Consider the following 55602-nt stretch of genomic DNA (forward strand, 5'->3'; position numbering starts at 1 on the left):
GCGAGCCCTTGAAGGCCCGGCCGATCGGCGAACGGGCGGCGCTGACGATGACGGCTTCGGGCATGGTGGGCTCCTCGCGGATCGGCCGGCTAGCGAGCATTCACTTGAGGGCGCGTATCGGCTCCCAACGACACTCGGGAGGAAAATTACCGCTTAGTAGCGCCGGCGTCATCCGATCCCGGGTGTGAGCTGGCCGACGCCGCCTCGGGCTCCGGCGTGCCCGGCAGGCCGAGCCGCAATCGGTGCCGCATCAGGGCCCAGCGCCGCGCCGCCGGCCCGGTCCCGGCCGCCGCGACCTCGGTGCCCGAGCGGCCCGCCGCAGCCGCGGCCGCCACCTCGACCGGCAGGACCGCCTGCGTGGCCGGCGGCTCGGCGGCGGTGCCCTCCTCGTCGGGCCACAGGTCCAGCGAGGCGCACAGCGAGGGCAGCATCGCCATCGCCGCGGTCGCGTAGCCCTGCGCCGACGGGTGGTAGCGGTCGGCGGCGAAGAGCTCCGGCCGGGTCGCGAACTCCGGCCCGAGCAGCGAGCCGAGCGACACCGTCCGCCCGCCGGCCTCCACCACGGCGATCGTCTGCGCCGCGGCGAGCTGCCGGCTGAGGCGCCGGGCCACCCAGCGCAGCGGCGGCCGCACCGGCTTGATGGTGCCGAGATCCGGGCAGGTGCCGACCACCACCTCGCACCCGGCCGACCGCAGGATCCGCACCGCGTCGCCCAGCTGCCGCACGCACTGTGCCGCCGGGCTGTGCCGGGTCACGTCGTTGGCGCCGATCATGATCACCGCGAGCGCGGGGCGGTGCGGCAGGGCGAGCGCCGCCTGGTCCACCAGGTCCTCCGAGCGGGCCCCCGACTTGGCGACGTTCACCAGCCGCACCCGGCGCTCGGCCACCGAAGCCAGGCCGGAGGCCAGCAGGGCGCCCGGGGTCTCCCGGCCGCGGTTCACCCCGAGGCCGGCCGCGGTCGAGTCGCCGAGGAAGGCGAGCACCAACGGCGGTTCGTCCGAGGCCGGGACGATCGTCCCGGCGTCGGTGAAGGCGTCGCCGTACACTCCGTCCGCGCGCGGCGGATCGCCGTCCAGCAGCCCGATCGCCCGGATCGCCATCCTGCTCTCGGTCAGCAGCAGTCCGGCGAGCCCCACGCCCAGCAGCCCGATCCCACCGCCGCCGTACGCGGCCGCCGTGGCGATCCGGCGGGCCACCCGGGCCCGCGAAGCCTGTGCCCCTGGCATCCTGCACCCCCTTGTGCGGTCTTCCAGAGTCCTCGTAACCCCGTAGTACCCCTCCCGGCCGTGCCGCTATCGGCGGCCGTCGGCCATCCGGGGCCATACCCTTTAGACACCCACAGTCACACGCGCCACTATCGGGAGGACCCCCGTGCGGTACAGCAATTCGATCATCGAGCTGGTCGGCAACACGCCGCTGGTGAAGCTGAGCAAGGTCACCGAGGGCATCAGCGCCACCGTGCTCGCGAAGGTCGAGTACTTCAACCCGGGCGGCAGCGTGAAGGACCGGATCGCGCTGCGCATGATCGAGGCCGCCGAGGCCTCGGGCGCGCTCAAGCCCGGCGGCACCATCGTCGAGCCCACCTCCGGCAACACCGGTGTCGGTCTGGCGATCGTGGCCCAGCAGAAGGGCTACAAGTGCATCTTCGTCTGCCCCGACAAGGTGTCCACCGACAAGATCAACACGCTGCGCGCGTACGGCGCCGAGGTGGTGGTCTGCCCGACCGCCGTCGCGCCCGAGCACCCGGACTCCTACTACAACGTCTCGGACCGCCTGGTGCGCGAGACCCCGAACGCCTGGAAGCCGGACCAGTACTCCAACCCGGACAACCCGGCCTCGCACTACCACTCGACCGGCCCGGAGTTGTGGGAGCAGACCGACGGGAAGATCACCCACTTCGTCGCGGGCGTCGGCACCGGCGGCACCATCTCGGGCACCGGCCGGTACCTGAAGGACGTCTCCGGCGGCAAGGTCCAGGTCGTCGGCGCCGACCCGGAGGGCTCGGTGTACTCCGGCGGCACCGGCCGCCCGTACCTGGTCGAGGGCGTCGGCGAGGACTTCTGGCCCACCGCCTACGACCGCACCGTCGCGGACGAGATCGTGGCCGTGTCCGACAAGGACTCCTTCCAGATGACCCGCCGCCTCGCCAAGGAGGAGGGCCTGCTGGTCGGCGGCTCCTGCGGCATGGCCGTGGTCGCCGCCCTGGAGGTCGCCAAGCGGCTCGGCCCGGACGACGTGGTCGTCGTGCTGCTGCCGGACGGCGGCCGCGGCTACCTCTCCAAGATCTTCAACGACGACTGGATGGCCGACTACGGCTTCCTGCCCACCGCCACCGACGAGGCGCACATCGGCGAGGTGCTCGCCCGCAAGGACGCGCTGGAGCACGAGGGCATCCCGCAGTTCGTCCACATGCACCCCAACGAGACCGTCGCCGAGGCCGTCCAGGTGCTGCGCGACTTCGGCGTCTCCCAGATGCCGATCGTGTCGCCGGGCGCCGGCCACCCCGACGTGATGGCCGGCGAGGTCATCGGCTCGATCGTCGAGCGGGAGCTGCTGGAGGGCCTGTTCTCGCAGCAGATCAAGCTGACCGACAGCCTCGACAAGGTGATGTCCAAGCCGCTGCCGGTGGTCGGCTCCGGCGAGTCGGTGACCAACCTGATGACGGTCCTGGAGAAGGCCGACGCGGTGGTCGTGCTGGTCGAGGGCAAGCCGCAGGGCATCGTCACCCGGCAGGACCTGCTGGCCTTCCTCACCAGCCGGGCCGGTCACTGACTCCGTGTCACCGGGCCCGGTGGGCCGACCGGGTGAAGGGGCGCCGTCCCGCCAGTTGGTACACCGACGTCACCTCGGCGCATCAGGCCGTTAACAACGGTCCTGCATCGTATTGGTCAACGGCAAGACGCCGAGCATGGTGGCAGCGGAGGCCGGGAGCGGCTCCCCGGTCCCGCAGTCACCACGGACACGTCGGTCGGCCCTGACCCGGCCCTCCGTGTCCCGCCCGCGGGGGTTGCCGTCGTCCCGCCCCTGTTCGGTTCCGACCGATCAACAGGGTGCGGCGGCCCCCGCGGCACCCATCGCGCCGAGAGGCGCGTCTCCGCGGCTCCCGGGTGGGGGAGCGCCGGCGGAGGCGGGAGGGCCGGTCCCCGGTACAGGGGGCCGGCCCTCCCGTGTTTCCCCGGCCGGGGTGCCCGCCTGCCGGCCGGGTGCCCGCCGCGGGCCCGGCCGCCGGCCCTTCCGCGCGTTCCGGCGCACCGGTTTGGGTCCGCCCGTCCGCTGACCTAGGCTCGCCGCCATGACCAGCACTGACCTGCCCGCGCAGGACGCACCGCGTTACGTACGGCTCAAGATCGAGCTCATCGCCGAGATCACCGACGAGCAGGCCCTCAAGACCGCCGCCCTCGCCCAGGTCGAGAACGACGAGTACCTCGACGACGAGGAGCGCGCCCAGTCCGTCGAGGCCATCGAGGTGGACCCGTCCGGCTCGCTCGCCCACTTCATCGACCCGGTCGCGCTGCTCGGCGACGTCCCCGGCATCGAGCTGACCTCGGCCACCTGGGAGTCGGCGCACACCGACTTCGACCCGGACGAGGAGAGCTGGGACGAGTACAGCGTCGAGTAGTCCTCGTCGCGCCCGCGCGGCACCGCCGCACGGCGGCAAGGCCCGGTCCGGACCCTTCCGGACCGGGCCTTTTGTCCGATATGGAGGTATGACAAGTACTCTCGTACGATCTGGAACATGTGCGCCGAACGGGTGTATTCGCCCCGTTGCGCCGTGCTCACGATCCGTACCGGGCGCCGGGCGCGCCGCCGAGCAGCAGGGAGAACCACGTGACGGCACCCGAGAACCAGCAGTCCGGGAGCAGCAACTGGACCCGGCGCGGCGTCCTGGGCGGTCTGCTCGCCGCCCCGGCCCTGCTGGTCGCGGCCTGCAACGGCGACACCGGCGGCGGCAGCGGCAACGTGGCCGGGAAGGCCGCCGGCGGGCCGTCCGGAGCGGCGGCCACCACCAAGGGCGCCGACATCCCGAAGACCTCGGCCGCCCGAATAACCGTCACCCCCGCGGACGGCGCCACCACGGCCCCCTTCACCCGGCCGATCAAGGTCGCCGTCACCGGGGGCACCCTGACCTCCGTCTCCGTCACCGACGAGAAGGGCCGGGCGGTCGCCGGCACCCTCTCCGCCGACCGGCACGGCTGGACCTCCACCGACCCGCTCGGCAGCGGCACCCGCTACACCGTGGCCGCCGCCGCCACCGACCCGGACGGGCTGGAGGCCGACGCGCACGCGGCCTTCGCCACCGCCGCCCCCGCCAACACCTTCGTCGGCCACTTCACCCCCGACAACGGCGCCACCGTCGGCGTCGGCATGCCCGTCTCGATCAACTTCAGCCGGCCGATCACCGACCGGAAGGCCGTCCAGGAGGCGATCACCGTCACCGCCCGGCCCGGCGTCGAGATCGTCGGCCACTGGTACTCCAGCACCCGCCTCGACTTCCGCCCGCAGGAGTACTGGGCCAAGGGCACGGTCGTCACCCTCAGCCTGCGGCTCAAGGACGTCGAGGGCGCCAAGGGCGTCTACGGCACCCAGTCCAAGGACGTCAGCTTCACCGTCGGCCGCAGCCGCACCAGCGTCGCCGACCTCTCCGCCGACACCCTCACCGTCACCACCGACGGCGTGGTCACCGCCACCTACCCGATCATCGGCGGCGCCCCCGCCACCCGGACCTGGGGCGGCAAGCTCGTCATCGCCGAGCAGTACCTGCAGACCAAGATGGACTCCCAGACCGTCGGCCTCGGCGACGAGTACAACATCCCCGACGTGCCGCACGCCCAGCGCCTCACCACCTCGGGCACCTTCATCCACGGCAACTACTGGTCGCCCGGGAGCGCCTTCGGCGAGCAGAACCTCAGCCACGGCTGCATCGCGCTGCGCGACGTCAAGGGCGCGGGCGACCCGCAGACCGACGGCGCCGTCTTCTTCAAGGAATCGCTGGTCGGCGACGTCGTCGAGGTCGTCAACTCCGGCGACCGGACGGTCGACCCGGCCAACGGCCTCAACGGCTGGAACCTGAGCTGGTCCGCCTGGACGGCCGGTAGCGCCGTCTGACCCGCCCGGCGCCCGGTGGCGCCCCGCGGCGGCGGGGCGCCACCGGGCGGGGCCGGCCCGTCAGGACCGCTTGGCGTAGTCGGCGAAGCCCTGCCAGTCGATCACCACGCACGCCTCGTCGCCGAGCACCCACGCGTCGTGCCCCGGCGGGCAGATCATGAAGTCGCCCGGGCCGAACTCCTCCTCCTGCCCGTCGTCCATCACGACCTTCATCCGGCCGGAGACCACGTACCCCGTGTGGGAGGCCCGGCAGCTCTCCGTGCCGGCGATCGGCTTGACGTGCTTCGACCACTGCCAGCCGGGTTCGAAGGTGCCGCGGCCCACGCCGCCGCCCTCCTGGTTGACCAGTTCCATGCGACCGCGGCCGTCCTCGAACGGACGGACCTCCTCGGGCGAGTCCAGGCTCATGCGGACAAGACCGGCCATCGCGCATCTCCTCCGAACGGGGGCGACCACCCGGGCCACCCTGCCGACACCCTCAGTCTCCGCCGCGCCCCGCACGGCTGCCACGGAGACGTGACCGCCCGCCCGCGGCCGCCGGTCAGGGCCCGCCGAGGCGGCGGCGGATCTCGGGCACGGCGTGGTCGGTCACCGCGGCGACGACACCGTCGGCCGTCCGGTCGAGGCGGTCGGCGGGCCGGTGGGTGGGCCGGTGGGTGGAGACGTTCCACCAGGTGTCGCGACCGGACGCGAGCAGGTGGCCGATGCGGACCGGGTCGAAGCGGCGGTCGTAGTGGACGCTCGGGTTGGGCCGGGCGGGCAGACCGGGGTGCCCCGCCCGGTACGCCTCCCACGCCTGCCGCCCGATCACCGAGACGTTGACGGTGAAGTCCAGGGAGTCCGCGGAGTCGAAGCGGGAACCCTGGAAGCCCAGTTGCACCCAGGCCCCGGGGTCCGGGAGCTCGTAGCGCTACCCGGACCCCTTCCAGCCGAGGGGTGCGCAGCCGCGGGGCGACGCCGTCGCGCAGCATCGCCCGGTACAGCTCCCGGGCCGTCGTCACCGGACGGTCAGCCGTTCGTCCGCGCGACGCCGATCGGGCAGGAGGCGCCGGTGCCGCCGAGGCCGCAGTAGCCGTTGGGGTTCTTGGCCTCGGAGAGGTACTGCTGGTGGTAGGGCTCGGCCGGGTGGAAGGCGGCGGCGGGGGCGATCTCGGTGGTGATCGCGCCGAAGCCGAGGGCGGTGAGCTCGGGCTGGAAGGCGTCCCGGGAGGCCTCGGCGGCGGCCTGCTGGGCGGGCGAGTGGGTGTAGACCGCCGAGCGGTACTGGGTGCCGACGTCGTTGCCCTGGCGGAAGCCCTGGGTCGGGTCGTGGGCCTCCCAGAAGGTCTTCAGCAGCGTCCCGTACGAGATCCGGGCCGGGTCGAAGACGACGCGGACGGCCTCGGTGTGCCCGGTGAGGCCGCTGCAGACCTCCTCGTAGGTCGGGTTCTCGGTGTGCCCGCCCTGGTAGCCGACCAGGGTCGTCCAGACGCCCGGCAGCTGCCAGAAGGCGCGCTCGGCGCCCCAGAAGCAGCCGAGGCCGAAGTCGGCGGTCTCCAGGCCCTCCGGGTAGGGGCCGGTGAGCGGGGTGCCGAGGACGGTGTGCAGGTCGGAGACGGTGAACAGCGGGGTGGTGCGGCCGGGCAGCGCCTGGTCGGCGGTGACGAGAGCGCTCTTGTGGCGGTTGAACAGCAAGGCCTGCTCCAGGTGTCCGGCGTGTCGGGTGTGCGGCGGGTTCAACGCGCGCCGGTGCCGTCGGATTCCGTGGTGGACTCCGGCGGCAGCCACACCGCGCGGAGCTCCTCCTCGCTGCGGCCGCCGAAGGTCGGGGCGAGGGCGGCGAGCAGTCGCTCGCCGTACTCCTCGGCGGTGCCGACCTGCGGGTGCTCCTTGCGGAACTCGTCCCACTCGACGCGCTCCAGCGGCTCGGCGACGTCATCGGTGACCAGCGGCCGGGTGGCCCACCACGGGTGGGACGTGAGGAAGACGTCCCGCAGCAGCTCGTAGCGGAGCGGGGCGGATTCGGCGAGCAGGACGGCGTCGTACAGGTCCTTGCCCTGGGCGAAGCCGTCGTTGACCAGCCAGAGGATCTTCCAGGCGAGCGAGAGCTCGCGGTCGGCGGTGCGCAGTTCGGCGGGCGTGCCGGAGCCGGAGAGCGGAGGCACGGCGGTGCGGACGGGCTCGGCGGCCAGCGGCTCGGTGAAGACGAAGTCCAGCTGGACGGTGCCCTCGGGCAGGCCGTCGGCGCTCCACGGCAGGACGAGGCGGCGCCCCGGGACGCGGTCGTACGTCCAGATCTCGTCCCGGACGGCTCGGTCGGCGTGCAGCCGGACGGTGCCGGAGAGCCGTTCGGCGGCGGCCGCCAGCCCGGTGAGCAGGCCGTCGGTCCGAGGGTCGTCGAGCTCCCAGTCGGTCGGCGTGACGATGAAGTCGAGGTCGCCCGGCTCGCGCGCGTCCGCCCCGAACCAGGCGGTGAGCAGCACCGATCCGCGCAGCACCAGGTGCCCGGCCCAGGGGGAGGCGGCGACGGCGGCGAGCACGGTGTCCAGGGCCTCCCGCCGTGCGGCGTACCAGCGGGCGCCGGTGGCAGCGTCGGCGAACTCCGGGTCGCCGGCCCGCATCGCCTTGGTGTAGCCGCGCAGCGAGGGGTCGAAGACCGCCCGCTGGACGACGCCCTCGCCAGCCACCGGCCGGATCGAGCGGGGGAGTTCGAACTCGCCGAGTTCGCTGTCGGTGGGGTTCGCGTGCGGGAGGCTGAGCTGCTCGCTCCAGGGGCCGTAGCCGAGTTCCTGCCAGGAGGAGTTGGTCATCGGGAGGTCCTTTCGGCGGTGTCCTCGGTGGGGTGGGCGTCCGCGGGGCGGGCTTCCGCGATCCAGCCGGCGTCCAGCGCCTCGGCGGTGTCGAGCACGGCGAACTCCCGCTCGACGGAGGCGATCCGGTGTCCGGTGAGGTCGGCGAGCAGGGCGTCCAGGCGGCGGCCGGCGGTGTCGGCGCCGACCAGGCGGCAGCGCTGGGTGACGAAGAACTCGACCTGCCCGTCGGGCCGGGTGCGCCGGGCGTTGCGGGACAGGTGGGCGTCGTGGCGCTCGGCCGCGGCGGCCAGCGCGGGCCCGGGCGGCGTGTCCAGCAGCAGTTTGACGTGGTGTTCGAAGTAGTACGCCGGGCCGAGGGCCCGGGCCTGCCCGTCGGTGGCGGGGACGCCCGCCGTCCAGGGCGCGGCCTCGATCTTGGTGCGGAGCACGGCGAACCCGGCGGAGTCGGCCTCCGCCCCCGTCCGGCCGGCGAGCGCCTCGGCCTCGGCGAGGGTGCCGGAGACGGTCAGGGTGAGCATCGGCTGCCGGGGGGCGGCGCCCCGGGCGAGTTCGATGTCGACGACCTTGAGGCCGCGCCCCGCGGCCCAGGCGGCGAGCGCCGGGCCCTGCTGCGGGGCGACGGTCAGGTGGATCTCGAAGTCGCCCCGGAAGTCGGGGCGGACGGGTGTACGGGTGTCGGGCACCCGCGCATCCTGTCAGGCGGCTGTGACAGTGCCGCTGCGGGCCCCGGCGGCGGGCGGCGGGGTCGTGCCGGCGGTTGCGGTACCTCCGGACGGCGGCCGATCGGATCTCTCGATCGGCTGTGCGGGCGCGCGGTGGTGGCGGTCCGAACGACCGCGGGCGAAGGGATTCCGCTGGCCGGGCCCGGTCCGCTCCGGCGGCGGACGGCGGGCCCGCCGGGGCCGGCCGGGGCGGTGCCGCCGACGGCGCGGCGCGGGACGTGCGCTCAGCCCGTGCGGCCGGGCCCCCGCGGACTAGGCTCATGGGCATGACCGAGCACCAGCTTCCCCAGGGCTTCGAGACCCTCGCCATCCACGCGGGTCAGGAAGCAGACCCCCAGACCGGGGCCGTCGTCACGCCGATCTACCAGGTGTCCACGTACAAGCAGGACGGGGTGGGCGGCCTGCGGGGCGGGTACGAGTACAGCCGTTCCGCCAACCCGACCAGAACCGCGCTGGAGGAGTGCCTCGCGGCGATCGAGGGCGGCGCGCGCGGCCTCGCCTTCGCCTCCGGCCTCGCGGCCGAGGACACCCTGCTGCGCACGATCCTCAAGCCGGGCGACCACATCGTGATCCCGAACGACGCCTACGGCGGCACGTTCCGGCTGTTCGCGAAGGTCCTCACCCGGTGGGGCGTGGAGTTCTCCGTCGCCAACACCCAGGACCTCGCGGACGTCCGCGCCCAGCTCCGTCCGAACACCCGCGCGGTGTGGGTGGAGACCCCGTCCAACCCGCTGCTGGGCATCACCGACCTGACCGCGCTGGCCGAGGTGGCGCACGCCGCCGGCGCCCTGCTGGTGGTGGACAACACCTTCGCCAGCCCCTACCTGCAGCAGCCGATCGCGCTCGGCGCCGACGCCGTGGTGCACTCCACCACCAAGTACATGGGCGGCCACTCGGACGTGGTCGGCGGCGCGCTGGTGCTGGCCGACGCCGGCCTCGGCGAGGAGGTCGCGTACCACCAGAACGCGATGGGCGCGGTCTCCGGCCCGTTCGACGCCTGGCTGGTGCTGCGCGGCATCAAGACGCTGGGTGTCCGGATGGACCGGCACAGCGCCAACGCCGAGAAGGTCGCCGAGCTGCTGGCCGGCCACCCGAAGGTCAGCCAGGTGCTCTACCCGGGCCTGCCCGAGCACCCCGGCCACGACATCGCGGCCAAGCAGATGAAGGCCTTCGGCGGCATGGTCTCCTTCCGCGTGCACGGCGGCGAGGAGGCGGCGGTCGAGGTCTGCAACCGGGCGCAGCTGTTCACCCTCGGCGAGTCGCTGGGCGGCGTGGAGTCGCTGATCGAGCACCCGGGCCGGATGACGCACGCCTCGGTGGCGGGTTCGGCGCTGGAGGTGCCGGCCGACCTGGTGCGGATCTCGGTCGGCATCGAGTCGGTCGACGACCTGCTCGCCGACCTGCGCCAGGCGCTGGGCTGAGCCCCGCGCGGCCCGGTCAGGACTGACGGCCCGCCGAGTACGACTCCAGCGAGTCGTTGAAGCGGGCCAGCAGGGCGCAGAAGGCCCGCCGCTCGTCGGCGGGCCAGTCCGCCGTCAGGTGGCGCATCAACTCCTCGCGTCCGGCCCGTACTTCGGCGAGCCTGCGGCCGCCGAGCGGGGTCAGGGCGAGGTGCACGGCACGCCGGTCGGCCGGGTACGGGACCCGGCCGACCAGGTCCGCCTCGACGAGCGGCGCGGCCTGCCGGGTGACGGTGGAGGAGTCGACGCCGAGCGCCGCGGCGAGGGTCTTCACGCTGGCCGGGCCGCGGCGCTGCAGCTCGTCCAGCAGCAGGTAGGCGGCGCGGTCCAGCGAGCCGACCGCGCCGTGCCGGGCCTGCTCCAGCCGACGGGCGAACACCGCCACCTGGTAGTGGAGTTGGCTGTGGAGGGGGTCGTTGCCGGGGGCGGCCGGGGGCGAGGGGGTCGTCATCGCGGCTCACGTTCCAGAGGCGGTACGGGTGCTCGGAGCCAGCAGCGTACGCGCGACGGCCCGGCCCGGGAACAGGCCCGGCGCCGCCGGTCGCTGCCGGTCGCAGGCGGCCCGCGGCCGTACGCTGATCCGCATGCAGAGCTGGCCGATCACCCTCGACGACGTCCGCGGCGCCCAGAAGATGCTGGCCGGGATCGCCCGGGTGACGCCGATGGAGTCGAGCCGGTACCTGTCCGCGCTGGTGGGCTCGCCCGTCCACCTCAAGTGCGAGAACCTGCAGCGCACCGGCTCGTTCAAGCTGCGCGGCGCGTACGTGCGGATCGCCGGGCTGACGCCGGTGCAGAAGGCCGGCGGGGTGGTCGCCGCGAGCGCCGGCAACCACGCGCAGGGCGTGGCGCTGGCGGCCTCGCTGCTCGGCGTGCCCGCCACCGTCTTCATGCCGACCGGCGCCCCGCTGCCGAAGGTGGCGGCGACCCGCGACTACGGCGCCGAGGTACGGCTGCACGGCGCCACCGTCGACGAGGCCCTGCAGGCGGCGCAGCGCTGGTCGGAGGCGACCGGCGCGGTGTTCATCCACCCCTTCGACCACTGGGACGTGGTGACCGGCCAGGCCACGGTGGGCCTGGAGATCCTGGAGCAGTGCCCGGAGGTCCGCACGATCCTGGTCGGGGTCGGCGGCGGCGGGCTGATCGCCGGGATCGCGGCGGCGGTGAAGCCGCTGCGCCCGGACGTGCGGGTGGTCGGGGTACAGGCGGCGGGCGCGGCCGCGTACCCGCCGTCGCTGGCGGCCGGGCACCCGGTGTCGCTGCCGCGGATCGCCACGATGGCGGACGGGATCATGGTGGGCCGGCCCGGCGACATCCCGTTCGAGGTGGTGAACACGCTGGCCGACGGTGTCCGCACGGTCTCCGAGGACGCGCTGTCGCGGGCGCTGCTGGTCGGCCTGGAGCGGCTGAAGCTGGTGGTGGAGCCGGCCGGGGCGAGCCCGATCGCGGCCCTGCTGGAGCGGCCGGAGGGCTTCGAGGGCCCGGTGGTGGCGGTGCTGTCCGGCGGCAACATCGACCCGCAGCTGATGATGCGGGTGCTGCGGCACGGTCTGGCGGCGGCCGGCCGTTACCTGTCCCTGCGGGTGCGGCTGGCGGACAGGCCGGGGGCGCTGGCCGACCTGCTGGGAGTGCTCACCCGGGTGGACGCCAACGTGCTGGACGTCGCGCACGTGCGGATCGACCCGCGGCTGGGGCTGACCGAGGTCGAGGTGGACCTGCACCTGGAGACCAAGGGGCCGGAGCACTGCGCGGTGGTGACCGGTGAGCTGCGCGCCGCGGGGTACGTGGTCACCCAGTAGGGCCGCTCCGCCGTGCGGGTGGCGCACCGCCGCACCCCTTGACGCGATATATCGCAAGCTGCCATCCTCTCGCGATACATCGCGAGATTCGGGATCCGCCCGCCCGGGCACCTGTGTGACGATCAGACGACATACCGGACAAACAGGAGATGAGGCAGGCCATGGCGCCAGCCATCCAAGCCGAGAACCTGGTCAAGACCTTCGGTGACGTCCGCGCCCTCGACGGCGTCAGCCTCGACGTGCCCGAAGGCACCGTGCTGGGCCTGCTCGGCCCGAACGGTGCGGGCAAGACCACCACCGTGCGGGTGCTCACCACCCTGCTCCGACCCGACTCCGGCCGAGCCACGGTGGCCGGACTGGACGTGCTCCGGCACCCCAACGAGGTGCGCGGCCTGATCGGCCTCTCCGGCCAGTACGCCGCCGTCGACGAGTACCTCACCGGCCGCGAGAACCTCCAGATGGTCGGCGAGCTGTACCAGATGAGCGCCCGCGACGCGAAGGCCCGCGCCCTGGAACTGCTGGAGTGGTTCAACCTCGCCGAGGCCGCCGACCGCACCGCCAAGACCTACTCCGGAGGCATGCGCCGCCGCCTCGACCTCGCCGCCGCCCTGGTCGTCCGCCCCCCGGTGATGTTCATGGACGAGCCCACCACCGGCCTCGACCCGCGCAACCGCCTCGCCCTGTGGGAGGTCATCGAGAACCTCGTCGACCAGGGCACCACCCTGCTGCTCACCACCCAGTACCTGGAGGAGGCCGACCGCCTCGCCCACGACATCGCGGTGGTCGACCACGGCCGGGTGATCGCCCGCGGCACCGCCGACGAGCTCAAGGCGACGATCGGCGGCGAACGCATCGAACTGGTGGTGCACCGCCCGGACGAGGTCGCCGAGGCCGTCGCCGCCCTCACCCCCTACGCCAAGGGCGAGCCGGCCGTGGAACGCAACACCCGTCGGATCACCGTCCCGGTCAGCGGCGGCTCCAAGGTGCTCGCCGACGTCATCCGCGAGCTCGACGCCCGCTCGATCGAGATCGACGACATCGGCCTGCGCCGCCCCACCCTCGACGACGTCTTCCTCTCCCTCACCGGCCACGCCACCGAGGCCGAGGAGAACGGCGGGAACGGGCAGCAGAAGCAGGCCCGGGGCCGCCACGGCCACGGAAAGGAGTCCTGAGATGGCGACCACCGCCACCGAGCACGCCATCGGCCACACCGCCCCGCGCCGGCGCACCGGGCTCGCCGCGATGCTGCACGACTCCTGGGTCGTCGCCCGCCGCAACCTGCGCCGGATGCTCCGCATCCCCGAGATCGTGGTCTTCGGGCTGCTCCAGCCCGTGATGTTCGTGCTGCTCTTCTCGTACGTGATGGGCGGCGCGATCCAGATCCCCGGGACGCAGGCCAGCCACGACGCCTACATCCAGTTCCTGATGGCCGGCATCTTCGCGCAGACCGTCACCTTCGCGACCGCCGGCGCCTCGGCCGGCATCGCGGAGGACATGACCAAGGGCCTGGTCGACCGCTTCCGCTCGCTGCCGATGACCCGCTCGGCCGTCCTGGTCGGCCGGACCCTCGCCGACCTGGTGCAGACCGCCTTCATCCTGCTGGTGCTCGCCCTGGTCGCCCTGCTGGTCGGCTGGCGCATCCACGAGGGCTTCTGGAAGGCGATGGCGGCCTTCGGGCTGCTGCTCCTGCTCGGCTACGCCTTCTCCTGGATCGGTGCGCTGATCGGCCTGTCCGTGCGCAGCCCGGAGGCGGCCACCTCGGCCGGCCTGATCTGGCTCTTCCCGCTGACCTTCGTCTCCAACGCCTTCGTGCCGATCAGCTCGATGCCGGGCTGGCTGCAGCCGATCGCCTACTGGAACCCGTTCTCGGCGACCGTCCAGGCCTGCCGCGACCTGTTCGGCAACCAGGTCGGCCCGGTCGACGACGCCTGGCCGATGCAGCACGCGGTGCCGGTGTCGATCGTCTGGTCGCTGGTGATCACGGCGCTGTTCTCCTGGCTGTCGGTCCGCAAGTACCGCTCCGCGGCCGGCTGACCGGCGGCAGGTGCAGCACGAGGGGCGGCCCCGGCTCAGCGCCGGGGCCGCCCCTCGGGGTGTGCGCGGACTCAGCCGGCGTGCGGCTTGGCCTCGATGATCGTCACGCTGGCCCGCTTGCCGTTCGGCAGCTCGTAGGTGGCGTCCTCGCCGACCTTCTTGCCGTTGATGGCGCGGCCGAGCGGCGACTGCGGCGAGTAGATGTCCAGGTCGTCGCCGGCGACCTCGCGCGAGCCGAGCAGGAAGCGCATGGTGTCGTCCTCGTCGCCGTCGAAGGCGACGGTCACGACCATGCCCGGGGCGACGACACCGGAGTCGGCCGGGGCCTCGCCCACCTTGGCGCGCTCCAGCAGCTGGGTGAGCTGGCGGATCCGGGCCTCGTACTTGCCCTGCTCCTCCTTGGCCGCGTGGTAGCCGGCGTTCTCCTTGAGGTCACCCTCCTCGCGCGCCGCCTCGATCTTCTGGGCGATCTCGATGCGCCAGGGGCCGGTCAGGTGCTCCAGCTCGGCCTTGAGCTGGTCGTAGCCGGACTGAGTGAGCCAGGTCACGTCATCGCTGGTCTGGGTCACGGGTGCTCCTCGTCGGTACTGGGCTGTGCTGAGGGTTGTTCGTCAGCAGGTTCTGTCGTAACTACAAAGCAACGCCCGCTCCCGGGCGCTGGGGCTCGGAAGGGGCGAAACCACGAGCCTAACAATTTCCGCCTCCCGGCGGGAGGGGAGCTCGCGGGCACGGCCACGGCCGGCTGCCGCGGCACTCCGTACGGATGCCCGCCCGTACGCTCGAATATGCGCCGGGGAGGGTGCGATGTGCAAAGGGGAATTCCGCCCGGACGGCTCCCCCGGACGGGTGGCGGATCAGCGGCGGGGCGTGCAGCCCAGCAGCTCCGCGGTCACCCCGCGGGCGGTGGTGCGCAACGTCACCACCTGCGACCAGGTGCTGCCCTCGGCCGGCACCGGGAAGTCGTACTGGCCCACCACGGCCTTGTCCGCCGCCATCGAGCGTACCGTGCAGACACCCGCGGTGCCCGCCTCCTTGCGGACCGACAGCTGCAGCTGCATCTCGTGGTCGGAGACCGCCTCGAAGGCCGGCACACTGCCGTTCATCACGCTCTCGCGCAGGATGTACGAGCCGCCCAGCCAGGCCACCACGCCCAGGAACAGCACACCGCAGACCACCGCGGCGATCCGCAGCCGACGGTCCGCCTCGGCGTCGGAGCGGCGGCTGTAGCGGCCCTCCGGCAGGGCGGTGGTCGTACGGCTGGAGTCCATGGCCGGCTCGGTCCTTTCGACGAGGCGCGCTCGGGCTGGGGAGGGAATGGAGCGGCTCCTCAGTCCGTCACTATAGAAGGGGCACGTCCGCGCCGGAGGCGGCGGGGGAGCCGACCCGACGAACCGGACATACCTGGAAGGGAACCAGGCGTTGAGCGAGCAGTTGCGACTGATGGCGGTGCACGCGCACCCGGACGACGAGTCCAGCAAGGGCGCCGCCACCACGGCGATGTACGTCGCCCAGGGGGTGGACGTGCTGGTGGCCACCTGCACGGGTGGCGAGCGGGGGTCGATCCTCAACCCCAAGCTGCAGGGCGACGCCTGGGTCGAGGAGAACATCCACGAGGTGCGCCGCAAGGAGATGGACGCCGCCCGGGAGATCCTCGGCGTGCAGCAGGCCTGGCTGGGCTACGTCGACTCCGGGCTGCCCGAGGGCGACCCGCTGCCGCCGCTCCCCGAGGGCTGCTTCGCCCTGGAGGACGTGGACGCGGCGGCCGGCACCCTGGTGCGGCTGATCCGCGAGTTCCGCCCGCACGTGATCACCACGTACGACGAGAACGGCGGGTACCCGCACCCCGACCACATCATGACCCACAAGATCACCATGGTGGCCTTCGACGCCGCCGGCGACCCGGACGCCTACCCGGAGGCCGGCGAGCCCTGGCAGCCGCAGAAGCTGTACTACAACCACGGCTTCCCGATGGGCCGGATCCGCGCCCTGCACGCCTACCTCACCGACAACGGGCACGACTCCCCGTACGGCGAGTGGATCGCCGGCTGGGAGAAGAGCGGCCGCAAGGAGCGCGAGATCACCACCCGCGTGGTCTGCGACGACTACTTCGAGATCCGCGACAAGGCGCTGATCGCGCACGCCACCCAGATCGACCCCGACGGCCCCTGGTTCCGCGTCCCGCTGGACATCCAGCGCGAGGTGTGGCCCACCGAGGACTACGAGCTCGCCCGCTCGCACGTCGACACCGACCTGCCCGAGAACGACCTGTTCGCGGGCCTGCGCAAGTAGCGCGAACCCCCTGCACCACCCCGGTGGCCCGGCCCGTGTAGGGCCGGGCCACCATGGAGAGATGAGCACCCCCGTGAACCTCACCCACCTCGCCGCGGACCTCGCCCTCGACCAGAACAAGGTCACCCCGGGCCTGCTCGGCTTCGTCGTCTTCGCGGCCCTCGGCATCGCCACCTGGTTCCTGCTGAAGTCCATGAACAGCCGCTTCAAGAAGATCGACTTCGTCGAGGAGCCGGAGACCACCGAGGAGTAGTCACACCGGGAGCTGCCGCTCGCCGCCGTCGTCGAAGTACCGGTCGAGGTAGGCATCGGGCTCCAGCGGGCTGTCCCGCAGCAGCGAGAACACCTCCGCGCCCGGCCCGGGGACGTCCACCGCCTCGTAGCACTGCGCGAGCCCGGTGTACTCGACACCGGTGTCCTCGGCGTACCCGGCCGCCTCCGCCTCGGCCAGGGCGATCGCCCCGTCCGCCGAGGCCGCCCGCCAGAGGGTGATCCGCTCCTCGTAGGTACCGCGGCCCGTCCACCGGAACACGCACCGCACGCCGTACCAGCCACTGCTGCCGATCAGTTGTCGCTCCACGACGCGGCAGTGTGTCACCCGCGCGGGGATGCGCAAGGATGGGCCCATGCCGAACCGTCTCGCCGACGCGACCTCGCCGTACCTGCTCCAGCACGCCGACAACCCGGTCGACTGGTGGCCCTGGGGGCCCGAGGCCTTCGCCGAGGCGGAGCGACGCGGGGTGCCCGTCCTGCTGTCCGTCGGGTACGCGGCCTGCCACTGGTGCCACGTGATGGCGCACGAGTCCTTCGAGGACGAGGCGATCGCCGCCTACGCCAACGAGCACTTCGTGGCCGTCAAGGTCGACCGCGAGGAGCGGCCCGACGTCGACGCCGTCTACATGGAGGCCGTCCAGGCCGCCACCGGCCAGGGCGGCTGGCCCATGACGGTCTTCCTCACGCCGGACAAGGAGCCGTTCTACTTCGGCACCTACTTCCCGCCCGAGCCCCGGCACGGCATGCCCGGCTTCCGGCAGGTCCTGGAGGGCGTCACCGCCGCCTGGCGCGACCGCCGCGAGGAGGTCGGCGAGGTCGCCGGCCGGATCCGCGCCGAGCTGCAGGAGCGCGCCCGGGTCTACGGCGCCGGCGCCGGCGTGCTGCCCGCCCCCGGCGAGGCCGAACTGCACGCCGCCCTGCTCGAACTCGGCCGCGGCTTCGACGAACGCCGCGGCGGCTTCGGCGGCGCCCCCAAGTTCCCGCCGTCCATGACCGTCGAGTGGCTGCTGCGCCACCACGCCCGCACCGGCTCCGCCGCCGCCCTGGAGATGGCCGCGCGCACCTGCGACGCGATGTCCCGCGGCGGCCTGTACGACCAGCTCGGCGGCGGCTTCGCCCGCTACTCCGTGGACGCCGACTGGGTCGTGCCGCACTTCGAGAAGATGCTGTACGACAACGCCCTGCTGCTGCGCACCTACCTCCACCTGTGGCGCGCCACCGGTGACGCCCGCGCCCGCCGCACCGCACTGGACACCGCCGACTTCCTGCTCCGCGAACTGCGCACCCCCGAGGGCGGCTTCGCCTCCGCCCTGGACGCCGACTCGCCCGACCCGGTCACCGGCAAGCCCGCCGAGGGCGCCTACTACGCCTGGACCCCGGAGCAGCTCACCGCCGCCCTCGGCCCCGAGGACGCCGCCCTCGCCACCGGGATCTTCGAGGTCACCGGCACCTTCGAGCACGGCAGCTCCGTCCTCCAGCTGCTCACCGACCCCGAAGACCCCGAGACGTACGAGCGGATCCGCACCCGTCTCTTCGAGGCCCGCGCCGAGCGGCCCGCCCCCGCCCGCGACGACAAGGTCGTCGCCGCCTGGAACGGCCTCGCGATCGCCGCGCTCGCCGAGACCGGCGCCCTGCTGGAGCGCCCCGACCTCGTCGAGGCCGCCGAACGCGCCGCCGACCTGCTGCTCGCCGTCCACCTCACCGCCGACGGCCGGCTGCTGCGCACCTCCCGCGACGGCCGGGCCGGCGCCAACGCCGGCGTCCTGGAGGACTACGCCGACACCGCCGAGGGCTTCCTCGCCCTGTACGCCGTCACCGGCGAGGCCGAGTGGCTCGACCTCGCCGGCGGGCTCCTCGACACCGTCCTCGCCCACTTCACCGACGCCGCCTCCGGCGCCCTCTACGACACCGCCGACGACGCCGAGGAGCTGATCCGGCGTCCGCAGGACCCGACCGACAACGCCACCCCCTCCGGCTGGACGGCCGCCGCCGGCGCACTGCTCGGCTACGCCGCCTACACCGGCTCCGAGCGCCACCGCACCGCCGCCGAGCGGGCACTCGGCGTGGTCGGCGCGCTCGGCACCCGGGCCCCCCGGTTCATCGGCTGGGGGCTCGCCGTCGCCGAGGCCCTGCTCGACGGCCCGCGCGAGGTCGCCGTGGTCGGACCGGCCGGCGACCCCGCCACCGCCGAACTGCACCGCACCGCACTGCTCTCCACCGCCCCCGGCGCGGTCGTCGCGGTGGGCGAGGCGGGCAGCAAGGAGGTCCCGCTGCTGGCCGACCGCCCGCTGCTCGCCGGCCGTCCCGCCGCCTACGTCTGCCGGCACTTCAGCTGCGACGCCCCCACCGCCGACGCCGCCGAACTCGCGGAGCGCCTCGGCTAATTCGAATGCGCACGGGTCGCGGGCGGCGCCAGGATGGGGCATGACCTGGACCCTCACGAACGACCCCGCCGCCCTCCGTGCCGAAGCCGGCGCCTTCCTCGCCGCCCACCCGGCCGACAACACCGTGCTGCTCACCCTGCTGGACCGGATCGCCAAGCGCGGCCGGCACGCCTTCGGCGACGGTGAACCGGTGTTCGGCCACTGGCGGGCCGCGCCGGACGGCCCGGTCGCGGGCGTCTTCGCACAGACCCCGCCCTACCCGGTGCGGCTCGGCCGGATGCCGGCCGAGGCGGCCGCCGAGCTCGCCGGGGCCCTGCACGACCGCGGCGCGCGGGTGCCCGGGGTGGCCGGCGAGCGGGCGGCCGCGGCGGCGTTCGCCGAGGCCTGGCCGCCCGCTGCCGCAGGCGCCGTCCGCGCCGAGACCGCGGTGGACGAGCGGCTCTACCGGCTGGCCGGGCTGGAGGGGCCCTCACCGGTGCCCGCCGGCACCGCGCGGCCCGCCGGGCCCGCCGACCGGGAGCAGCTCGTCGAGTGGAGCGCCGCCTTCCTCGCCGAGATCGGCGAGAGCAACCCGGTCGACCACGGCGCCTACGTCGACGGCAGGCTCGCCGAGGGCGGCCTGCACGTGTGGGAGGACGGCGGCCGCCCGGTCTCCTTCGCCGGCGCCAGCCCGGTGATCGCCGGGATGTCCCGGATCGGCCCGGTCTTCACCCCCGTCGCCCTGCGCGGCCGCGGCTACGCCAGCGGGGTCGTCGCCGCCGCCTCTGCGCACGCCCTGGCGGCCGGCGCCGCCGAGGTGCTGCTCTACACCGACCTCGCCAACCCGGTCAGCAACTCGATCTACCAGAAGCTCGGCTACCGGCCGGTGGCCGACCACGTGACCTTCGACTTCGCGGCCGGCTGACGGGCGGTCAGTCCCAGTCCCAGCCGATGCCGAGCAGGCCGGGCGGCAGGCCGGTCGCCACCAGGTGCACGCTGTGGTGCCCGTCCAGGGTCAGCTCCTCCGACTCGTGCGGCCGCTCGCCCGGCGCCCGGACGGCGAAGCGGTGGCAGCGGACGGGCAGCGCGGCCGGGTCGAAGGTGACCTGCAGGACGTACTGGCCGGCACCGGCGTTGAAGCCGCGGACGTACTCGCAGCTCGGCGTCGGGGTCGGCGCGTCGTCGAAGCCGTAGCCGAGCAGGTGGGTGTCGCCGGTGCGCAGCCTGCGGTCCAGCAGCAGTTCGGCGACCAGCAGGCCGTGCTCCGGGTCGCGCCGGATCCGGCCCGGCCGGCAGTTCTCCTCGGCGCGCAGCACCACCCGCCCCGGGTCCGCGCCGGGATCGCCCTGGTGGATGGCGAGGTAGCGGTCGACGCCGTCGCGGTGGGCGCGCAGCGCGTGCTGGGAGTCCCGCCGGGCCAGCCGCCGGCGGGCGTCGATCCGGATCCGCTCGACGTGCACCACCGTGTGCAGCCCGGAGTCCTGCGGGCCGGAGACCGCGGCGATCAGCCCGTCCACGGCGCTGCGCGGCCGGATCAGGGCGCGGTACGGCAGGGTGGCCGGCGCGGCCGGCCCGGCCGGGGCCCGGCGGGGGCCGAGCAGCCGGGTCAGCGAGTGCTCCGGCAGGTCGAGCACCTCCTCCAGCACCGCCACGGCCCGCAGCGACTCCGGGCGTTCGGGCCGCCGCCTGCCCTGCTGCCAGTAACTGAGGCTGGTCACGCCGACCCGGACACCGCGCCGGGCGAGGCGCTCCTGCACCCGCTGCAGGGCCAGGCCGCGCGCGGCGATGGCGGTGCGCAGGGCGAGCGGGAACGGGCCGGTGCGGAGCGCGGCCGCGAGATCCGGCGGGACGGTCGGCTGCATGGCCACCTCCGGGGCTGGGGTGAATATTCACACCCCGTGCCCGCCGTGTCATCAGGTACGGACGTGGCGGGCGGGCCGCGTTCACATCCGGAGGGCGGGCGTTCACACCGCGGACGGCGCGGCCCGGCCGCGCGTTGACCGGCGCCGGACGGCGCCCGATGCTCTTCGCACCGCGTCCGGACGCGCACCCCCACACCTCTTCCTACGCCCCACCGCAGGAGGAACCCCCATGCCGTCAACTCCCGTGCCGCCGGCACCGGGACGCCTGCGCCGTGCGGTCGCCGCACTCGCGCTGGGCGTCCTGGCCCCGGCCCTCACCGCGGCCGCCGCCTCCCCGGCGCAGGCCGCCCCCGTCCGGACCCCCGTTCCCGCACCCGCAGCCCCGGCGCCCGCCGCCGGGCTGTCGGCGGCCCGCACCCTCGGCATCACCATGCAGCAACAGCAGCAGTCCAACTGGTGCTGGGCCGCGAGCGGCAACACCATCGCGACCTACTACGGCTACGGCTACAGCCAGAACCAGTTCTGCAACCTGGCCTTCGGCCGCGCCGTCGACTCCGCCTGCCCGAACGGCCAGGCCACCCTGGGCGACGTCCAGAACGCCCTGTGGCGGATCGGCATCAACCCCGGCCGCTACGTGAGCGGCACCCTCTCCTACGCCACCGTCCAGGGCGAGATCGACGCCGGGCGGCCGGTGGAGACCCGCATCCAGTGGTCCTCCGGCGGCGGCCACATGCACGTCCTCTACGGCTACGACGCCGCCGGCAGCTGGGTCTACTGGGGCGACCCCTGGCCGTCCAACCACCGCTACAACTGGGCGGACTACCGCTACTACACCGGCAACAGCAGCTTCGGCTGGACCCACTCCCTGTACCGGATCGGCGCGTGAGGAGCCAGCCATGACCGGATACCCGAGACACCTCACCGCGCTCGTCCTCGCCGGCTGCCTCGGCCTCGCCGCGGCGCCGCTCGCCGCGGCCGCGGACGCCGCCGCCCCGGCCCCGATCGCCCCGGCGGAGCTGGCCGCCGCCCGGTCCGCGGCCGCTGCCCCGGCCGCACTCGACCGGGTGGCCCTGTTCTTCGCCCGGGAGGGGCGCCCGGCCGGCGCGGCCGGACTCCCCGCGGCGGCCGAGGCGAAGGCCGCGACCGCCGCCGCACCCCGGCTGACCGGGGACGCGGTCGCCGTCTACGGCCTCAACGAGGGCTTCGTCGCGGGCGTCGCCGGCGCCCCGGTGGCCCGCGTGGAGTTCGTCGCCGGCCGGGCGGTCGCCGCGGACGGGCGGGCCGCCTCGGTCTGGACGATCCGCGACAGCGGCGGCTGGCGGGTGGTGGACATCGCCTCCGGCGGCGACGAGACCGACTACCCGGCGCAGGCCGCGGCCACCGGTGGCGGCACCGCCTTCCGGGAGCCGCAGATCGACGCCTGGTACGTGCTGCGCGGCGGCCGGGTGCTGCCGCTCGACGAGGACGCCCGGCGTTCGGTCGGCGCGGGCGGCACCACCCTCGCCGAGTACCGGAAGCTGGTGCAGCAGCGGTACGGCGGCCGGCTGCCGGGCTCGTCCTACGACCGGGCGGGCGCGGGCGGCGGCTGGGCGGACACCGCCGTGGCCGCCGGGCCGGGACGGCCGTCCGGGCGCGGACCGGCGGTGGCGGCGGGCGCAGCGCTCGCGGTCACCGTGCTGACGGGGGCGGGGCTGGCCGTCCGCAGGCGCGGCGCCCGGCGGTAGCCGGCCCGAGGGTGCGTCCCCAGGGGGGGGCCCCCCGGCCCCTGCCCCCCCCGGCCCGACCGGTCCTCGACCGGCCGGGCCGCCCGTCGGCGTGTCCGGGTGTCCGCCGGCTCGGGTGCCCGCCGCGCCGGGTGCCGGCCGTGCGGGCGTTCCGTGTGCGTGCCGCCCTTGTCGGCGGCCGTCGTGCGGATGTTTCGGAGGAGGAGCGTCCGGTCGGCACGAGGTGTTGCCGCAGTGTTGATCCGGAGTTCGCCTCCGGAGGTGCTGAGCATGTCACCGTAGGCGGGGAGGAGTATCTGACGATCTGTCACCTGGCGGGAGGCGAGGCGATGGCGCTGCGGAGTGCACGGTTCTGGGGTGCGGTGGTGGTGGTGTCGGCCGCGCTGGCCGTCGTCGTGGGCTACCTGGCCGGCGGGCCGCGGACGGTCTGGATGGTGGCCGCGGTGGAGACGCTGCTGGTGATGGCGCACGTCGGCCGGAGGTTCCGCGCGAAGGCGCACCCCCGGCCGACCGGCGAAGGGCCCGGCGCGGCGCACTGCGAGCGCTGCCGCCGGGCCCAGGAGCGTCTGGAGCTGCGGGCGTCCTCAGCCGGCCGCGCTGTACGCGACCAGTGAGACGCCGACGTACTGGACGATGAACGCGCCGAGGGTGAAGGCGTGGAAGACCTCGTGGAAGCCGAACCAGCGGGGTGAGGGGTTCGGCCGCTTCAGGCCGTAGACCACGCCGCCGAGGCTGTAGAGGCCGCCGCCGACGATCATCAGGGTGAGCACCGCGGCGCCGCCGGTGTGCAGGAAGTCCGGCAGGAAGAAGGCCGCGGCCCAGCCGAGCGCCAGGTAGACCGGGGTGTAGAGCCAGCGCGGCGCGCCGACCCAGAACACCCGGAAGGCGATGCCGAGCAGCGCTCCACCCCACACCGCCCAGAGCAGCAGCTGCTGCCGGGCGCCGTCCAGCAGCAGGATGGTGAACGGGGTGTAGGTGCCCGCGATGATCAGGAAGATGTTGGCGTGGTCGAGCCGGCGCAGGATCGCCTCGCCGCGCGGGCCCCAGGTGAAGCGGTGGTAGACCGCGCTCACCCCGAACAGCATCCAGGCGGTCACCGAGTAGATCGCGCACGCCGCCGTGGCGGCCGTCGAGTCGGCCAGGCAGATCAGGACGATCCCGGCCGCCACCGAGGCGGGGAACATGCCGGCGTGGAGCCAGCCGCGCCACTTGGGCTTCAGGGCTTCGCCGGCGGCGGCGAGGTCCACAGTGAGGTCCGCAGCAGTCATGCGCAGCATCTTACGGAACCGTAGGTTACTGCCAAGTAGTCAGTGGCGATCATCACTTTTGGACATTCTGGAGTGTTACCCACGTCTCAGTGCCGGTCCCGGTGCGGCCGAATCCGACCCCCGGTGCCCATTCTCTTGGACATTTCGTAGTAGGGATGTCGGAACGTACTACGAAGTGCACCAAACCGGGGTGGTGTCCGGGGCTACCGTGTAACCACCCTCAAACCCCCGCGATGCCGTCTCCTGGCCGAGATGGTGTGAAACGGAGCGAACGTGTCGCCTCTGAAGTCTGCGCTCGCCGAGTCCGCGCCCACCCGCCACCAGCAGCTGCTGGACTGGGTCGCCGAGATCGCCGAGCTGACCCAGCCCGACCGCATCGAATGGTGCGACGGATCGGAGGAGGAGTACCACCGCCTCGCCGAGCTGCTGGTCGCCCAGGGCACCTTCAAGAAGCTCGACGACGAGAAGCGTCCCAACTCCTTCTACGCCGCCTCCGACCCGACCGACGTCGCCCGCGTCGAGGACCGCACGTACATCTGCTCCGAGAAGGAGCAGGACGCCGGTCCGACCAACAACTGGAAGGCCCCCGCCGAGATGCGGGAGGTCTTCGCGGGCGAGAACGGCCTCTTCCGCGGCTCGATGAAGGGCCGCACGATGTACGTCGTGCCCTTCTCCATGGGCCCGGTCGGCTCCCCGCTGGCCGCGTACGGCGTCGAGATCACCGACTCCGCCTACGTCGCCGTCTCCATGCGCGTGATGACCCGCATGGGCAAGGCCGTGATCGACCAGCTCGGCGAGGACGGCGAGTTCGTCAAGGCCGTGCACACCGTCGGCGCCCCGCTCGCCGAGGGCGAGGCCGACGTGGCCTGGCCGTGCAACTCCACCAAGTACATCTCGCACTTCCCGGAGACCCGCGAGATCTGGTCCTTCGGCTCCGGCTACGGCGGCAACGCCCTGCTCGGCAAGAAGTGCTACGCGCTGCGCATCGCCTCCACCATGGCCCGCGACGAGGGCTGGCTGGCCGAGCACATGCTCGTCCTGAAGCTCACCCCGCCGGCCGGCCCCACGGGCAAGGCGGAGCCGAAGTACATCGCGGCGGCCTTCCCGTCCGCCTGCGGCAAGACCAACCTCGCCATGCTCCAGCCCACCATCCCGGGCTGGAAGGTCGAGACGATCGGCGACGACATCGCCTGGATGCGCTTCGGCGCCGACGGCCGCCTCTACGCCATCAACCCCGAGGCCGGCTTCTTCGGCGTCGCCCCCGGCACCGGCGTGGACACCAACGCCAACGCCATCGACACCCTCTGGGGCAACACCGTCTTCACCAACGTCGCGCTCACCGACGACGGCGACGTGTGGTGGGAGGGCCTCACCGAGCAGCCCCCGGCGCACCTGACCGACTGGCGCGGCAACGACTGGACCCCGGAGTCCGGCACCCCCGCCGCCCACCCGAACGCCCGGTTCGCCGTCCCGGCCGCGCAGTGCCCGACGATCGCCCCCGAGTGGGAGGACCAGGCCGGCGTCCCGATCTCGGCCATCCTCTTCGGCGGCCGCCGCGCCACCGCCGTCCCGCTGGTCACCGAGTCCTTCGACTGGCAGCACGGCGTCTTCCTCGGCGCCAACATCGCCTCCGAGAAGACCGCCGCCCAGGAGGGCACCGTCGGCGAGCTGCGCCGCGACCCGTTCGCGATGCTGCCGTTCTGCGGCTACAACATGGGTGACTACTTCGCCCACTGGCTGAAGATCGGCGCCGAGGCCGACGCCTCGAAGCTCCCGAAGATCTACTACGTCAACTGGTTCCGCAAGAACAGCGACGGCAAGTTCATCTGGCCGGGCTTCGGCGAGAACAGCCGCGTGCTCAAGTGGATCGTGGAGCGCCTGGAGGGCACCGGCAAGGGCGTCGAGACCGCGATCGGCGTGCTGCCCGAGGTCGAGGGCTTCGACCTCACCGGCCTCGACATCCCGCAGTCCGACCTCGACCTGCTGTTCTCCGTGGACGCCGACATCTGGCGCCAGGAGGCCGCGCTGGTCCCGTCCCACCTGGAGATGTTCGGCGAGCACACGCCGAGCGAGCTCTGGGACGAGTACCGCGCGCTGGTGAAGCGCCTGGGCTGACGCCCGGGTTTGAGGGAGCGCCGCCCCTCCTCCTCACCGGGGGGCGGCGCTGCTCGAACGCTTCGCTCTGACGGGCAGGGCACAAGGGGCGCGGGGAACCGCGCAACACGGGATCGGTACACCTCTCGGGTGCGGGCACTTGTGCTCGGCCCGTCCCTCGAGGTGGTCCGATCCCTCGTTGCGCGGTTCCCCGCGCCCCTGTGGTTCGCCCCGGGCTACGGCTGGGCGTAGCCGCTCAGGAACTCGCCGATGCGGGTGACGGCGTCGGCGATGTCCTCCGGGCGGGGCAGGGTGACCAGCCGGAAGTGGTCCGGGTCGGGCCAGTTGAAGCCGGTGCCCTGGACGACCAGGATGCGCTGGGACCGCAGCAGGTCCAGCACCATCTGCGCGTCGTCCTTGATCTTGTACACCTGCGGGTCCAGCCGCGGGAACGCGTACAGCGCGCCCTTCGGCTTCACGCAGCTGATGCCCGGGATCTCGTTCAGCAGCCGGTACGCGGTGTCCCGGGACTCCAGCAGCCGGCCGCCCGGCAGCACCAGGTCCTTGATCGACTGTCGGCCGCCGAGCGCCGCGGCCACCGCGTGCTGCGCCGGCATGTTGGCGCACAGCCGCATCGAGGCGAGCACGGTGAGCCCCTCGATGTAGCTGGCGGCCCGGTGCCGGTCGCCGGAGAGCACCATCCAGCCGGAGCGGAAGCCCGCGACCCGGTAGGACTTGGACATGCCGTTGAAGGTGACGCAGAAGAGGTCCGGCGCGAGCGTGGCCAGCGGCACGTGCTCGGCGTCGTCGTAGAGGATCTTGTCGTAGATCTCGTCCGCGTAGACCACCAGCCTGTTCCGGCGGGCGATCTCGATGATCCCCTCCAGCACCTCGCGCGGGTAGACCGCACCGGTGGGGTTGTTCGGGTTGATCACCACGATGGCCCGCGTCCGGTCGGTGACCTTGGCCTCGATGTCGGCGAGGTCCGGGTACCACTCGGACTGCTCGTCGCAGCGGTAGTGCACGGCGGTGCCGCCGGCCAGCGAGACGGACGCCGTCCACAGCGGGTAGTCCGGGGCGGGGACGAGCACCTCGTCGCCGTCGTCGAGCAGCGCGGTCATCGCCAGCTGGATCAGCTCGGAGACGCCGTTGCCGAGGAAGACGTCCTCGACCGAGAGGCCGTGCAGGCCGCGCTCCTCGTAGTGCATCACGACGGCCCGGCGGGCGGAGAGCAGGCCCTTGGAGTCGCCGTAGCCGTGCGCGGAGGAGAGGTTCTTCAGGATGTCCTGCAGGATCTCCGGCGGCGCCTCGAAGCCGAAGGCGGCGGGATTGCCGGTGTTCAGCTTGAGGATGCGATGGCCCTGGTCCTCCAGCCGCATCGCCTCGTCGAGCACCGGGCCACGGATGTCGTAGCAGACATTGGCGAGCTTGCTGGACTGGATGACCTGCATGCCTGCCTACTTTACGGCGCCGTTACGGGGATCATCACGTGTTCCACGCCACAGACCGCACCGGCTGCGCGAGGATCGCGCCAGGATCGGGAGGACCGACGAGGGGGCGGGATGATCGGGCCATGGGCCGGTGCGCTGCTCGGGCTGGCCGCCGCGCCGCTGCTGCGCGCCGTCGCGGTGCGCCACGCGGTGCCGTACGGGGAGCCGTTGCGGCAGTGCTGTCCGGCGGGCAGGTGGGGGAGGTGGCCGACCGGCCGCTGTGCGGGCTGCGGCGAGGCGGCGGCCGGGCCGCGGCCGGGCGCGGTGGAGGCGGTGGCGGTCGCCGTCGGGGCCGCGCTGGGCACGGCGGCGGACGCCGGCAGCGCCCCGCTGTTCTGCTGGGTGGGCCTGTTCGGGGTGGTGCTCGGCTTCGTCGACGCGGCGGTGCTGCGGCTGCCGGACGCACTGACCCTGCCGCTGTTCGCCGGGACGGCGGTGCTGCTGCCGCTCGCCGACCACCGGCCGGCGGTGCTGCTGCGCTGCCTGCTGGCGGCCGCCGCGCTCGGCCTGCTGTACGGCGGGCTCGCCCTGCTGCTGCCGATCGGCCTCGGCGACGCCAAGCTGGCGCCGAGCCTCGGCGCGGTGCTCGGCCTGTACGGCTGGGGCGCGGTGGCCGGCGGGGTCTTCGCCGCCTTCCTGCTCGGCGGGGTCTGGGGGGCCGTCCTGCTGCTGACCCGGCGGGCCGGCCGCGGGGACGCCCTGCCGTTCGGGCCGCCGCTGCTGGCCGGGGCCCTGCTCGCGGTGCTGGCCGCGGCCTGACGGCCCGTCCGCGTCCGGCGCGCCGGGCCGGGCCCGGACATGGGCGGAGCCCGCCGTACCCCAGCAGTACGGCGGGCTCCTGAGCGACGCGCCGGCCCCCACCCTCAGGAGGCGGCGCGCCCCGTGCGGGTTACGGCATCGCGTGGGCGTGGGCGCCCACGTTGGTGGAGAAGTCGTTGCCGTTCTTGAGGTCCCAGTTGGTGGACCAGGTCATCGCGCCGCGGATGGTCGGCCACTTCGCCGGCGGGACGAAGCTGCCGCAGTGGGTGCCGGTGGCGAGGCAGTCCAGCGCGTTGTTGACCACGGTGGAGTTGACGTAGCCGCCGCCCGCCGCCTGGCTGGACGCCGGGACGCCGATGCCGACCTGGTCGGGCCGCAGGCCGCCCTGGATGTGGGTGCAGACCTGGGCGGTGATGAAGTCGACCGTGCCCTGGGTGTAGACCTTGCCGTCGCAGCCGTTCATGCCGCCCGAGTTGTAGAACTGGGTGTTGACGACGGTCAGGATGTCCTTGGTGTTGAGCGCCAGCTGGAAGTAGGCACCGGCGGTGCTGTACATCCCGATGGTCTCCGGGGCCATGGTCAGGACGAAGTTCGCGCCGACCTTGGACTGCAGGGTGTGCAGCGCCTGCGACATGTACGTCGGGTCGACGCCGTTCTCCAGGTCGATGTCGACGCCGTCGAAGCCGTACTGCTGGACCAGCGCGTAGGCGGTGTTGGCGAAGTTGGCCGCCGCGGAGGCGTTGGCCACGCTGATCGCGCCGTTCTGGCCGCCGACCGAGAGGACGACGCGCTTGCCGGCCGCGTGCTTGGCGGCGATGTCCGCCTTGAAGTCGGCGTCGGTGTAGCCGCCGAGCTTGGACGAGAGCGCCGGGTCCAGGGTGAAGCTGATCGCGCCGGGCGTGCCCGTCGCGTCGGCGAAGGAGACCGCGATGACGTCGTACGCGCTCTGCACGTCGCGCAGCTTCTGCACCGGCGCGCCGTTGTCGAAGTTCTGCCAGTAGCCGGTCAGCACGTGCTTGGGCAGGTTGCCGTTGGGCGGCGTCGGCGAGGAGGTCGGGCTCGACGTCGGGCTGGAGGTCGGCGAGCTCGTCGGCGAGGAGGTCGGGGACGAGGTCGGCGAGGACGTCGGCGAGGCGGAGGTGCTCGGCTTCGCGGAGGTCGGGGTGCTGGTCGGGGTGGCGGTGCCGCCCGGGCCGGTCAGCGTGATGTCGTCCGCGTTGTAGGCGCCCTGGCCGTACCAGCCGTGCACGTAGAGCGTGATGCTGTTGGTGCTCGCGCCGGTGGTGAAGGTGGTGGACAGCTGGTTCCAGCTGCTCTGGTTGGACCAGGTCGAGGGGTCGGTCGAGCCGGTGCCGCGGGCGCCCAGGTAGACGTACGGGCCCTGCACGAAGCCGGCCAGGGTGTAGCTGGTGTTCGGCAGCACGCTGACGGTCTGGGTGCACTCGGCGGTGTCGGCGCTGCTCGGCGCGGCGGTCAGCGCGTAGGAGCCGGCGTGCACCGGGGAGGAGGCGGCGCTCGCGGTGCCGGTGCAGGTCCAGCCGGACAGGTTGCCGGCCTCGAAACCGCCGTTGGTGACCAGGTTGCCGACGGCGGCGCCGGCCCCGCCGGCGGTCAGCGCCAGGCCGGCGCCGGCCAGGGCGAGGGCCGTGGTGCCGGCGGCGACTGCGGCCGGGAGCTTGGAGCGGCGCCGCCGGTGGGACGGCTGCGCGAGGTGACGGGCCATGGGCGGGCTCCTGGAAGGAAGGAAGGAGGGGAGCCGCCGCGGTGGGGGGCGCGGCGGCTCCGCGTGGGGGAGGGACGGCTGGGGCCGCGGAGGTACGGGAAGGGCTCCGGTGTGCCCTCGCTCACAAGCTGGACTAGACCAATGCCGGGCGTCAAGAAGCGGACGGCGGCTTTACGCCGTCTTACGGCTGGCTTAAGGAAGCGGAGACCGGATCGTGTCCGAGCGGCCCGTTCCGCCCCGGGACGCTCCCGGGGCGAAGCCGTGACCCCATCGGTACCTGCGGCTTTACCTCCACGCACACCGCCGGAGTAGGCTGCGCCAGGTATTCCGCACCAGGTGGGCGAGCGGCGAACCAGCACGGAGGGGCCGAGGAACATGGGTCTGCGCGATGTCGTCGAGCGCACGCCGGGTCTGCGCACCCTGCTGGACAACGCCTACCGGCTGTACGGCCGGCGGGTCGAGGTCCACCTCGACAACACCCCCCGCCACATCGGCGTGATCCTCGACGGCAACCGCCGCTGGGCGAAGGCCACCGGCGGCACCACCGCCCAGGGCCACCAGCGCGGCGCCGACAAGATCGCCGAGTTCCTCGGCTGGTGCGACGAGACCCACGTCAAGGTCGTCACCCTGTGGATGCTCTCCACCGACAACCTCTCCCGGCCCGCCGAGGAGCTCGTCCCGCTGCTCGGCATCATCGAGGACGCCGTCCGCGGCCTCGCCGAGGCCCGCCGCTGGCGGATCAACCCGGTCGGCGCGCTCGACCTGCTGCCCCCGCGCACCTCCCAGGTGCTCAAGGAGGCGGCCCACGACACCGCCCACATCGAGGGCGTCACCGTCAACGTCGCGATCGGCTACGGCGGCCGCCGCGAGATCGCCGACGCCGTCCGCTCGCTGCTCCAGGAGCACGCCGACCGCGGCACCTCGATCGAGCAGCTCGCCGAGATCCTCGACGTCGAGCACATCGCCGAGCACCTCTACACCAAGGGCCAGCCCGACCCCGACCTGGTCATCCGCACCTCGGGCGAGCAGCGGCTCTCCGGCTTCCTGCTCTGGCAGAGCGCCCACAGCGAGTTCTACTTCTGCGAGGCGTACTGGCCGGCCTTCCGCAAGGTCGACTTCCTGCGGGCGCTGCGCGACTTCCAGCTGCGCAACCGCCGCATGGGCCTCTGAGCCCCCCGACCGGACGGCGCTGACGCCGGGTCAAACGAAATACCCGCAGGCCACGACCCCAAAACGTGCTCCTGTTGTGACCCCCGAGTTCACGCCCGGGGGTATGCAGGGGCCACCACCGGGGCATATACCGGTCAGACCGGTACCCCGGCCACAGGGGTCGCGGGGACCGGTGAGCCGCGGGTGACGCTGGGTCATCCGCTCTGGAGGCCTAGTGGTCAGTTCCAAGAGCCGCCGGACACCAGACCGGCGCACGTACGTTCTCGACACCAGCGTGCTCCTGGCGGACCCGCTCGCCATGAGCCGCTTCGAGGAGCACGAGGTCGTCCTGCCGGTGGTCGTGGTCACCGAGCTGGAGGCCAAGCGGCACCACCCGGAGCTGGGCTACTTCGCCCGCCAGGCGCTGCGCCTCCTCGACGACTACCGGATCCGCCACGGCCGGCTCGACGAGCCGATCCCGGTCGGCGAGCTCGGCGGCACCATCCGGGTCGAGCTGAACCACTCCGACCCGTCGATCCTGCCGGCCGGCTACCGTGCGGGCGGCGGTGAGGCGGACACCCGCATCCTGGCGGTCGCCCGGAACCTGCAGGCCGAGGGGTACGACGTCACCGTCGTCTCCAAGGACCTCCCGCTGCGGATCAAGGCCAGCTCGGTCGGCCTGCTCGCCGAGGAGTACCGGGCCGAGCTCGCGATCACCTCCGGGTGGACGGGCATGACGGAGCTGCACATCCCCGGCGACCAGGTCGACGCGCTCTTCGGCGCGCCGCACGACGCCGGGGTGGACGTCGACGGCGCCGCCGAACTGCCGGTGCACACCGGACTCGTCCTGCAGTCGGAGCGCGGCCGGGCGCTGGGCCGGGTCACCCACGACGGGCGGGTGCGCCTGGTCCGCGGCGACCGCGAGGCGTTCGGCCTGCGCGGCCGCAGCGCCGAGCAGCGGGTGGCCCTCGACCTGCTGCTCGACCCCGAGGTCGGCATCGTCTCGATGGGCGGCCGGGCCGGCACCGGCAAGTCGGCGCTGGCGCTGTGCGCCGGCCTGGAGGCCGTGCTGGAGCGCCGGCAGCACCGCAAGGTGATGGTGTTCCGCCCGCTGTACGCGGTCGGCGGCCAGGAGCTCGGCTACCTGCCGGGCAGCGAGGCCGAGAAGATGGGCCCGTGGGCGCAGGCCGTCTTCGACACCCTCTCCGCGGTCACCACCCCGGACGTGATCGAGGAGGTCATCTCCCGCGGGATGCTGGAGGTCCTGCCGCTCACCCACATCCGCGGCCGGTCGCTGCACGACGCCTTCGTGATCGTGGACGAGGCGCAGTCGCTGGAGCGGAACGTCCTGCTGACGGTGCTGTCCCGGATCGGCCAGGGCTCGCGGGTGGTCCTCACCCACGACGTCGCCCAGCGCGACAACCTGCGGGTCGGCCGGTACGACGGCGTGGTCGCGGTGGTCGAGAAGCTGAAGGGGCATCCGCTGTTCGCCCACATCACGCTGACCCGCTCCGAGCGCTCGCCGATCGCCGCCCTGGTCACCGAGATGCTGGAGGACATCCAGCCGTAGGAACGGCAGTGACAAAAGCGGACAAATCAGTATGAATGACCGTCAAGGGGCCTGCCGCATACCGGCAGGCCCCTCGATCTGTCACCGGGTCCGACGGGTCGTCGACGACCTTTCGGGCAAACGCCCAGCTCGCGAAGATTGTGAGATCCGCCACGCAACCGGGAATTGCGTAGACACGTCCCGGTGCGGCATGGTGAGGGTTCTGTCAGGCCCCGCGTACGGCAGAATCACGCCCGGCAACTCCGGTCGGCGGGCACACAACTGAACACCGATGAGTCGTACGCCGCCCGTTCACCACGCCGTTCCGAGCCCGCTCGGCCCGGCAGTCGGGCCAGTGTCTCCCGTGACCAGCACCGACGGAGGCGAGCGGCAAGGGGCATGTTGCGTCCGTACGGTCACGCGCGGTCGCCGCCGGAAGGAAACCATGTGACTCGGATCTCGGTCCGGGGAGTTGCTGTGGCCTCCGCCACCGCCGTCACCGCTGTCGGTGCGGTCGTGGGCGCGGCCTCGGGCAGCGAGGGCACGACCACGCAGACGGTCGACGTCGCGAGCGCCACGCTGCTCGCCGATGTGCCCTCCGGCGCCCAGGCGCAGACCATCAGCGACAACTTCGCCCGCCAGGCGAGCGCCCAGCAGGTGTCCGCCGACGCGGCCGCCAAGAAGGCCGCCGAGGAGGCCGCGCGCCAGAAGGCCGCCGCCGACGCGCAGGCCAAGGCCGACGCGGAGAAGGCCGCCAAGGCCGCCGAAGAGGCGAAGCGCAAGGCCGACGAAGAGGCCGCCAACCGTGCCGCCGCGCGGACCGCCCTCGCCGCGGTCCCGGCCGGCTCGGTCCAGGCGATGGCCGCCCAGATCATCGGCGACGCCAACCAGTTCTCCTGCTTCAGCGAGATCGTGAAGCGCGAGAGCGGCTGGGACTACACCGCCACCAACGCGTCCTCCGGCGCGTACGGCCTGGTGCAGGCCCTGCCGGGCTCCAAGATGGCCTCGGCCGGCGCCGACTGGAAGACCAACCCGGCGACCCAGATCAAGTGGGGCCTCAACTACATGAACAGCCGCTACGGCAGTCCCTGTGACGCCTGGTCGTTCTGGCAGTCCCACCACTGGTACTGATCCTGCCGCCACAGCTGTGCGTCGAAGGCCCCCGACCGCTCCGGTCGGGGGCCTTCCGCATGCCGGGAACCCTCCGCGGGGCGCGGCCCCGAGGGCGGGCCGCGCCGCCCGGGCGGCGCTGACCAGGGCGCTCACGGGCGGTGCGGCTCGATGCGGACGCGGGGCGCCGGAGCGGGTCCTGGACCTCCGGCACCGGCCGGTCCGCCGGCAGTTGGTCCTGTGTTCGGAGTCCTCCCCGATCGAGGACGACCGAAACCATCCGTTTCACGTTGATTCGTCACCTTCTCCCCGGTGGAAGGGCACCGGGGCGGAGGGACCGCGGGCACCCCGGGCGGGTACCGTCTGGCGGACAGGAAGAACGGGGAGGGCGCGGACGTGGCAGCGGACAGAGCCGACGGGACGCGGGACCGCAGGATGCTCAAGGCGCTCGCCAGGACGGGCGCCGTCGCCGCCGGCGTGTGGGCCGCGCTGGAGCGCCGCCGCCGGGCGGCCGCCCAGGCCGACGCCTTCGCCGCCGCAGACGCCGAGGACGGCCCGGCAGACCGGCTCCCGCCGCCGCGGCGGGCCGAACCCGAGCGGCTGCCCCCCGTCCACCGCGAGGTCCACAACCCCGGCCGCCCGGCCACCCCGGTCGAGGCGGTGCCGTGGGGCCTGCGGGTGGCCGCCGAGTCCACCTGGCGGCTGCTGCTGCTCGGCGTCGCCCTCTACGTGCTGTTCCGGGTCGTCGACATGCTGCGGCTGGTCGCCTTCGCCGTGCTCGCGGCGCTGCTGATCTCCGCCCTGCTGGAACCGACCGTCTCCTGGCTGAAGCGCCTCGGCGTCCCCCGCTCGCTGGCCGCCGCCGGCACCTTCCTCAGCGGCCTCGCCGGCATCGGCCTGGTCGGCTGGTTCGTGGTCTGGCAGGTGACGAGCAACCTGGAGTCCGTCACCGGCAAGGTCCAGGACGGTGTCAACCAGCTCCGCGAGTGGCTGGTGACCGGCCCGCTGCACCTGACGCAGCAGCAGATCAACGACTTCGCCCGGCAGATCTCCACCGCCATCGGCAGCAACTCCGAGCAGATCACCTCGGCCGGCTTCACCGGCGTGACCATCGCCGTCGAGGTGCTCACCGGCGTCGTCCTCGCCGCCTTCACCACGTTCTTCCTGCTGTACGACGGCGCCCGGATCTGGTCCTGGGCGCTGCGCTGCCTGCCCCGGCACTCCCGCTACGCGATGGCCGGCGCCGGCCCCAAAGCCTGGGCCACCCTCACCGCCTACGTGCGCGGGACGGTCTTCGTCGCCTTCATCGACGCGCTCTGCATCGGCATCGGCATCCAGCTGCTCGGTGTGCCGATGGCCATGCCGCTGGCCGTGATCATCTTCCTGGGCGCCTTCGTGCCACTGGTCGGCGCCCTGGTCACCGGCACCATCGCGGTGCTGATCGCCCTGGTGACCGTGGGCCCGTTCACCGCACTGATGGTGCTGGTGGTGCTGGTCGCCGTCCAGCAGATCGAGGGGCACCTGCTGCAGCCGCTGATCCTCGGCCGCGCGGTGGCCGTCCACCCGCTGGCCGTGGTGCTGGGCGTGGCCGCGGGCTCGATCGTCGGCGGCATCGGCGGCGCCATCGTGGCCGTCCCGCTGATCGCGGTGACCAACACCGTCGTCTCCCACCTCCGCCGCCGCAACGCCGCCGGCCTGGAGGTCTTCGAAGCCCTGGAGAACGCCCGCCAGAAGTAGGGGGCCGAACGCCCGGGAGACGCACAAGGGGCGCGGGGAACTGCGCGCGGCGGGAGAGGCTGGGCTCAGCCGTCTTCCGTTCCGCGCAGTTCTCCGCGCCCCTGTTCCGTGCCGGTGCGTCAGATGGACGCGATCGCGGCCTCGGAGTCGAGGGTGGCGGCGACCGCCTGGATCACCGAAGCGATCTTGATCGACGCCTGGATCACCTCGCGCTCGACACCGGCCTTCTTGAGGACGGCCTCGTGCGAGTCCAGGCACTGGCCGCAGCCGTTGATCGCGGAGACCGCGAAGCACCACAGCTCGAAGTCGGCCTTCTCGACGCCCGGGGTGCCGATGATGTTCATCCGCAGGCCGGCCCGCATGCTGCCGTACTCCTTGTCGGAGAGCAGGTGCAGCGTCCGGTAGTAGACGTTGTTCATGCCCATCACGGCGGCGGCGCCCTTGGCGGCGTTGTACGCCTCCGGCTTGAGGTTCGCCTTCGCCTCGGGCTCCAGCTCGCGCAGCACGGCGGGGGAGCGGGTGGCCATCGCGCAGGCCAGCACGGTGCCCCAGAGCTGCTGCTCGGGCAGGTCCGAGTTGCCGATGACCGCGCTCAGGTTGAGCTTGAGGTCCTTGGCGTACTCGGGCAGGGCCGCCTTGAGGTCGTCGAGGGCCATGGGTCAGCCCGCCAGGAGGGCCTGGGCGTCGAGGGTGTCCTCGCCCTTGGTCCAGTTGCAGGGGCACAGCTCGTCGGTCTGCAGCGCGTCGAGCACCCGCAGGACCTCCTTGGGGTTACGGCCGACGGAGCCGGCGGTCACCATGACGAACTGGATCTCGTTGTTCGGGTCGACGATGAACACCGCGCGCTGGGCGGTGCCGTCGGCGGCCTCGACGCCGCAGGCGCGCATCAGGTCGTGCTTGACGTCGGCCAGCATCGGGAACGGCAGGTCGCGCAGGTCCTTGTGGTCCTTGCGCCAGGCGTGGTGCACGAACTCGGAGTCGCCGGAGACGCCCAGGACCTGCGCGTCGCGGTCGGCGAACTCCTCGTTCAGCTTGCCGAACGCGGCGATCTCGGTCGGGCAGACGAAGGTGAAGTCCATCGGCCAGAAGAAGACGATCTTCCACTTGCCCTCGTAGGTCTTGTGGTTGATCTCGGCGAAGGCGTTCGCGGCGTCGAGGTCGACACAGGCGTTGAGTTCGAACTCGGGGAACTTGTCACCGATCGTGAGCACGTTCGCTTCTCCTGGTTTGAGATATGAGGGAAAGTGCCCGAATTGCCTATGGTTCGACGTATTCGGACGTCGTCCACCCTCGCACACCACGGACTGATCGGGGAAATAGCTAGAATCGTCGCATCTGATCGGAGAGAGCTATCAGTACTGCCCAGCACCACAGCAAGCCCCGCACCCCCAGCGTCGCCCAGCTGCGCGCCTTCGTCGCCGTCGCCGAGCACCGGCACTTCCGCGAGGCCGCCGCCGCCACCGGAACCAGCCAGCCCGCCCTGTCCGGCGCCGTCGCCGCCCTGGAGGACGCCCTCGGCGCCCAGCTCGTCGAGCGTACGACGCGCCGCGTCATCATCACCCCGCTGGGCGAGCGCGTCGCCGAGCACGCGCGCCGCGTCCTCGGCTCGCTGCACTCCCTCACCGAGGCGGTCGAGGCCGCCCGCCGCCCCTTCACCGGGCCGCTCCACCTCGGCGTGATCCCCACCGTCGCCCCGTACCTGCTGCCCACCGTGCTGCGGCTGGTCCGCGACAGCTACCCCGAGCTGGAACTGCACGTCCACGAGGAGCGCACCCCCTCGCTGCTCGACGGGCTCGCCGCCGGGCGGCTCGACGTCCTGCTGCTCGCCCTGCCCGCCGGCGGCGCCGCGCCCACCCGGGACATCCCGCTCTTCGACGAGGACTTCGTCCTGGTCACCCCGCCCGGGCACGAGCTCGCCGACCGCACCGACGTCCCGCGGGACGTCCTGCTCGACCTCGACGTGCTGCTGCTCGAGGAGGGCCACTGCCTGCGCGACCAGGCCCTCGACATCTGCCGCGAGGTCGGCGCCGACACCGCCGCCGGCACCACCCGGATCGCCGGGCTCTCCACCCTCGTCCAACTGGTCGCCGGCGGACTCGGCACCACCCTGCTGCCGGTCACCGCCCTCGACGTCGAGGCCGGCCGCTCGGACCGGCTCGCCGCCGCCCGCTTCGCCGCCCCCGCCCCCGGCCGCCGGATCGGCCTCGCCACCCGCCCCGGCTCCGCCCGCACCGACGAGTACGACCGGTTCGCCGCCGCCCTCAGGAACGTCCTGCGCGACCTCCCCGTCCGCATCGTCGAGTAGCTCCTCCGTCGACGCACCGCCGTCGGCATCGCGGCACGCCGCGTTGGGCATACCTCCCTCGAAGATCCGAACGAAGGGGGTGGGCGCGTGTACGTGTCGCGGATCAGGGTGACCGGCCTCGGGTGCTTCGACGGCCCGCGCACGGCCGACCTCGCCGTCGACCCCGGCCCCGGCTGGACCGTCCTCGCCGGGCCGAACGGCTCCGGCAAGACCACCCTGCTGCAGGCCCTCGCCCGGACCCTCGGCGCCCCCGGCAGCCCGGAGCCCGCCGGCGGCACCCCCGGCACCGTCGACCTGCCCGGCCTCGGCCGGTGGGACGGCAGCGGCGAACCGGCCCGCCACGGCCGCACCCGCGCCCACCACCTCGGCGCCGACCGCACCCCGCCCACCGCCCTCACCGCGGCCGCCGCCGCCCTGCTCGCGGAAGGGCTGCTCCCCGACGGCTGGCGCATCACCGACCCCGGCCGCGCCCTGGTCGCACCGCCGGACGGACCCGCCCGGCCGCTCACCGCACTCGGCAGCGGCACCGCCGCCCTCGCGGCGATCGTCTGCACCCTCGCCGGGGACGCCCGCACCGAGGCCGCGAACGGCACGACCACCGTGCCGCGCCCCGGCATCGCGCTGATCGACGACGTCGACCTCCACCTGCACCCCGTCCGGCAGCAGCAGATCGGCGGCTGGCTCACCACCCGCTTCCCGCAGACGCAGTTCCTGGTCGCCACGCACAGCCCGTACGTCTGCCAGGCCGCCGACCCCGGCACCCTCGTCCGCCTCGCCGCGCCCGGCACCGACGAGGCGCCCCGCGTCCTCGACGAGGACCTGCACCAGCGCGTCCTGTACGGCAGCGGCGACGACACCGCGCTCTCCGAACTCTTCGGCCTGCCCAGCGCCTACTCCGCCGCCGCCGAGGCCGAGCGCCGCCTGCTGATCCGGCTGGAGCGCAAGCTCTACAGCGGCCGCGCCACCAGCGCCGAACTCGACGCCTACCGGCGCCTCGGCGCCAAGCTCAACAGCTCCCTCGGCGCCCGCGCGGACGAACTCGCCGCCCGGCTGCTGGGCGACCAGCCGTGATCCCGCTGCAGCGGCCGCCGCTCGCCCCCGCCCTCGCCGCCGAACTGGCCCGCCGCACCGCCGCCATCCGCACCGCCGGCCCGACCACCGCGGCCGGCCGCGCCGCCTGGCGCACCGCCCGCCAGCCCAAGGCCCAACTCCGCCTGATGCTCCGCCGGATGGCGCCCGGCCTGGAACGCTGCATGTACTGCGGGGACAACCTCGGCACCGACATCGACCACTTCGAGCCGATCGCCCGCGACCCGCTGCGGACCTTCGACTGGCAGAACCACCTGCTCGCCTGCGCCCACTGCAACAGCAACCAGAAGCGCGACCGGTTCCCCTGCGACCCCGTCACCGGCGAGCACCTGCTGGTCGACCCGGCCCGCGAGGACCCGGCCGAACACCTGGTGCTGTACCTGGAGTCCGGCGCCTACGACCCGCTCACCGCCAAGGGCGAGGCCACCATCGACGTCTTCGGCCTGAACGCCCGCCCCGAGCTCGTCCGCGGCCGCCGGATGATGTTCACCGTGGTCAAGTCGCTGCTCACCGCCTGGCGCACCGCCGGTGCCGCGGGCCGCACCGCCGAGCAGCGCGAGTACCTGGACTCCCTGCGGCTGCTGCACCACGCCGACGTGCTCCGCACCGTCCTCGCCCTGCGCCGCACCCCGCCGCTGGCCGACGCCGTCCTCGGCCCCGACCTGGCCGCCACCCTCGGCGAACTCGTCCGCACCCACCCGGAGTTCGAACGTCCCTGAACCGCCCGCCGGCCCAGGGGGCTACGCCGTGTCCCGGGCCCGGGTGGGGACGGCCCGGCAGCGGGTCGGCAGGCGCTGCTCGAACCAGACCACCTTGCCCGCGCCGAGCCGGGTGGCACCCCAGTCGTCGGCGCACCGGGCGACTATCTGCAGGCCCCGGCCGTGCTCGTCGTCCGGCCCGGCCCGGCGGGCGCGCGGCAGGGCCGGGCTGTCGTCGCCGACCTCGCAGCGCAGCCGCGAGGTCCGCACCAGGCGGAGCGTCACCGGCCGGGTGGCGTGCCGGATCGCGTTGGTGACCAGCTCGCTGACCATCAGCTCGGTGGTCTCCGACAGCTCCTCCAGCCCCCAGCGGCGCAGTGCGTGCGCGGCGAGGCGCCTGGCCCGGCCGGGCGTCTCGTGCCGGGGCTGCAGGTACCAGTAGGAGACGTCCTCGGCCGGGATGCCGTCGAAGGCCGCGGCGAGCAGCGCGATGTCGTCGGCGCGCTCGCCCGGCGGCAGCACCCGCAGCGCCTCCTGGCAGACGTGCTCGGGGGAGTGCCGGTGGGCGGCGGCGAGCCGGGCGCGCAGCTTCTCCAGGCCGGTCGTCAGCGGGCGGCGCCGGCTCTCCACCAGGCCGTCGGTGAACAGCAGCAGGGCGGAGCCGGGCGGCGCCGGGAGTTCGGTGGAGGTGAAGTCGACGCCACCCACACCGATCGGCGCGCCCGGCGGCAGGTCGAGCAGTTCCGCGGTGCCGTCCGGGCCGATCAGCACCGGCGGCACGTGGCCGGCGTTGGCCACCACCACCCGGTTGGCGATCGGGTCGTACACCGCGTAGACGCAGGTGGCCAGGTGCTGTTCGGCGCCGAGGTGCTGGGCCTGCTCGTCGAGGTGGTACAGCACCTCGTGCGGCGGCAGGTCGAGGCCGGCCAGGGTCTGTGCGCTGGTGCGCAGCTGGCCCATCACGGCGGCGGAGGTCAGCGAGTGGCCCATGACGTCGCCGACGATCAGCGCCACCCGGTTGCCGGGCAGTTCGACCGAGTCGTACCAGTCGCCGCCGACCTGGGCGCCGCGCTCGCCGGGCAGGTAGCGGTGGGCGAGCCGTACCCCGTGCGGCTGCGGCAGGTGCGCGGGCAGCATCCGGCGCTGCAGCTCGCGGGCGGTCTCGAACTCCCGGGCGTAGCGCAGCGCGGTGTCCACCGCGAGGCCGGCCTGGGTGGCCAGGTGGCGGGCCATCGCGGTGTCGTCGGGTTCGAAACGGGCCGGGCCCGCCTTGCCCGGACGGCGGATCAGCAGCAGCAGGCCGAGCACGGCCTTGCGTCCGCGCAGCGGCAGGAGCAGCAGGGCCGTGCCGGCGGCGAGCCGGCCCAACGTGCGGGCGCCGTACAGCTCGGTGAGCAGCGGGCGCAGCCGGTCCGCGGCCGGGGTGCCGAGCACCGCGGGCCCGTACGGCGCCTGGCCCGCCAGCATCCGGGCGAGCGGGCCGCCGGGCGCCGGCCGGCACAGCCGGGAGCGCCGGCCGAGCCGGGTGCCGTGGCCGTGGTGCAGTCGGAGTGCGGTGGGCGGACCGGGGTCGCGTTCGACCGGCGGCAGCGGGTCGCGCAGGTGCACCACGGCGGCGTCCGCGAGGGCCGGGACGAGTGAGCGGCCCAGGTCGCGCAGGGTGGTGCGCAGGTCCAGCGAGCCGTTGATCCGCCGGGTGGCCGTCTCCAGGTACCCGAGCCGTTCGGCGAGGCCGGGCCGTTCGTCCCGGTGCGGCGGTGCGGAGCGCTGGGCGCCGACCAGTGGCACGGCGGCGGTCGGCCGCCCTGCCTGGGGCGAGGAGTGGTCGCGCACGGGCTGCCCGTTCTTGAGATGTCGAGGGTGGTCGGGCCGGCTGGTCTCTCAGGTGGTGCGCCGACAGCGCAGGAAGAGCTGTTCCTCCGGCGGCAGGGCGGTCGACGCGGGCGCGTACGGGTGGCCGGTGCAGGCCTCGACCTCGAACCCGGCCGCGGCCAGCGTCTGGGCCAGCTCCTCGCGCAGGTAGCCGCTGATCCGCAGCTCGCGGCCGAGGAACGGCAGCGGCGCGTCGTCGAGGTCGGCCTCGACCATGCCGAGCGCCAGCAGCCCGCCCGGCCGCAGCAGGGTGCGGACCCGGCCCAGGACCGCGGCGATCTCCGCCCGCGGCAGCAGGACGAGCGAGAAGAACGCGGTGGCGGCGGCGAAGGAGCCGGCCGCGTCGGGGCCGAGCTGCGGCACGCCCCAGGCCGCGGCGGCCCGCGGGGTCGCCAGGTCGTACATGTCCATCCGGTGCAGTTCGGCCTCCGGCACGGCCCGGCGGGCGGTCGCCAGCATCCCGTCCGAGAGGTCGATGCCGGTCACCCGCAGTCCGCCGTCGGCGAGTTGGCGGGCGGTCGGCTCGCCGGTGCCGCAGCCGACGTCCAGCACCCGGGCGCCGAGGGCGAGTTCGTTGAGCAGCCAGTCGCCGCAGGCGGTCTGGCCGGTGCGGTCCGGGAAGACCTCGTCGTAGCGCGGGCCGATCGCGTCGAAGGCGACGGCCTGCAGGGCCCGTTCGGAACGGCGCCGGTGCCCGGTGTGTGCCGGGTCCGAGATCTGTCCGGTTGTCACGCCCTGGGTACCTCTCTCTCCACCTGGCTCCCCGGCGGGCGAGGCCCGCCACAGTGTCCGCCCCCGCGTCGGTTTGTCGATGTGTCTGCTGGCCTTCGAGGATAAGCGTGATCACTGCGCCGTGGGGCCCCTTTCCGGCCAACTCGCCGCAGTCGGACGCAGTTGGCCGCGTTTCGGACGAAACGGGCCCGGGCCGCGGGGGCACACCGGAGCGGACCAGGGTGGTGCAGTTGTCGGCGTGCGCCGGACAACTGTTCTGACCTGCGGAAACGTCGTGCATCTGGGCGTTTATCGAACGTCAATCGGCAACTGCCAGAGTGTTCTCAGCGCCGGGGAAGCGTCAAAGCGTTCCCGCAGCCGGGGGGCTGCGGGAGCGCCGGCGCCCCAAGGGGGAGGGGCCGCCCGTCGGGGGGACGGACGGCCTACGGCGCGGGGGGAGAGAAGGGCTCGGTGTGCTCCTGCACCGCGATGAGGTCCCGCACGGGCTGGGCCTCGGGCACACCGAGCCGGCTGAAGACCGAGTGTGCCTCCTGGAGACAGGCCAGCCCGCGAGCGGGCTGCCCCAGCTCCAGGAGCGCCTCGCCCAGCGCGGCATTGGCCAGGCCCTGGCAGTAGGCGGCGTCGATCTCCTGCGCGATCGACAGCGACTCCCCGGCCGCGGCGGCCGCCTCCGAGTACTGCGCCTCGTCCACCAGGCAGGCCGCCAGCCGGGCCAGCGAGTAGCCCTCCCAGAAGCGGTACTGCTGGGACTGGAAGAGCTGGTGCGCCTCCCGGAGGACCTCCGCCGCCTCCGCCGTGGAGCCGGTCGCCCGCAGCACCACGCCGAGCTGGTAGAGCGTGTCGCCCAGACAGGGCGTGTTGCCGGAGGTCCGGGCGGTCGCGACCGCGGCCCGTGCGGAGTCGACGGCCTCCTCGTGCCGGTCGAGACCCACGTAGGCCCGTGCCATGTTCGCCAGCAGCCGCGCCTCGCCGATCGCTGCGCCGAGGCTGCGGCTGATCTCGTGGGCCTGCTGGTAGAACGGCAATGCCTCGGCCGGGCGCCCGGCCAGGATCAGCACCACGGCGAGTTCGTTGGCCACCGATGCCCGGAAGTGCGTGCAGTCCAGCGGGTCCTGCAGCGCCAGACTCTGCCGCAAAGAGGACTCGGCCTCGGCGAGCTCGCCCGCCATCTGCTGGAGATGGCCCAGCGCGTAGTGGATCCGCGCCAGGGCATCGGTGTCCTCGTACTGCTGCGCATTGGCGGCAGCCGTCCGCAGCGCCTCGCCGATCCGCCGCCCGAGCGTCGGGTCCTCGACCAGGGCGCGCAGGACGAGCACCAGGTCGACCCCGGGCCGCAGCAGTTCCACCGGCTCCCGAACGGCCCGCTCCACGGCGCTCAGCACCAGGGAGAGTTCGGTCCGCAGCCACTCCCAGGCCGAGGCGCTGTCGGTCAGTGACAGCCCCGGAGCGACCGGGGTGTGCAGAAGCTCGGTCAGGACGTCCTCGGGCTCGATGACCCGGGCGGCATTCTGCAGGCTGGCGAGCAGGAGGTCCAACAGCCGGGACAGGGCGTCCTGCTGGGTGCCAGTGTCACCGAGCTTCTCGTTCTGCCGCTGGGCGAACAGCCGGAGCAGGTCGTGGTAGCGGTACCGGCCCGGTGTGAAGCACTCCAGCATGTTGGCCTCGACCAGCGCCTCGGCGAGGTCCTCGGCGGTCTGCTCGTCGGTGCCGAGCAGCGCGGCGACGGCCGGCAGCGGCAGGTCCGGCGAGTCCACCACGGAGAGCAGGCGGAAGGCCCGGGCCTCGTCCGGCTGCAGCTGGGCATAGCCGAGGCCGATGGTGGTCTCCACCGCGAGGTTGCCGAGCTGGAGCTCCTGGAGGCGGTTGCGCTGGTCGGCTAACCGACGGGCCAGGTCGGAGACGCTCCAGCGGGGGCGGCTCGCCAGCCGGGCGGCGGCGATGCGGACGGCGAGCGGCAGGAAGCCGCAGGCGGTCACCACGGCCAGCGCGGCCGCCGGTTCGGCCGCCACCCGGTCGTGGCCGACGATCGCGGAGAACAGGGCCAGCGCCTCGTCGGGGCTGAGCTCCTCGATGTCCACCAGGTGGGCGCCGGGGATCTCCGCCAGCCGCGAACGGCTGGTCACCATCACCGCGTTGCCCGAGACGCCGGGGATCAGTGGCGTCAACTGCCGGGCGTCACGGGCGTTGTCGAGCAGGATCAGCATCCGCTTGTCGGCCAGCAGCGAGCGGTAGAGCGCCGAGCGCTGGTCGAGGGAGTCCGGAGCGTCGGTGGCGCCGAGCGCGTGCAGGAAATCGCCCAGCACCACGGCCGGGTCGGCCGGGGTGGCACCAGCCCCGCGCAGGTCCACGTAGAGCTGGCCGTCCGGGAAGTCCGGACGCAGGCGGTGCGCGACGTGCACGGCGAGCGTGGTCTTGCCGACGCCGCCGATGCCGGCCAGCGAGGTGACCACCACGGCCTGGCCGGAGCCGCCGCGCAGCACGTCCCGGAGCTCGCTCACGATCTTGCTGCGGCCACTGAAGTCGGAGACGTCGGCGGGCAGTTGGGCGGGCGGGACGAAGGCCGACGGCTCCTCGTCGGCGAGCGGTACGGCTGCCGCCACGGCAGGCATCAGCGCCGGGTCGCCGGCCAGGATCCGGGCGTGCATGGCGGCGAGTCCGCTGCCGGGCTCCACACCGAGCTCGTCGATGAGCAACTTGCGGGTGTCCGCGTAGACGCCGAGCGACTCCGCCTGCCGGCCGCACCGGTACAGGGCGAGCATCAGCAGTTCGCGCAGCCGCTCGCGCAGCGGGTGTGCCGCGGCCAGTGCGCTGAGTTCCGACACCACCTCGGCGTGCAGACCGACCTCGAGCGCGGTCGCGCAGCGCTCCTCCGCAACGGTGAGCTGCCGCTCGGACAGTCGGGTGCGCTGGGTCTCCGCATAGGGGCCGGGGATGCCCGGCAGGGGTCTGCCGCGCCACAGGGCGAGCGCCGCCAGCAGCGATTCGTGGGAGGTGCGGAAGTCGCCGTCGGCCCGGGCGTCGGCGGCCCGCGCGACCCGGCTTTCGAAGGCCGCGAGGTCGAGCGAGCCGTCCGGGATGCGCAGCGCGTAGCCGTCACTGACCGAGACCAGGATCTCGGCCGGTTTGCGTACGGCCCGGTTGGGCTCGATGACCGACCGCAGGCGTGAAATGTACGTGCGGAGCGCGGCCACGGCCTGTGGCGGGGTACGGTCGCCCCAGATGCCGTCCACCAGGTCGTCGGTGGTCACCGGCCGGCCCCGGTTGAGCAGCAGGGCCGCCAGTACTGCCTGTTGCTGCGGCGAACCCAGCGCGAGCGGCTCGTCCCCGCGCCAGGCCTGGACGGGGCCGAGCACCTGGAAGCGCAGCGCATCGGCCGGCGCCGTCCCCTGAAGCTCCATGTCCTCCCCCGAAGGCGTATGTCGGTGGTTCCCTGTGGCGTCTCCCGGCCGAATGGCGGGGCGTCAGCTTATGAGGAAGCGCGCAAACATCCGCGAACCGTGCGCAGGACGGGACGTTTATAAGACATTTAACGACCCCTACGATACTGGGCTGGCGCCCGGGACGATCCAGAGCGCCGAGATCTGATGACCTGAAAGGCGGCGCACCATGGCCGACGAGACCACCACCCCGACCGAGCCCGTCGCCGCCGAGCACGCCGTTGCTCCGGTCGACCCGAACGCGATCGAGCAGGCGCTTTCGGTCCTCGCCGAGCAGCCGGAGGAGCCGGCCGGCGAGCAGCCGGCCGAGGGTGGCAAGAAGTCCGACGAGACCTTCGAGCCGCTCGGCAACATCACCAGCTGCCCCTGACCTGAAGCACGTACAGCGCGCGCCCCGGTCCGCGAGGACCGGGGCGCGCGCCGTCGTGCGCCTACTCCGCGGAGCGGACCCGCAGGCTGGTGATCAGCGGGCCGTCCGTGACCTCGGCGAAGAAGTCGTTGCCCTTGTCGTCCACGACGATGAACGCCGGGAAGTCCTCGACCTCGATGCGCCAGACGGCCTCCATGCCGAGCTCGGGGTACTCCAGCACCTCGACCTTCTTGATGCAGTCCTGGGCGAGGCGGGCGGCCGGGCCGCCGATCGAGCCGAGGTAGAAGCCGCCGTGCTCGTTGCACGCCTTGGTGACCTGCTTGGAGCGGTTGCCCTTGGCGAGCATGACCATGGAGCCGCCGGCCGCCTGGAACTGGTCGACGTAGGAGTCCATCCGGCCGGCCGTGGTCGGGCCGAAGGAGCCGGAGGCGTAGCCCTCGGGGGTCTTCGCCGGGCCGGCGTAGTACACCGGGTGGTCCTTCATGTACTGCGGCATGCCCTCGCCGGCGTCGAGGCGCTCCTTGATCTTGGCGTGGGCGATGTCGCGGGCGACGACCAGGGTGCCGCTGAGCGAGAGGCGGGTCTTCACCGGGAACTTGGACAGCTGCGCCCGGATGTCGGCCATCGGCTGGTTGAGGTCCACCTTGACGACCTCGTCGTCGAGGTGGGCGTCGGTGGTGTCCGGCAGGTACTTCGCCGGGTCGGTCTCCAGCTGCTCCAGGAAGACGCCCTCGGCGGTGATCTTGCCGAGCGCCTGGCGGTCGGCGGAGCAGGAGACGGCCATCGCGACCGGCAGCGAGGCGCCGTGGCGGGGCAGGCGGATCACGCGGACGTCGTGGCAGAAGTACTTGCCGCCGAACTGCGCGCCGATGCCGATCTTCTGGGTGAGCTCGAAGACCTTCTGCTCCAGCTCCAGGTCGCGGAAGCCGTGGCCGGTCTTCGCGTCGCCGGAGGTCGGCAGGTTGTCGAGGTAGTGCGCGGAGGCGTACTTGGCGGTCTTGAGCGCGAACTCGGCGCTGGTGCCGCCGACCACGATCGCCAGGTGGTACGGCGGGCAGGCCGCGGTGCCCAGCGAGCGGATCTTCTGCTCCAGGAAGGAGAGCATCGACGACTCGTTGAGGATCGCCTTGGTCTCCTGGTACAGGTACGACTTGTTGGCGGAGCCGCCGCCCTTGGCCATGAAGAGGAACTTGTAGGCGTCGCCGTCGGTGGCGTACAGCTCGATCTGGGCCGGCAGGTTGTTGCCGGTGTTCTTCTCGTCCCACATGGTGACCGGCGCCATCTGCGAGTAGCGCAGGTTCAGCTTGGTGTACGCGTCGTAGACGCCGCGGGCGATCGCGGACTCGTCCTGGCCGGAGGTGAGGACGTTCTGGCCGCGCTTGCCCATGACGATGGCGGTGCCGGTGTCCTGGCACATCGGGAGGATGCCGCCGGCCGAGATGTTGACGTTCTTCAGCAGGTCGAGCGCGACGAAGCGGTCGTTGGGGCTCGCCTCCGGGTCGTCCAGGATGCGGCGCAGCTGGGCGAGGTGGTCCGGGCGCAGGTAGTGCGAGATGTCGTGCATCGCCTCGGCGGTGAGCAGCCGCAGCGCCTCCGGCTCGACCTTGAGGAAGGTGCGGCCGTCCGCCTCGAAGGTGGAGACGCCCTCGGAGGTGAGCTTCCGGTACGGCGTGGGGTCGGCACCGAGGGGGAGGAGGTCGCGGTACTCGAATTCCGGGGTGGCCATGGGGGGAGATCCTTAGCGAGGTCGGCTGCGTCTGCGAAGCACCCTCCAATGTAGGTGCAGGCGGCGCGGCGGCGGAGCGCAGGTGAGCCTGCGTGACGGGGCTCACGCCTTTCTCCGGCGAACTCTCGTTCGGAGTGATCCCGATGGCTAGGCTTTGGGCGTGGACACTTCGCCGTCGCCCGACGACCAGGGGCAGCAGCCCGTACCCATGACCAAGCAGGAGCCGGCCCCCGTCCCGCAGGCGCAGCCCGCGGTCGCCGCGCCGGTCGCCGAGGCCGATCTGCGGTGCTCGGACGCGGACCGCGAGCGGGTCGCCGACCTGCTGCGCGACGCGTACGCCGAGGGCCGGCTGACGGTGGAGGAGCACTCGGAACGGATCGAGGCCGCGTACGCCGCGAAGACCTTCGGCGACCTCGTCCCGCTCACCCGGGACCTGCCGGCCGCCACCGAGGGTGCGCCGCTGTCGATGGTGAAGCCGCCGCTGCAGCAGCAGCGCGCGCCGCTGCCGCCGGCCCGCCAGGAGGCGCCGACCATGGTGGCGGTGTTCGGCGGGGCGGAGCGCAAGGGCCGCTGGCGGGTCGGGCCGCACCTGAAGGCCGTCGCGGTCTTCGGCGGGGTGGAGATCGACCTCACCGACGCGGTCTTCGAGTCGCCGGAGGTGGTCATCGAGGTGACCGCGATCTTCGGCGGGGTGGACATCAAGGTGCCGGAGAACGTCAGCCTGCACGGCGGCGGGGTGGGCATCTTCGGCGGGTTCTCGGTGCGCGAGCAGACCGCGGCCGACCCGTACGCGCCGGTGGTGCGGGTGAAGGGCGCGGCGATTTTCGGCGGCTGCGAGGCCAAGCCGCGCCGCGGGAAGAAGCTGCGGGAGTGGGCACGCAAGCAGCTCGACCGCTGAGCGGGGCCGGGCGGGAGTCTGCCGCCCGGCCAACTGTGCTGCGGGCACTCGTCGTTGTGTCGAGTGCAGGGAGTAGTCGGTTGCGTGCGGTGTGCATGAATCGGGGGGCGAGGGGGTAGTTCCCCACGCACATCGGTTCCTGTTACGGCTGTGATCCCGTACGGCGGCGGCGCCGCGGCGGGTGGGCACGGGGCAGTCGGGCAGGGACGAGCTTCCCCGAGTCCCGTACCGCGTCAGGAGTAGCCGTGCTGCATCCCATCGAGTCCAGCGCCACCGGCTCCGCCGCCGTCCGCCGCAGTCCGGTGGCGGTGGGGGCCCCTGCGGACCCGCTGGAGGACAACCCGTGGCACACCGGGGCGGCCTGCCGCCGCGACGAGGCCGGGCTGTTCTTCGCGCCGTCCAAGGAGCCGACGGCGGCCCGGCTCTCGCGTGAGGAGCAGGCCAAGCAGGTCTGCGCCCGGTGCCCCGTGCTGCTGGAGTGCCGCGAGCACGCGCTGGCGATGCCGGAGCCGTACGGGGTGTGGGGCGGGCTGACCGCGGCCGAGCGGCGGGTGGTGCTGGCCCGGCGGCGGCGCCGGGAGGCGGAGCTGCGCGAGGCGCGGCGGGTGCCGACGGGCCGGATAGCCGGCTGACGCACGGCCGCGGCCCAGGGCGCGGACGCCCGGGGCCGCTGTTCGCGACGTGCCGCGTCAGTTGGCGCGGTCGAAGTCGATGGCGCTGTAGGCCCGCAGCTTGGACAGCTTGTGGGTGGAGTCGATGCGCCGGATCGTGCCGCTCTTGGAACGCATCACCAGCGAGCTGGTGGTGGCGGTCTCCTGGCGGTAGTGGACGCCGCGCAGCAGCTCGCCGTCGGTGATGCCGGTGGCGACGAAGAAGACGTTCTCGCCGGAGACCAGGTCGTCGGTGGTGAGGACGCGGTCGAGGTCGTGGCCGGCGTCCAGCGCCTTCTGCCGCTCCGCCTCGTCCTTCGGCCACAGCCGGCCCTGGATGACGCCGCCCATGCACTTCATCGCGCAGGCCGCGATGATGCCCTCCGGGGTGCCGCCGACGCCCATCAGCAGGTCGACGCCGGTGCCTTCGCGGGCGGCCATGATGGCGCCGGCCACGTCGCCGTCGGAGATGAACTTGATCCGGGCGCCGGCCTCGCGGATCTCCTTGACCAGGCCCTGGTGGCGGGGCCGGTCCAGCACCACGACGGTGACGTCCTCGACGGCGATGCCCTTGGCCTTGGCGACCCGGCGGATGTTGACGGCCGTCGGTGCGGAGATGTCGACGAAGTCCGCGGCCTCCGGGCCGCAGACCAGCTTGTCCATGTAGAAGACCGCGCTGGGGTCGAACATGGTGCCGCGGTCGGCGACCGCGAGGACGGCCACCGCGTTGTGCATGCCCTTGGCGGTGAGCGTGGTGCCGTCGACCGGGTCCACGGCGACGTCGCACTCGGCGCCGGTGCCGTCGCCGACCCGCTCGCCGTTGTACAGCATGGGCGCCTCGTCCTTCTCGCCCTCGCCGATGACGACGACGCCGTTCATCGAGACGGTGGAGACGAGGGTGCGCATGGCCTTCACGGCCGCGCCGTCGGCGCCGTTCTTGTCGCCGCGGCCGACCCAGCGGCCCGCCGCGAGCGCGGCGGCCTCGGTGACGCGGACGAGTTCCAGGGCGAGGTTGCGGTCCGGGGCCTCCGGAGCGACTTCCAGTGAGCTGGGGAGGTGGTGCGGGTACTGCGTGGTCATCGTCGTTACCTCTCTGTACGCGACGGCCAGTGAGCGCCCGACTACTGCCAGGTCGGAACGCCGTGGTGAGGGTTGGTGCGATCGTATCCGGCACCCGGACGGGTGTCTGTGGCACACCCGGCGCGACCAGCCGGTATGCGGTGGTTCGTCCGGCTTCACCCCGCCGGGGGGTACCCGGTGGTCGGGGGCGCGGGGGGCATGGTCCACCATGGACGGGTGGCAGGCAGCAGCAGCAAGAGAGGCCGGCAGACGGTACGGGACATGATCCTGTCGATGCTGGCGGTCGGTGTCGTGGGCTTCTTCGGATACCTCTTCATCCCGCACGAGGGCGGCGACGGCGTGCACGTCGTCGACTACCGTTCGGCGCTGGCCTCGGCGAAGCGCGCCGCGCCCTACCCGGTGCTCGGCCCGCAGGGGCTCTCCGAGCAGTGGCGGGCGACCTCGGTCGAGTACCGCAAGGACGGCAAGGGCAACGCCGTGTGGCACCTGGGCTTCGTGACCCCGTCCGGCCAGTACGCCGCGGTGGAGCAGTCCAACGCCACCCGTGACGACGTGATCGGCGCCGTGGTGCCGGGCGGCAAGCCGGACGGCAGCGCACCGGTGGCCGGCCAGGACTGGCAGCGCTTCCAGGGCACCAAGTACCGCGGCCTCGCCACCCCGGCCGGCACCGCCACCACGGTCGTCACCGGCTCCGCCTCGTACGACGAGCTGGCCCAGCTGGCCGCCGCGCTGAAGTAGCGCGCGGCGCCGGTGCGCGCGCCCCGAGGACGTACGGCGAAGGCCCCCGCGGCGAACCGCGGGGGCCTTCGTCCTGCCCGGGCCGTGCGCGACCCGGAGCGGGATCAGACGGTGGTGACGACCTCGTCGTACTCCAGGCGCGGGGAGCGCGGGAACCAGGCGTCCTCGCCGGGCTTGCCGATGTTGACCACGGCCAGCACGGAGTGCTCGCCGTCGCCGAAGAACTCCTTGTTCAGGCCCGCGGCGTCGTAGCCGGTCATCGGGCCGGCGGCCAGGCCGGCGGCGCGCACGCCGATGATGAAGTACGCGGCCTGCAGGGCGCCGTTCAGCGTGGCGGAGGCCTCGCGGACGGGGCGCTCGGAGAAGAACATGTCCTTCGCCTGCGGGAAGTGCGGCAGCTGGGTCGGGAGCTCCTCGTGGAACTCGTTGTCCTGCGCGAGGATGGCGACCAGCGGGGCGGTGGCGGTCTTGGCGCGGTTGCCCTCGGCCATGTGCTGCAGCAGGCGCTCGCGGCCCTCGTCGGTGCGGACGAGCACGATGCGCAGCGGCTGCTGGTTGAACGCGGTGGGGCCGAACTTGACCAGGTCGTAGATGGCCCGGACCTGCTCGTCGCTGACCGGCTCGTCGGTGAAGGTGTTGGCGGTACGGGCCTCGCGGAAGAGCAGGTCCTGGGCGGCGGCGTCGAGTGCCAGAGTCATTGCGGAATCCACCTCAAACGGAAGACGGGAAAGCGGTCGAGACGGCCGGGAGGACCGTTCACCGGGCTCCAACATTGGGTGAAACTTAAACTATTCCGCAGGCGGGCGTGACCCCCGTCACACCTGCGCGATGCGTCCCGGGTCGCCCGCCGTCGCCGGCGGCGGCTCACCCGTCGGCGGACTCCTCGGCGGCCAGCGCCGCGTCCAGCCGGGCCCGGGCGCCGTCCAGCCAGCGCTGGCAGACCTTGGCCAGCCGCTCGCCGCGCTCCCACAGCGCCAGCGACTCCTCCAGCGAGGTGCCGCCGGTCTCCAGCTGCCGGACGACCTCCAGCAGCGCGTCCCTGGCCTGCTCGTACCCGAGCGCCTCGTCGCCGTCGGCCGCACCCCGGACCGTCTGACCGTCCTGCTGCTGATCTGCCATGCCGCCAGCGTAGGGGCTGCGGACGACAGGCCGGTGCGGTCGCCCGCCGTCAGCGCGGGCTGACCGGCCGCCGGGCGGACGGGCTGCGGCGCTCGGCCGCGGCGCAGCGCTCGGCCGGGGCGCGGTGCTCCGCGGGGCCGCAGCGCTCGGCGGGGACGGCGGCGGGGGCGACGAGGGTGCGGCGCAGGGTGCTGCGGGCCCGCCAGGTGAGGGTCTTCACGGCGCCCACCCGGATGCCGATCGCGTCCGCCACCTCCCGCGAACTGAGGTCGTCCCAGTAGCGCAGCGTGAGCGCCGTCCGCTGGTGCTCGGTCAATGTCGCGAGCGCGGCGAAAACGCGCTCGGCCTCGACGAGGGAGACCACCTGGTCCTCGACGCAGATTCCCGCATCGGAATCCGCGACCGCGGCCACCGTCGACTCGCTGCGGGTGGCCCGCCGTTTGTCGTGGTCGAACATGATGTTCCGGGCGATGGTGAAAATCCACGCCCCCATGTCCTTCCCCGTCCAGTGGAACCCGTCAATGCACGCCATTGCGCGGACGAACGTGTCCTGGGTCAGGTCCTCGGCGAGTGCGCGATTCCCGGTGCGCCGCGTGAGGAAGGCCAGGACCGGCCCCCGATATCGGCGGTACAACTCCGCCCAGGCGTCCCGGTCGCCGGCCTTGGCGGCCTCGATCAGGTGCGGTGTTCCACGCAGCGTTCCACGCGGCGTCCCATCCATACCGGACCTCCCGGAGAGCAGGTCCCGCAACGATACGAGCGGGCATGCATGCGTGCAAGCGATTCCGAAATTCCGTCAGTTCGCCTCACTGCCATCCAGATTTGGCGGGACCTGACTGATCGTCATTGGCTTGCACTCATGCAAGTAGATGCATCTGGGACATGACACGCGCTAGCCTTGCCCGCCATGCAGCCGACTGAGGACACCGCCTCGGAGACCACCCCCGCCCAACGTTTCGGTGCCGTCGTTCACGAGGCCGCCCGGCGCGCGGGCTACGACCTCACCCCGGGCTCCGGCGGACGGCTCGCCCTCGCCAGGGACACCGGCATGAGCGCCTCCGCGGTCGGGCGCATGCTGCGCGGCGAGACCCTTCCCCGCCCCTCCCAATTCCAGAGAATCGCGCAGGTCGTCCACCTGGACCTGCACGAGCTGCTGGTGCGCGGCGGAGTGATTTCCGAGGAATCCGCAAACGATCTCCCCCGGGGAGTACGCTCACCCATCACCCCTGAGGAAGCGTTGGACGCCTGGGGTGTAACCCACCCCATGATCCGGAAATTCCTTCTCGCCTCCATCGCCCAGGCGATCGGCCTGCAGCAGGAAAGCGAGCGCGGTTCTTTTCCGCCGGACGAGAACCGCGGGGGAGGGGCAGTGCACATGCAGAGGTGAGGCCAGTAATGCCGAGATTCTCTCCGGTGGCGGCCGACGCGCTCAGAGCGGTGGGCGCGGTCGGCGGAACAGCACTGATCGTCGCCGGCACCTACGACACCCGTTGGATCCCGTTCCTCGGCTGCCTGGCCGTGGCGGCGCTGTCCACCACCGAGTACGCCCTGGCGAGGACCAGGCGGTGGATGCGCGAGACCGAGGCCAGGACGGCCCGTCAGGCCGAACTCGTCGCCGCCCGCGCGGCCGCCCTGCCGCCGGCCGCGCCGCCCGGGATACCGCCGCCCCCCGCACCGCCGCTCGCCGACGGCCGACAGCTCGGCGCCGACGCCCTGCTGCGCCTGCTGGAGGCCGTGCACCGGGAACTGCGGCACGCCCACGAGGCGGCCGACCGGGCCCAGGCCGAGCTCGCCGACCTCAGCCGCGAGTGGAACACCCTCGTGCAGGAGACCATGAGCCGTCCCCCGCACGCCCGCACACCGGTCGAATGAGTCCGGTCGCGCGACGCGGCCCGCGCTCACTCCGGTACGACGGTCACCCCGAAGCCGCCCTCCGCCACCCGCGCGTGCAACTCGTCCCCGGCCGCCACCTGCGCCGGGTCCGTCACCACCGCCCCGTCCGCCCGCTGCAGCACCGCGTAGCCGCGTTGCAGGGTGGCCAGCGGCGACAGCGCCACCACCCGGGCCAGCGCGTGCCCGAGGTCCGTCTGCGCATGGTCCAGCCGGTTCCCCAGCGCCCGCCGCTCCCGCTCCACCAGCGCCGTCACCTCCGCCGCCCGGTCCTCCACCAGCCGGTGCGGCGCGGCCAGCACCGGACGGCTGCGCACCCCCTCCAGCCCGTGCAGCTCCCGCTCGACCCGGCCCACCACGCAGCGCCGGGCGCGGTCCCGCAGCTGGCGCACCCGGGCGAGCTCCTCGCCCACCTCCGGCACCACCCGCTTCGCCGCGTCGGTCGGCGTCGACGCCCGGAAGTCGGCGACGAAGTCCAGCAGCGGCTGGTCCGGCTCGTGGCCGATCGCACTGACCACCGGGGTGCGGGCCGCCGCCACGGTGCGCACCAGCTCCTCGGACGAGAACGGCAGCAGGTCCTCCACGCTGCCGCCGCCGCGGGCCACCACGATGACGTCCACCTCCGGGTGCTCGTCGAGCTCCCGCACCGCGGCCGCCACCTGCGCCGCCGCGTTCGGGCCCTGCACCAGCACGTTGCGCACCTCGAAGCGGACGGCCGGCCAGCGCCGCCGGGCGTTCTCCAGGACGTCCCGCTCGGCCGCCGAGCCGCGGCCGGTCACCAGGCCCACGCAGTGCGGCAGGAACGGCAGCGGCCGCTTGCGCTCCGCGTCGAACAGCCCCTCCGCGCCGAGCTTGCGCTTCAGCTGCTCCAGCCGGGCCAGCAGCTCGCCCAGCCCGACCAGCCGGATCTCGGACGCCCGCAGCGAGAGCGTGCCGCGTGCGGTGTACCACTCGGGCTTGGCGTGGACGACGATCCGCGAGCCCTCCTGGACGGCCTCCGCCACCTGTTCGAAGACCGAACGGAAGCAGGTCACGGTGAGCGAGACGTCCCGCTCCGGGTCGCGCAGCGTCAGGAACACCATCCCCGCGCCGGGCCGCCTGCTCAGCTGCGCGATCTGCCCCTCCACCCAGACCTCGCCCAGCCGGTCGATCCAACCGCCGATCATCGCCGACACCCTGCCGACCGGGACGGGCGCCTCGGGGGAGCTGCTGTTCGCCATGCCCACGAGGCTAGCGCCGCCCGGTGACGCCGCCGCCGCGCCCGGCGCGGCCCGGCCCCACGCATCGGCCCCCCGCACATCGGCCCCCCACATCGGCCCCGCGCGCGTCGGCCCCCTGCGCGTCGGGCGCCGCGACGGGGCGCCCGTACGATGGAGCCATGTCCACCACTGCACAGCGCCGTGTCCTGCTCGCCGCCCCCCGGGGCTACTGCGCGGGCGTCGACCGCGCCGTCATCGCCGTGGAGAAGGCCCTGGAGCAGTACGGGGCCCCGATCTACGTCCGCAAGCAGATCGTCCACAACAAGTACGTCGTGCAGACCCTCGAGAAGAAGGGCGCGATCTTCGTCGACGAGACGGAGGAGGTGCCCGAGGGCGCGATCGTGGTCTTCTCCGCGCACGGCGTCGCCCCGTCCGTGCACGACGAGGCGAAGGCCGGCAAGCTCGCCACCATCGACGCCACCTGCCCCCTGGTCACCAA

At 73.2% G+C, this 55602-nt stretch carries 54 protein-coding genes and 1 pseudogene (1 of these 55 only partly in view); 30 read left to right on the forward strand and 25 right to left on the reverse strand.

Annotated elements, in window-relative coordinates:
• Positions 1–146: 146 nt before the first annotated feature.
• The gene (locus tag ABD353_RS24330; protein ID WP_344625788.1) at positions 147–1226 is read right to left on the reverse strand and encodes an SGNH/GDSL hydrolase family protein; all 1080 of its coding nucleotides are present in this window, start codon (positions 1224–1226) and stop codon (positions 147–149) included.
• 145 nt (positions 1227–1371) lie between these two features.
• Between ABD353_RS24330 and ABD353_RS24335 the strand changes: the two genes are divergently transcribed.
• From ABD353_RS24335 to ABD353_RS24345, 3 genes are all read left to right on the forward strand, one after another.
• Complete coding sequence (locus ABD353_RS24335; protein ID WP_344625789.1) at positions 1372–2772, forward strand: cystathionine beta-synthase; 1401 nt, start codon at positions 1372–1374, stop codon at positions 2770–2772.
• A 520-nt stretch (positions 2773–3292) separates the two neighbouring features.
• The gene (locus ABD353_RS24340) at positions 3293–3619 is read left to right on the forward strand and encodes a hypothetical protein (RefSeq protein ID WP_263103880.1); all 327 of its coding nucleotides are present in this window, start codon (positions 3293–3295) and stop codon (positions 3617–3619) included.
• Positions 3620–3828: 209 nt separating this feature from the next.
• Positions 3829–5106 (forward strand): L,D-transpeptidase family protein, encoded by a 1278-nt coding sequence (locus tag ABD353_RS24345; protein ID WP_344625790.1) that lies wholly within the window; start codon positions 3829–3831, stop codon positions 5104–5106.
• A gap of 60 nt (positions 5107–5166) precedes the next feature.
• Here the strand turns inward: ABD353_RS24345 and ABD353_RS24350 are convergent, their stop codons facing one another.
• The 5 genes and pseudogenes from ABD353_RS24350 to ABD353_RS24370 all read right to left on the reverse strand — a co-directional run bounded on the left by ABD353_RS24350 (position 5167) and on the right by ABD353_RS24370 (position 8581).
• Positions 5167–5532 carry a cupin domain-containing protein gene (locus ABD353_RS24350; RefSeq protein WP_344625791.1) on the reverse strand — a complete coding sequence of 122 codons (366 nt, stop codon included), beginning with the start codon at positions 5530–5532 and terminating at the stop codon, positions 5167–5169.
• A 115-nt stretch (positions 5533–5647) separates the two neighbouring features.
• A pseudogene (locus tag ABD353_RS24355) lies at positions 5648–5989 on the reverse strand (DUF4304 domain-containing protein); the annotation flags it as partial.
• A gap of 125 nt (positions 5990–6114) precedes the next feature.
• Positions 6115–6780, reverse strand: coding sequence for a peptide-methionine (S)-S-oxide reductase MsrA (gene msrA / locus ABD353_RS24360; RefSeq protein ID WP_344625793.1), 666 nt, complete (start codon positions 6778–6780; stop codon positions 6115–6117).
• A gap of 41 nt (positions 6781–6821) precedes the next feature.
• Entirely contained in the window at positions 6822–7895 is a 1074-nt protein-coding gene (locus ABD353_RS24365) for a nucleotidyl transferase AbiEii/AbiGii toxin family protein (protein WP_344625794.1), read from the reverse strand.
• Positions 7892–8581, reverse strand: coding sequence for a hypothetical protein (locus ABD353_RS24370; RefSeq protein WP_344625795.1), 690 nt, complete (start codon positions 8579–8581; stop codon positions 7892–7894). Before ABD353_RS24370 ends, ABD353_RS24365 begins: the two co-directional genes overlap by 4 nt.
• 305 nt (positions 8582–8886) lie before the next feature.
• On the opposite strand from ABD353_RS24370, the gene ABD353_RS24375 reads away from it, so the two are divergent.
• The gene (locus tag ABD353_RS24375) at positions 8887–10041 is read left to right on the forward strand and encodes a cystathionine gamma-synthase (RefSeq protein ID WP_030273652.1); all 1155 of its coding nucleotides are present in this window, start codon (positions 8887–8889) and stop codon (positions 10039–10041) included.
• A gap of 16 nt (positions 10042–10057) precedes the next feature.
• On the opposite strand, the gene ABD353_RS24380 is transcribed toward ABD353_RS24375, so the two are convergent.
• Positions 10058–10531, reverse strand: a complete 474-nt coding sequence (locus ABD353_RS24380; protein ID WP_344625796.1) for a MarR family winged helix-turn-helix transcriptional regulator — start codon at positions 10529–10531, stop codon at positions 10058–10060.
• Positions 10532–10664: 133 nt separating this feature from the next.
• Between ABD353_RS24380 and ilvA the strand changes: the two genes are divergently transcribed.
• The 3 genes from ilvA (at position 10665) to ABD353_RS24395 (ending at position 13910) form a co-directional block, all read left to right on the forward strand.
• Positions 10665–11876: a threonine ammonia-lyase gene (gene ilvA, locus ABD353_RS24385; protein ID WP_344625797.1), complete on the forward strand. Its 1212-nt coding sequence runs from the start codon at positions 10665–10667 to the stop codon at positions 11874–11876.
• Between the two features lie 161 nt (positions 11877–12037).
• Entirely contained in the window at positions 12038–13048 is a 1011-nt protein-coding gene (locus tag ABD353_RS24390; RefSeq protein WP_344625798.1) for an ATP-binding cassette domain-containing protein, read from the forward strand.
• A 1-nt stretch (position 13049) separates the two neighbouring features.
• Positions 13050–13910, forward strand: coding sequence for an ABC transporter permease (locus ABD353_RS24395; RefSeq protein WP_344625799.1), 861 nt, complete (start codon positions 13050–13052; stop codon positions 13908–13910).
• Between the two features lie 71 nt (positions 13911–13981).
• Here the strand turns inward: ABD353_RS24395 and greA are convergent, their stop codons facing one another.
• Both greA and ABD353_RS24405 read right to left on the reverse strand, forming a co-directional pair.
• A complete protein-coding gene (greA, locus tag ABD353_RS24400; RefSeq protein ID WP_344625800.1) occupies positions 13982–14479 on the reverse strand; it encodes a transcription elongation factor GreA in 498 nt (165 codons plus the stop codon).
• Between the two features lie 285 nt (positions 14480–14764).
• Positions 14765–15178 carry a DUF4307 domain-containing protein gene (locus tag ABD353_RS24405; RefSeq protein WP_344625801.1) on the reverse strand — a complete coding sequence of 138 codons (414 nt, stop codon included), beginning with the start codon at positions 15176–15178 and terminating at the stop codon, positions 14765–14767.
• Between the two features lie 151 nt (positions 15179–15329).
• Here ABD353_RS24405 and mca point away from each other — a divergent pair, with 151 nt between their 5' ends.
• Both mca and ABD353_RS24415 read left to right on the forward strand, forming a co-directional pair.
• Complete coding sequence (gene mca / locus ABD353_RS24410) at positions 15330–16199, forward strand: mycothiol conjugate amidase Mca (RefSeq protein ID WP_344625802.1); 870 nt, start codon at positions 15330–15332, stop codon at positions 16197–16199.
• Positions 16200–16260: 61 nt separating this feature from the next.
• Positions 16261–16452, forward strand: coding sequence for a hypothetical protein (locus ABD353_RS24415; protein ID WP_263103864.1), 192 nt, complete (start codon positions 16261–16263; stop codon positions 16450–16452).
• Here ABD353_RS24415 and ABD353_RS24420 read toward each other — a convergent pair whose 3' ends face one another.
• Entirely contained in the window at positions 16453–16779 is a 327-nt protein-coding gene (locus ABD353_RS24420; RefSeq protein ID WP_344625803.1) for a hypothetical protein, read from the reverse strand.
• 46 nt (positions 16780–16825) lie between these two features.
• Here ABD353_RS24420 and ABD353_RS24425 point away from each other — a divergent pair, with 46 nt between their 5' ends.
• Positions 16826–18856 (forward strand): thioredoxin domain-containing protein, encoded by a 2031-nt coding sequence (locus tag ABD353_RS24425; protein WP_344625804.1) that lies wholly within the window; start codon positions 16826–16828, stop codon positions 18854–18856.
• A gap of 40 nt (positions 18857–18896) precedes the next feature.
• Positions 18897–19760, forward strand: a complete 864-nt coding sequence (locus ABD353_RS24430) for a GNAT family N-acetyltransferase (protein ID WP_344625805.1) — start codon at positions 18897–18899, stop codon at positions 19758–19760.
• A gap of 7 nt (positions 19761–19767) precedes the next feature.
• On the opposite strand, the gene ABD353_RS24435 is transcribed toward ABD353_RS24430, so the two are convergent.
• Positions 19768–20697 carry a hypothetical protein gene (locus ABD353_RS24435; RefSeq protein WP_344625806.1) on the reverse strand — a complete coding sequence of 310 codons (930 nt, stop codon included), beginning with the start codon at positions 20695–20697 and terminating at the stop codon, positions 19768–19770.
• 229 nt (positions 20698–20926) lie between these two features.
• On the opposite strand from ABD353_RS24435, the gene ABD353_RS24440 reads away from it, so the two are divergent.
• The 3 genes from ABD353_RS24440 to ABD353_RS24450 all read left to right on the forward strand — a co-directional run bounded on the left by ABD353_RS24440 (position 20927) and on the right by ABD353_RS24450 (position 23035).
• Positions 20927–21583, forward strand: coding sequence for a papain-like cysteine protease family protein (locus ABD353_RS24440; RefSeq protein ID WP_344625807.1), 657 nt, complete (start codon positions 20927–20929; stop codon positions 21581–21583).
• Positions 21584–21593: 10 nt separating this feature from the next.
• Positions 21594–22421, forward strand: a complete 828-nt coding sequence (locus ABD353_RS24445; RefSeq protein ID WP_344625808.1) for a hypothetical protein — start codon at positions 21594–21596, stop codon at positions 22419–22421.
• Positions 22422–22750: 329 nt separating this feature from the next.
• Positions 22751–23035 (forward strand): hypothetical protein, encoded by a 285-nt coding sequence (locus tag ABD353_RS24450; protein WP_344625809.1) that lies wholly within the window; start codon positions 22751–22753, stop codon positions 23033–23035.
• On the opposite strand, the gene trhA is transcribed toward ABD353_RS24450, so the two are convergent.
• A complete protein-coding gene (gene trhA / locus ABD353_RS24455) occupies positions 23006–23689 on the reverse strand; it encodes a PAQR family membrane homeostasis protein TrhA (protein WP_344625810.1) in 684 nt (227 codons plus the stop codon). The two genes, ABD353_RS24450 and trhA, sit on opposite strands and share 30 nt — an antisense overlap.
• 273 nt (positions 23690–23962) lie before the next feature.
• Between trhA and ABD353_RS24460 the strand changes: the two genes are divergently transcribed.
• Positions 23963–25804: a phosphoenolpyruvate carboxykinase (GTP) gene (locus tag ABD353_RS24460; RefSeq protein ID WP_344625811.1), complete on the forward strand. Its 1842-nt coding sequence runs from the start codon at positions 23963–23965 to the stop codon at positions 25802–25804.
• A gap of 215 nt (positions 25805–26019) precedes the next feature.
• On the opposite strand, the gene ABD353_RS24465 is transcribed toward ABD353_RS24460, so the two are convergent.
• Positions 26020–27234: a pyridoxal phosphate-dependent aminotransferase gene (locus ABD353_RS24465; protein ID WP_344625812.1), complete on the reverse strand. Its 1215-nt coding sequence runs from the start codon at positions 27232–27234 to the stop codon at positions 26020–26022.
• 111 nt (positions 27235–27345) lie between these two features.
• Here ABD353_RS24465 and ABD353_RS24470 point away from each other — a divergent pair, with 111 nt between their 5' ends.
• Positions 27346–28032 (forward strand): prepilin peptidase, encoded by a 687-nt coding sequence (locus tag ABD353_RS24470; RefSeq protein ID WP_344625813.1) that lies wholly within the window; start codon positions 27346–27348, stop codon positions 28030–28032.
• Between the two features lie 130 nt (positions 28033–28162).
• Here the strand turns inward: ABD353_RS24470 and ABD353_RS24475 are convergent, their stop codons facing one another.
• Positions 28163–29755 carry a chitinase gene (locus tag ABD353_RS24475; protein ID WP_344625814.1) on the reverse strand — a complete coding sequence of 531 codons (1593 nt, stop codon included), beginning with the start codon at positions 29753–29755 and terminating at the stop codon, positions 28163–28165.
• Between the two features lie 375 nt (positions 29756–30130).
• Here ABD353_RS24475 and ABD353_RS24480 point away from each other — a divergent pair, with 375 nt between their 5' ends.
• The 4 genes from ABD353_RS24480 (at position 30131) to ABD353_RS24495 (ending at position 35300) form a co-directional block, all read left to right on the forward strand.
• Positions 30131–30925, forward strand: a complete 795-nt coding sequence (locus ABD353_RS24480; RefSeq protein ID WP_344625815.1) for an isoprenyl transferase — start codon at positions 30131–30133, stop codon at positions 30923–30925.
• A 214-nt stretch (positions 30926–31139) separates the two neighbouring features.
• A complete protein-coding gene (gene phoH2, locus ABD353_RS24485; RefSeq protein ID WP_344625816.1) occupies positions 31140–32474 on the forward strand; it encodes an RNA 5'-3' helicase PhoH2 in 1335 nt (444 codons plus the stop codon).
• Positions 32475–32900: 426 nt separating this feature from the next.
• On the forward strand, positions 32901–33584 hold the full coding sequence (locus tag ABD353_RS24490; protein WP_344625817.1) for an aggregation-promoting factor C-terminal-like domain-containing protein: 684 nt from the start codon (positions 32901–32903) through the stop codon (positions 33582–33584).
• A 375-nt stretch (positions 33585–33959) separates the two neighbouring features.
• A complete protein-coding gene (locus tag ABD353_RS24495) occupies positions 33960–35300 on the forward strand; it encodes an AI-2E family transporter (RefSeq protein WP_425555236.1) in 1341 nt (446 codons plus the stop codon).
• A 119-nt stretch (positions 35301–35419) separates the two neighbouring features.
• Here the strand turns inward: ABD353_RS24495 and ABD353_RS24500 are convergent, their stop codons facing one another.
• Both ABD353_RS24500 and ABD353_RS24505 read right to left on the reverse strand, forming a co-directional pair.
• Positions 35420–35956: an alkyl hydroperoxide reductase gene (locus tag ABD353_RS24500; RefSeq protein WP_344625818.1), complete on the reverse strand. Its 537-nt coding sequence runs from the start codon at positions 35954–35956 to the stop codon at positions 35420–35422.
• Between the two features lie 3 nt (positions 35957–35959).
• Positions 35960–36511, reverse strand: coding sequence for a peroxiredoxin (locus tag ABD353_RS24505; RefSeq protein ID WP_030273601.1), 552 nt, complete (start codon positions 36509–36511; stop codon positions 35960–35962).
• 140 nt (positions 36512–36651) lie between these two features.
• Between ABD353_RS24505 and ABD353_RS24510 the strand changes: the two genes are divergently transcribed.
• From ABD353_RS24510 to ABD353_RS24520, 3 genes are all read left to right on the forward strand, one after another.
• Positions 36652–37605 carry a LysR substrate-binding domain-containing protein gene (locus ABD353_RS24510; protein ID WP_344625839.1) on the forward strand — a complete coding sequence of 318 codons (954 nt, stop codon included), beginning with the start codon at positions 36652–36654 and terminating at the stop codon, positions 37603–37605.
• An 87-nt stretch (positions 37606–37692) separates the two neighbouring features.
• Positions 37693–38676, forward strand: coding sequence for an AAA family ATPase (locus tag ABD353_RS24515; RefSeq protein WP_344625819.1), 984 nt, complete (start codon positions 37693–37695; stop codon positions 38674–38676).
• Positions 38673–39413, forward strand: a complete 741-nt coding sequence (locus tag ABD353_RS24520; protein ID WP_344625820.1) for an HNH endonuclease — start codon at positions 38673–38675, stop codon at positions 39411–39413. Before ABD353_RS24515 ends, ABD353_RS24520 begins: the two co-directional genes overlap by 4 nt.
• 21 nt (positions 39414–39434) lie before the next feature.
• Here the strand turns inward: ABD353_RS24520 and ABD353_RS24525 are convergent, their stop codons facing one another.
• From ABD353_RS24525 to ABD353_RS24535, 3 genes are all read right to left on the reverse strand, one after another.
• A complete protein-coding gene (locus ABD353_RS24525) occupies positions 39435–41225 on the reverse strand; it encodes an ATP-binding SpoIIE family protein phosphatase (RefSeq protein ID WP_344625821.1) in 1791 nt (596 codons plus the stop codon).
• Between the two features lie 48 nt (positions 41226–41273).
• Positions 41274–41996 (reverse strand): class I SAM-dependent DNA methyltransferase, encoded by a 723-nt coding sequence (locus ABD353_RS24530; protein WP_344625822.1) that lies wholly within the window; start codon positions 41994–41996, stop codon positions 41274–41276.
• Between the two features lie 422 nt (positions 41997–42418).
• On the reverse strand, positions 42419–45394 hold the full coding sequence (locus ABD353_RS24535) for an AfsR/SARP family transcriptional regulator (protein WP_344625823.1): 2976 nt from the start codon (positions 45392–45394) through the stop codon (positions 42419–42421).
• A 208-nt stretch (positions 45395–45602) separates the two neighbouring features.
• Here ABD353_RS24535 and ABD353_RS24540 point away from each other — a divergent pair, with 208 nt between their 5' ends.
• Positions 45603–45803 carry a hypothetical protein gene (locus ABD353_RS24540; protein ID WP_344625824.1) on the forward strand — a complete coding sequence of 67 codons (201 nt, stop codon included), beginning with the start codon at positions 45603–45605 and terminating at the stop codon, positions 45801–45803.
• A gap of 61 nt (positions 45804–45864) precedes the next feature.
• On the opposite strand, the gene ABD353_RS24545 is transcribed toward ABD353_RS24540, so the two are convergent.
• Positions 45865–47529: a fumarate hydratase gene (locus ABD353_RS24545; RefSeq protein WP_344625825.1), complete on the reverse strand. Its 1665-nt coding sequence runs from the start codon at positions 47527–47529 to the stop codon at positions 45865–45867.
• A gap of 208 nt (positions 47530–47737) precedes the next feature.
• Between ABD353_RS24545 and ABD353_RS24550 the strand changes: the two genes are divergently transcribed.
• Positions 47738–48427, forward strand: a complete 690-nt coding sequence (locus tag ABD353_RS24550; protein WP_425555238.1) for a DUF1707 SHOCT-like domain-containing protein — start codon at positions 47738–47740, stop codon at positions 48425–48427.
• A 245-nt stretch (positions 48428–48672) separates the two neighbouring features.
• Positions 48673–49059, forward strand: a complete 387-nt coding sequence (locus ABD353_RS24555; RefSeq protein ID WP_425555237.1) for a WhiB family transcriptional regulator — start codon at positions 48673–48675, stop codon at positions 49057–49059.
• 57 nt (positions 49060–49116) lie between these two features.
• Here ABD353_RS24555 and glpX read toward each other — a convergent pair whose 3' ends face one another.
• Positions 49117–50157: a class II fructose-bisphosphatase gene (glpX, locus tag ABD353_RS24560; protein WP_344625827.1), complete on the reverse strand. Its 1041-nt coding sequence runs from the start codon at positions 50155–50157 to the stop codon at positions 49117–49119.
• 216 nt (positions 50158–50373) lie between these two features.
• Here glpX and ABD353_RS24565 point away from each other — a divergent pair, with 216 nt between their 5' ends.
• A complete protein-coding gene (locus ABD353_RS24565; protein WP_344625828.1) occupies positions 50374–50895 on the forward strand; it encodes a DUF4245 domain-containing protein in 522 nt (173 codons plus the stop codon).
• Between the two features lie 104 nt (positions 50896–50999).
• Here ABD353_RS24565 and ABD353_RS24570 read toward each other — a convergent pair whose 3' ends face one another.
• The 3 genes from ABD353_RS24570 to ABD353_RS24580 all read right to left on the reverse strand — a co-directional run bounded on the left by ABD353_RS24570 (position 51000) and on the right by ABD353_RS24580 (position 52735).
• On the reverse strand, positions 51000–51593 hold the full coding sequence (locus ABD353_RS24570; protein ID WP_344625829.1) for a malonic semialdehyde reductase: 594 nt from the start codon (positions 51591–51593) through the stop codon (positions 51000–51002).
• Positions 51594–51759: 166 nt separating this feature from the next.
• On the reverse strand, positions 51760–52014 hold the full coding sequence (locus ABD353_RS24575) for an exodeoxyribonuclease VII small subunit (RefSeq protein WP_344625830.1): 255 nt from the start codon (positions 52012–52014) through the stop codon (positions 51760–51762).
• A gap of 49 nt (positions 52015–52063) precedes the next feature.
• Positions 52064–52735, reverse strand: coding sequence for an RNA polymerase sigma factor (locus tag ABD353_RS24580; RefSeq protein WP_344625831.1), 672 nt, complete (start codon positions 52733–52735; stop codon positions 52064–52066).
• A 186-nt stretch (positions 52736–52921) separates the two neighbouring features.
• On the opposite strand from ABD353_RS24580, the gene ABD353_RS24585 reads away from it, so the two are divergent.
• Positions 52922–53401 (forward strand): helix-turn-helix domain-containing protein, encoded by a 480-nt coding sequence (locus ABD353_RS24585; RefSeq protein WP_344625832.1) that lies wholly within the window; start codon positions 52922–52924, stop codon positions 53399–53401.
• Positions 53402–53409: 8 nt separating this feature from the next.
• Complete coding sequence (locus tag ABD353_RS24590; RefSeq protein WP_344625833.1) at positions 53410–53886, forward strand: hypothetical protein; 477 nt, start codon at positions 53410–53412, stop codon at positions 53884–53886.
• 26 nt (positions 53887–53912) lie between these two features.
• On the opposite strand, the gene xseA is transcribed toward ABD353_RS24590, so the two are convergent.
• Positions 53913–55124, reverse strand: a complete 1212-nt coding sequence (xseA, locus tag ABD353_RS24595; protein WP_344625834.1) for an exodeoxyribonuclease VII large subunit — start codon at positions 55122–55124, stop codon at positions 53913–53915.
• A gap of 158 nt (positions 55125–55282) precedes the next feature.
• On the opposite strand from xseA, the gene ABD353_RS24600 reads away from it, so the two are divergent.
• Positions 55283–55602, forward strand: partial view of a 4-hydroxy-3-methylbut-2-enyl diphosphate reductase gene (locus tag ABD353_RS24600; protein WP_344625835.1) — the beginning only. It continues 655 nt past the right edge of the window; 320 of the gene's 975 nt are visible here — the first part of the coding sequence; it begins with the start codon at positions 55283–55285; its stop codon lies beyond the right edge, outside the window.

The sequence above is a fragment of the Kitasatospora arboriphila genome (assembly GCF_039528095.1).
Lineage (GTDB): Bacteria > Actinomycetota > Actinomycetes > Streptomycetales > Streptomycetaceae > Kitasatospora > Kitasatospora arboriphila.

Bases quoted from the DNA above. Each gene is read 5' to 3' on its own strand.
- ABD353_RS24475 (WP_344625814.1), bottom strand. From the start codon at position 29,755: ATGGCCCGTCACCTCGCGCAGCCGTCCCACCGGCGGCGCCGCTCCAAG.
- ilvA (WP_344625797.1), top strand. From the start codon at position 10,665: ATGCAGAGCTGGCCGATCACCCTCGACGACGTCCGCGGCGCCCAGAAG.
- ABD353_RS24415 (WP_263103864.1), top strand. From the start codon at position 16,261: ATGAGCACCCCCGTGAACCTCACCCACCTCGCCGCGGACCTCGCCCTC.
- ABD353_RS24390 (WP_344625798.1), top strand. From the start codon at position 12,038: ATGGCGCCAGCCATCCAAGCCGAGAACCTGGTCAAGACCTTCGGTGAC.
- glpX (WP_344625827.1), bottom strand. From the start codon at position 50,157: ATGACCACGCAGTACCCGCACCACCTCCCCAGCTCACTGGAAGTCGCT.
- ABD353_RS24375 (WP_030273652.1), top strand. From the start codon at position 8,887: ATGACCGAGCACCAGCTTCCCCAGGGCTTCGAGACCCTCGCCATCCAC.
- ABD353_RS24580 (WP_344625831.1), bottom strand. From the start codon at position 52,735: ATGGATGGGACGCCGCGTGGAACGCTGCGTGGAACACCGCACCTGATC.
- ABD353_RS24430 (WP_344625805.1), top strand. From the start codon at position 18,897: ATGACCTGGACCCTCACGAACGACCCCGCCGCCCTCCGTGCCGAAGCC.
- ABD353_RS24445 (WP_344625808.1), top strand. From the start codon at position 21,594: ATGACCGGATACCCGAGACACCTCACCGCGCTCGTCCTCGCCGGCTGC.
- ABD353_RS24480 (WP_344625815.1), top strand. From the start codon at position 30,131: ATGGGTCTGCGCGATGTCGTCGAGCGCACGCCGGGTCTGCGCACCCTG.
- xseA (WP_344625834.1), bottom strand. From the start codon at position 55,124: ATGGCGAACAGCAGCTCCCCCGAGGCGCCCGTCCCGGTCGGCAGGGTG.
- ABD353_RS24340 (WP_263103880.1), top strand. From the start codon at position 3,293: ATGACCAGCACTGACCTGCCCGCGCAGGACGCACCGCGTTACGTACGG.
- ABD353_RS24465 (WP_344625812.1), bottom strand. From the start codon at position 27,234: ATGCAGGTCATCCAGTCCAGCAAGCTCGCCAATGTCTGCTACGACATC.
- ABD353_RS24350 (WP_344625791.1), bottom strand. From the start codon at position 5,532: ATGGCCGGTCTTGTCCGCATGAGCCTGGACTCGCCCGAGGAGGTCCGT.
- ABD353_RS24435 (WP_344625806.1), bottom strand. From the start codon at position 20,697: ATGCAGCCGACCGTCCCGCCGGATCTCGCGGCCGCGCTCCGCACCGGC.
- ABD353_RS24590 (WP_344625833.1), top strand. From the start codon at position 53,410: ATGCCGAGATTCTCTCCGGTGGCGGCCGACGCGCTCAGAGCGGTGGGC.
- ABD353_RS24365 (WP_344625794.1), bottom strand. From the start codon at position 7,895: ATGACCAACTCCTCCTGGCAGGAACTCGGCTACGGCCCCTGGAGCGAG.
- ABD353_RS24380 (WP_344625796.1), bottom strand. From the start codon at position 10,531: ATGACGACCCCCTCGCCCCCGGCCGCCCCCGGCAACGACCCCCTCCAC.
- ABD353_RS24550 (WP_425555238.1), top strand. From the start codon at position 47,738: ATGACCAAGCAGGAGCCGGCCCCCGTCCCGCAGGCGCAGCCCGCGGTC.
- ABD353_RS24535 (WP_344625823.1), bottom strand. From the start codon at position 45,394: ATGGAGCTTCAGGGGACGGCGCCGGCCGATGCGCTGCGCTTCCAGGTG.
- trhA (WP_344625810.1), bottom strand. From the start codon at position 23,689: ATGACTGCTGCGGACCTCACTGTGGACCTCGCCGCCGCCGGCGAAGCC.
- ABD353_RS24570 (WP_344625829.1), bottom strand. From the start codon at position 51,593: ATGACTCTGGCACTCGACGCCGCCGCCCAGGACCTGCTCTTCCGCGAG.
- ABD353_RS24470 (WP_344625813.1), top strand. From the start codon at position 27,346: ATGATCGGGCCATGGGCCGGTGCGCTGCTCGGGCTGGCCGCCGCGCCG.
- ABD353_RS24540 (WP_344625824.1), top strand. From the start codon at position 45,603: ATGGCCGACGAGACCACCACCCCGACCGAGCCCGTCGCCGCCGAGCAC.
- ABD353_RS24425 (WP_344625804.1), top strand. From the start codon at position 16,826: ATGCCGAACCGTCTCGCCGACGCGACCTCGCCGTACCTGCTCCAGCAC.
- ABD353_RS24330 (WP_344625788.1), bottom strand. From the start codon at position 1,226: ATGCCAGGGGCACAGGCTTCGCGGGCCCGGGTGGCCCGCCGGATCGCC.
- ABD353_RS24585 (WP_344625832.1), top strand. From the start codon at position 52,922: ATGCAGCCGACTGAGGACACCGCCTCGGAGACCACCCCCGCCCAACGT.
- ABD353_RS24405 (WP_344625801.1), bottom strand. From the start codon at position 15,178: ATGGACTCCAGCCGTACGACCACCGCCCTGCCGGAGGGCCGCTACAGC.
- ABD353_RS24450 (WP_344625809.1), top strand. From the start codon at position 22,751: ATGGCGCTGCGGAGTGCACGGTTCTGGGGTGCGGTGGTGGTGGTGTCG.
- ABD353_RS24395 (WP_344625799.1), top strand. From the start codon at position 13,050: ATGGCGACCACCGCCACCGAGCACGCCATCGGCCACACCGCCCCGCGC.
- ABD353_RS24575 (WP_344625830.1), bottom strand. From the start codon at position 52,014: ATGGCAGATCAGCAGCAGGACGGTCAGACGGTCCGGGGTGCGGCCGAC.
- ABD353_RS24440 (WP_344625807.1), top strand. From the start codon at position 20,927: ATGCCGTCAACTCCCGTGCCGCCGGCACCGGGACGCCTGCGCCGTGCG.
- ABD353_RS24545 (WP_344625825.1), bottom strand. From the start codon at position 47,529: ATGGCCACCCCGGAATTCGAGTACCGCGACCTCCTCCCCCTCGGTGCC.
- ABD353_RS24500 (WP_344625818.1), bottom strand. From the start codon at position 35,956: ATGGCCCTCGACGACCTCAAGGCGGCCCTGCCCGAGTACGCCAAGGAC.